We start from the raw sequence: 56329 nt of genomic DNA, 5'->3' as shown, positions 1-56329 counted from the left end.
TCCGATGCCGACGCCGTGACGAACAAAGGCGCAGCCCTGATCGCGCTCAAGCTGGGACTTCTTCCGGCGGTGGATGGCAAGTTCCTGCCTAATCGCGAAGTGACGCGCGCGGAAGCGGCTGAGGTTCTGGTCCGCATGTCGAAGCTGGCGGGACGAAGCGATTCCTTCTTGTCCTCATTCTATTGGTAGTATTTAATATTCGTGCCCGGTCGACAAAACTAGAACCCTTAAGCCCTGATGTTATGTGTTACAATGATGGTGCATACGGATGAGGAAGATGAAGGGCGGGTGTACCGATGAAACGAAGCCGAGGAACGATCGTTAAATTACTGTTCATAGGGACTTTGGCGGTAACCGTTGCAGCAGTACCAGAACCAGCTAATCTCAGTGATGTCTATGCCACTTCCAACAAAGCGGTCGTGAAGTCGGTCCATGCGATACAGCAGAAACTGCTGACAGCGATGAGCGACAGGCAATCGACGGTGCGTTTTGTTTACCAGGGCGAGACCAAATCGCTGAAATCGCAGCTAAAAGACGCACTTGATCAGGCGATGGCCAGTGATCCTTATATCCATTACACCATCGCCAGCTATAGCTACGACTATCGTGGAACATCCAGTTCCGCCAATGTTACCGTCCGGTTGAGCTATCGCGAGACCGCGGAGCAGACGAACTACGTGAACCAGCATACCGACCGCATTTTGAAGCAGATCATCAAGCCGGGCATGAATGATCATGAGAAGGTGAAAGCCATCCATGATTGGGTTGTCCGCAACTTGAAATACGATACAACGCTTACGAAATATACGGCCTATGACGGGCTATACACGGGTAGCACGGTATGCCAGGGTTATTCTCTGTTAACGCATAAGCTGCTGAAGGAAGCCGGGATTCCGAACAAAATCGTGGAGGGTACGGCTTACGCCTCCGACAATCCACAGGGCCAGCTCCATGCCTGGAATCTGGTCCTTCTGGACGGCAAATGGTATCACTTGGATACGACTTGGAACGATCCCGTGCCGGATCGTGACAACGAGGTATCCTACACGTACTACCTCCGGACGGATGAGCAGATGGGCCGGGATCATACCTGGGTGAAATCCTATCCGAAGGCGAATACGCTTTACCGCAATACGCTGGCCGGGCTGGCCGCGAAGGATCGTTCGAAAGCGGGAGCATACGAAGCGATTAAGAAGGATCTGGAGTATCAGCTGTACGATGCCCGCGCCATCGTCAGCTCCCACCTTCAGCTTCAGCCGCTGGTGAAGGCAGCGAAGGCGGAAGGCAGCCGCAAGCTGGTATTCCGGTTTGACGGCAGCGAGCGAGAGCTTGTGAGCGTGCTCCAGCAGCTTCAGTTAAAGAACAATCTGGGGTCCATCAAATATTATCACAATGCTTTTGAAAACACGGGTGATCTTAGAGTGCAGATCATATGGTAGATGTCCGTGCCAAATGAAAAACAGCTTCCTCCCAACAACGGGAGGAAGCTGTTTTTTTGCATGTTCGTCTTTATTATGATTTGGCATCCGTGCTCAAATCGCACTCATCCAAAGGCACGATTCGGCTCTTCTTCATCAAGCGGTAGCCGAACCAGATGGAGAGGAACAACGGAATGCTGACATACGTGGCAATGATCGTTAACCAGTCGATCTCCCCGCTGAAATTGCCTTGACCGATAATGGCCACGAGACAGAGCAGGAAAGCGAAGATGGGGCCGAAGGGGAACCAGCGCGCACGGAACGGAAGATCCTTCAGGTCCTTGCCTTGGGCAACGTAGGCTTTGCGGAAGCGGTAATGACTCACCGCAATCGCCAGCCAGTTAATGAATCCGCACATTCCGGAGGCGTTCAGAAGCCACACGTAAACGACGCCATCGCCGAAGAAGGAGGCCAGGAACGCCAGCATGCCCACGGCGGAGGTTACGATCAGGGCTGCAACCGGCACGCCGCGGCTGTTCAGGCGGCTCAGCCATTTCGGAGCCATGCCCTGCTTCGCCATGGCATACAGGACGCGGGTCGAGGCATACATCCCGGAGTTGCCGGCCGACAGCACGGAGCTGAGAATGACCGCATTCATTACGGAAGCCGCAAACGCAAGGCCGGCTTTCTCAAACACCAAGGTGAATGGGCTGACACCGATATTGTCGACCCCGGATTGAAGCAAGCTCGGATGGGTGTACGGGATCAGCATGCCGATAACAAAAATGGCGAAAATATAGAAAATCAGGATGCGCCAGAAAACCTGACGAATGGCTTTGGGCACATGTTTTCTCGGATTCTCGCTTTCGCCTGCGGCTACCCCGATCAACTCGGTTCCCTGAAAGGAGAAGCCTGCGGCCATAAACACGCCGACCAGCGCGAAGAATCCGCCGTGTACCGGCCCGTCGCCTAGGCTGAAGTTGCTGAATCCGACCGCTTTGCCGCCAAGAATGCCGAAAATCATCATGACGCCGATGATAAGGAAAACAATGACGGTCGCTACTTTAATGATAGCAAACCAATATTCCGATTCCCCGTATCCTTTGGCGGATAGAATGTTTAAGCCGAACATAATCGACAGGAACAGAAGGCTCCATAGGAATGAAGGGCTGTCCGGGAACCAGAACTTGATAATAACCGTCGCCGCCGCGAGTTCGGCGGCAATGGTAACGGCCCAGTTGTACCAGAAGTTCCAGCCGACGGCAAATCCGAAGGCGGGACTGACAAACCGGGAGGCGTAGGTGCTGAATGAGCCGGAATCCGGAAGATACGTAGCGAGTTCGCCCAGGCTGGTCATCAGAAAGTAAACCATGAGGCCTACGGCGGCATACGCGATAAGCGCTCCGCCCGGACCGGCAGAGGCGATGGCCGTTCCGCTTGCCAGGAACAGGCCCGTACCGATCGATCCGCCAAGGGCGATCATCGTCATATGACGGGCTTTAAAGCTCTGCTTAAGCGAAGCAGCCGGTGCTTTTTTGCGATTCAAGGTCGAACACTCCTTCTATACATTAAGAAATGATATTTAAAATATACCCTGTTAGAACAAAAAGACCGCAGGTCCTATACCTGCGGTCTTGATCGTATCCGCATCATACCCTCCATGAAGATAGCACAACACGGGGAAATCCCCGTGACAGTTCCGTCTCTTTCGACAACGGCCCCAGCACAGGATATAAGAGGATACCCTGCACTTCGGCATTCATGCCTTTCACTGTGCTTCACCGGCTTCTCTTTGCCTCGGCACAACTACTGATCATGTCTGCAACCTCTACCTCATCTTGGAATGATGAGGCTATCTGTATATTCAATTCTAACAAGAGAGTCCTAAGTATAAATCACATTCCATGTTAGAAGCAATGGATAATTTTTACGGTTCAAGGCGGTTTCCCGCCGTGCGATTACGATTGATTCCGTTTAGCCATTTGCTGCCAGACGGTTCCGGCAGCTTCTTCGCCGGATTCGATGCGCTCCAGCGCCATTCGCGCCTGGAGGCTCACTTCGAATTCCGGATCGTTGGCGGCTTCCTCAAGGGCGGAACGTGCTTCCTCCGTACCGACTTCATACAGGAAGCGGGCCGCACGCCAGCGAACGATCTTGCTGCTGTCTTTGAGCGATTCGACCATGACCGGGGTAGCGGCGGCATCGCCGATATCGGACAAGGTATCTCCAGCGGTACGGCGAACGGCCGGGGTTTCGTCGCGCATGGCTTCATACAGAAGCTCCATCGCTTCAGGCGTCCGAAGGTCGCCCAAATACACAACGACGAGCCGGCGGATCTGCATCTTCGGATCCCGAAGCGCTTTGCGAAGCAGCGGAAGGTGTTTCTCCGTCGGCTCCAGCGCATCCAGCGCGGCATAACGCACGCGCCAGTCCTCATCCTGCATCGCGGCCTCGGTTTCCTCGTCCGTCAGCTTCCGGCGCTGCTCGACGAAATCCTCGTCGCTGGCACCGTGGGCAATCGCCTGGGCAATGACCTTATCGAGGCGCTCCTGCGGGAATGCGGCTTCCAGCTCCTGCTCCACGTCACGGGCGATGTCTCCCAGCTGGCCGTAGCGTACGCCGTACTCCTTGAGCTTGCGTTCCTTGATAAGCGTAGAAGTCCCTACCGCGGCTACGGCTTGGGAGAAGCGCTCCGACAGGCCGATACGTTCTTCCTGATTCCCGCTTTTGACACGAATTTGCATCGGAATATTGCGGAAATATTGCACGAACACTTGGGCTTCCCCAAATGCGATATCATCCGCGCCTTCCTTGAGTCCGGCGGCGAGCCCCTCCTGGCCGAATATTTCCTGAACGGCGCCCAGGATGGAAGGCCAATCGGCGTTGCCTTTACGGTCGAGCGCGATGAAATCGAGGGTATGGAACACGCTCTTTACGCCCGGGATATGGAGCAGCTGCCTGATCCAGGGAGGAGCCGACCGTTCGTTGTCTAGTGTATATGTTCTGCGAATTCCGGACTCCAGGGTTTCATCAAGATGAAGCATCATGGAGTTCGGGCTCGGGGTTGGTTCAATGAATGTAATTTTCATGGGTTTGTTTCGCCTCCTTATCCTCTTATTGTACCTCTTTTCCATGCCGGAAAAAACATCATGCACAGGATTCCAACAAATTGACCGGACTTTGGATAAAAAGAGGAAGGGTTTGTAAAACTGATAATGTTGGATGGAATTCATTCATGCTTTTCAAAGAATTACGGCGAAGGGCGGCACCCCTTGCGGGAAGTCCGAAATACATAAGGGAGGCTAGGCTGTCGATGTACAGGAAGCAGGAGAAAAAGCTTGCGATTCTATGCTTTATCGTGGCCGCCATTATGCTGTACGGTGCCGTGAAAGGATATTTGCGCTACATGCATCATTTTGGATAACACACCCGAGGAGTGAACCTGATGTCATCACTGGATCCAGTACTGATGAGCCGCATACTGACCGGACTGACCCTGTTTGTACATATTGTTCTGGCAACCATCGGCGTCGGGATTCCCATTATGCTGGCTCTGGCGGAATGGAGGGGGATCCGGACGGGGGATGACCACTATACCTTGCTCGCCAGGCGCTGGGCGCGGGGATATGTGATTACCGTGGCTGTTGGCGTCGTGACAGGAACCGCCATCGGCTTGCAGCTCAGCCTGCTGTGGCCCACCTTTATGCGCGTAGCCGGTAAGGCCATTGCGCTGCCGCTGTTCATGGAAACCTTCGCTTTTTTTGTGGAGGCGATCTTTCTTGGCATTTATCTCTATACGTGGGATCGGTTCAAAAACAAATGGACCCACCTGCTGCTGCTAATTCCCGTGGCGATCGGCTCCTCCGCTTCTGCTTTCTTTATCACGAGCATGAATGCATTTATGAACCAGCCGCAGGGCTTTGAGCTGGTGGACGGGGTGTTTACGAACGTGAATCCGTTCGTGGCCATGTTCAATCCGGCGACGCCGACCAAGGTGAGCCATGTGCTGGCGTCGGCGTTTACGACAAGCGCTGCGGCGCTGGCCAGCATCGCGGCTTTCAGCTTACTTCGGGGAAGCAGGCACGTCTATTTTAAGAAAGCGCTGAAGCTTACCGTCGTTTCCACCTTTGTTTTTGCCGTGGCCACCGTGATGATCGGAGACTTTTCCGGCAAATTCCTGGCCAAATACCAGCCCGAGAAACTGGCGGCCGCCGAGTGGCATTTTGAGACGATGACCGAAGCCCCGCTCATTTACGGCGGCTTTCTGGATGAGAATAACGAAATCAAGTATGCGTTAAAGATTCCGTACGCGCTTAGCATACTGGCAGGGAACAGCCCCAGTACGGAGGTCATCGGCCTGAATGAATTTCCGGAGAACGAGAGACCGCCGATGTCCGTGCATTATTTTTTTGATTTGAAGGTGACCAGCGGCGCCGTGATCGTTCTGATTCCTCTCCTGTATATGTTCCGAAGGAAACTTCCTGGCAAAAAGCCTTACCCAAAGTGGCTGCTGCTCAGTATATTGGCTTTAGGGCCTCTATCGATGTCAGCCATATGGCTGGGCTGGTTCCTTGCCGAGATCGGAAGGCAGCCGTGGATTGTGCGGGGATATATGAAGGTATCGGATGCGGCGACCACTTCATCGAGCGTCGGCTGGATGCTGTTGTTGTTTATTCTACTGTATTTGGTCTTGTCCGTATCCGCAATCCGCGTGCTGAGCCAATTGTTCCGGAATAAAAGCGCGGAAGAGGAAATCCGGCTGCTGGGACTCGAAATCGAAGGAGGAGACCGCAAGTGAGCTATGCCATGGTAGCCATAACCGTTCTATGGACGTTCCTGTTCGGCTATTTGCTGGTGGCCTCGATTGATTTCGGCGCCGGATTCTTCAGCTTCTATAGCGTGCTTACCGGACATGAGAACAAGATCCACAATATCATCCAGCGATATCTGTCCCCCGTTTGGGAAGTGACCAACGTGTTCCTGATCTTTTTTGTGGTCGGACTCGTCGGATTCTTTCCCGATGCCGCGTATTTTTATGGCACCGCGCTGCTTGTCCCGGGCAGCTTGGCGCTCGTGCTGCTCGCCATCCGAGGCGCTTACTACGCCTATCATACGTATGGCAGCCAGACGGGCAACAATATCGTATACATGGGACTATACGGAGCGACGGGGCTGCTCATTCCTGCCGCCTTGTCGACGATATTGGCCATATCCGAAGGCGGCATCATCTATATGGACGGCGGGAAGGTGGAGCTTCACTGGTACACGTTCTTCACGAATCCGTACACGTGGTCGGTCATTCTGCTTGCCCTTGTCAGCGTACTGTACATCTCGGCGATGTTCCTGTCCTATTACGCGCAGCGTGCCGGGGATGAGGTGGCGTTCGGCGTGGTCCGGGGTTATGCACTGGGTTGGAGCGGGCCGACGATCCTGGCTTCGGTGTTCGCGTTTTTCCAGATCAACCATCAGAATCCGGTGCATTTTGGGCAAATGCTGGATATCGCCTGGATGTTTATCGCGTCGTTCGTCTGCTTTGTCATCGCGGTATACCTCGTGTGGAAACGCATCCGCCTTGGCATCGCATTTATCATGGTCATGCTTCAATTCGCTTTTGCCTGGTACGGATATGGTCGCTCGCATCTGCCGTACATTCTCTATGATTACATCCACATTCATGAGAGCATCACCAACGATACGATGGCCATCGCTTTGATTACCGCGTTTATTCTCGGCTTCTGCGTGCTGGTGCCTTCCCTGATCCTGCTGATGCGATTGTTTTTGTTCGATGCGAACTACATTCGCGGCAAATCCGCGAAGAAGGGGTGAGGCAAGTGGAGGACTTCGGCATTTTCATAGCACCGCTGCTCACGGTACTGGCTGCCGTAGCCTTTATGGCGATTTACGTCGTCAAGTATAAAGACCCTTCGGATTGAGGGATGGACAAAATAAAGCCGGGCTGTTTCGCCAAGAATCATTCGGTGTAAAAAGAACAACAAAGCGCAAAGTTGAGCGGATAGCTCAATACGGGTAAAATACAGGGTAATGGAAGGAGGAGGCTGCATGCCAAGAATTCGCTATAACAATATCGATAACGTCAGCACGGACAAAACGCTTAAACAGTTCAAGCAGTGGCGCGACGAACGTCGTCAGAAGAAGAAGGATTATTCCTACTGCATTCCGAACCTGACGCCGGATCTTCAGTATTTGCATAGCAACCGGCACGAAACCTCCGTTACCTGGATCGGGCACGCCACGTTCTTCATTCAATACGAAGGCATGAATATTGTGACTGATCCCGTATGGGCGCGGAGAATGGGGTTTAATAAGCGCCTTGGGGAACCTGGACTTCCCATTCATGAGATCCCCCCGATCGATGTCATTTTGATATCGCATTCCCACTATGACCATATGCATGTTTCCTCGATCCGTAAGCTGTACCGTGCGGACACCACCATCATTGTACCGGTTGGTCTGCGCCGGAAAATGATCAATAAAGGCTTTCGCCGCGTGATCGAACTGCAGTGGTGGGAATCGGTCGCCATAAAAGGCGTGAAATTTTCCTTCGTGCCGACACAGCATTGGACGCGGCGCACGCCGTTTGATACGAATACGTCCCATTGGGGAGGATTCGTGATGGAGCCCGTGCTGCAGGATGGAAAGACGGATTCGAGTTCTTCCGATGAATCGCCATGCAATAACGAACCCGTCGCTGAGGACGGCACCCGACTGCTTCCGCCGAATTTGTATTTTGCGGGAGACAGCGGTTATTTCGAGGGTTTTAAGCTGATCGGCGAACGGTTCAACATTCACCTCGCTTTGATGCCGATCGGGGCATACGAGCCGGAATGGTTCATGACGTCTCAGCACGTCAATCCGGAAGAGGCGCTGCAGGCGTTTCAGGACGTGAAGGCGGAGACGATGATTCCGATGCATTACGGGACCTTCAAGCTGGCCGATGATACGGCCAGGGAAGCGCTGGACCGGATGGAAGCGGAACGAAAGCGGCTCGGGATTGCCAAGGAGCGGATTCGCGTCTTGAAGTACGGGGAAACCTTCAAGGTTCAGCCGGAACGAAGAAGCGTGACTTCGTAACAGAAACCCGGAAGCGATTCCGATCGGCATACACACTACAGACTGCCTAAGAAGGCCCGAAAGGTCGTATAACCTTTCGGGCCCATTTATTAGTTGCTTCTAATCGTCTTCGTTTTGGGCCAATGCCGACCGCTCTTGCGGCAGCAGCGTTATTCTTAGCCAACTGCACGGGATCGTCAATCGATTCCCGGTGAAGTCTATGGTAAGACAGCGGATCCGGTCCGACTGGTTTCTTCTAATTTAATAGAAACGCCTCGGTTCTATGAAACTTGGTAAAAGGTAATCTTTGATCGTCGGCCTCCTGTGGCTGGTCAGCATGAAATGGCCCATGCATGAGGTTATATTTGTTTAAAACCGTTTTATATCGTCCAGAAGCTTCGATAACCGCCGTACTTATGCTATAATGTGCTGAAACCAATAGTGATAAAGGATGGTAATGCTTAATGATCAGTACAAGCGGCGTAACGCTCCGCTATGGCAAACGAGCACTATTTGAAGATGTCAATATAAAATTCACCCCGGGCAACTGCTACGGCCTCATCGGCGCTAACGGGGCGGGTAAGTCTACATTTCTGAAAATCCTCTCCGGCGAGATTGAACCGAACTCAGGCGAGGTTCATATGACTCCCAACGAACGGATGGCGGTTCTGAAGCAGAACCACTATGAATATGACCAATATCCGGTTCTGGAGACGGTCATCATGGGTCATGCCAGACTGTATACCATCATGAAGGAGAAGGATGCGCTGTATGCAAAAGCCGACTTTTCCGAAGAGGACGGCATGCGTGCGGGTGAGCTGGAAGGCGAATTCGCCGAGCTGAACGGATGGGATGCCGAGCCGGATGCGGCTGCGCTCCTGATCGGCCTCGGTATTCCGCGTGAGCTGCACGACAAGAAAATGTCGGAGCTGAGCGGCAACGAGAAGGTCCGCGTTCTCTTGGCCCAAGCCTTGTTCGGCCGGCCGCATAACCTGCTGCTCGATGAGCCTACCAACCATTTGGACCTCGAATCGATTCAGTGGCTCGAGAACTTCCTGATGGATTATGAAGGCACCGTTATCGTGGTATCCCATGACCGTCACTTCCTGAACAAGGTATGTACGCATATTGCGGATATCGATTTCGGCAAAATCCAGCTGTATGTCGGCAACTACGACTTCTGGTATGAATCCAGCCAGCTGGCCCTCGCGCTCCAGCGCGAATCCAACAAGAAGAAGGAAGAGAAGATCAAGGAACTTCAAGCCTTCATTCAGCGCTTCTCCGCGAATGCTTCGAAATCGAAGCAAGCGACATCCCGGAAGAAGCAGCTCGATAAAATTACGCTGGACGATATCCGTCCATCCAACCGTAAATATCCGTTCCTCAACTTCAAGCCTGAACGCGAAGCCGGCAAACAATTGCTGACCGTGGACAGCCTGACGAAGAGCGTGGAAGGCGAGAAACTGCTGGACAACGTGAGTTTTGTCGTGAATAAAGGGGACAAAATTGCGTTTGTCGGGCCAAACGGCTTGCCGAAAACGACCTTGTTCCAGGTCATCACCGGCGAAACCGAAGCGGAAGCCGGCGAATACAGCTGGGGCGTAACCACGACCCAAGCGTATTTCCCGAAAGACAATTCGGCTTATTTCGACGGAGTCGACCTGAATCTCGTGGAATGGCTGCGCCAATATTCCAAGGATCAGGACGAGACGTTCCTGCGCGGATTCCTTGGCCGCATGCTGTTCTCAGGGGAGGAAGCGTTGAAGAAAGCCAGCGTATTGTCCGGAGGCGAGAAGGTTCGCTGCATGCTGGCCAAAATGATGCTGAACGGCGCGAACGTGCTGATCTTCGATGAGCCGACGAACCACTTGGATCTGGAGTCCATCACGGCGCTCAACAACGGCTTGATCGATTTTGACGGAACCATCTTGTTCACCTCGCATGACCATCAGTTCATTCAGACGATTGCGAACCGGATTATCGAGATTACGCCTAACGGCATCATCGACCGCAGCATGAGTTATGACGAGTATCTGGAGAGTGAAGAGATCAAGGGGCTTCGCGAAAGCATGTACCCGGTTGAAGTTTAAAGAAATTAAGCAGCGGGATGATGGCGACAAGCTGTCATCCCGCCTTCTTATTCAATAAAAATGCTGCACCTCCCGGGTATGGGAGGTGCAGCATTTTTTGGCGTGCGTTACGGATCGGTTCTTTACGAACCGCCGGTACGACGACGCTGGTTGTTTGGTTTTTTGTTATTTTGGCTTTTCATTTTTTGCGCTGAACCGGCTTGGAATTGTCCCGGCTTGTTCGCGGATGTATTTTGCTGTTTCTTTTGTTCCAGCTTTTGCTTGATCGCATCAGCCAAATTCACTTTGCGTGGCTCATTATTCTCGGGCATAGGAATCACCCTCCTCTTCGTGTTCGCTTGTCCTCATTTTATTCGTTTTTAAATCGTCCGGCAAGGGTAACAATGATTAATACCATTTTCTACGTCCATGGTTCTTTGACCGAAGCAATTATGTTTCCCTAGACCCACACGAATGACCTTTGCTAGGATTAAATATGGATAATGATGGATATCGCTTAAAGCCTGCACGGAGCAAGCAAAGGAGAGACGTATATAGTGAATGCCTATGATAACATCAAACAAGGGGAGCGCGGGGCCTGGATCAGCATTGCGGCATACCTCGTGCTGTCATCGTTTAAAATATTCTGTGGATATTTGTTTGCATCCAGTGCTTTGCTCGCCGACGGTTTTAACAACCTGACGGATATCGTGGCATCGCTCGCCGTATTGATCGGGCTGCGAATTTCCCAGAAGCCGCCGGATTCCGATCATGCATACGGGCACTTGAGGGCGGAGACGATCGCGGCGCTGGTGGCCTCCTTCATCATGGCTGTCGTGGGCATCCAGGTGCTGGTCGAAGCCGTCCGTTCTTTTTTTGAAGGCTCCAAGGAAGTGCCGAATGTATGGTCTGCCGGCGTGGCCGGCATCTGTGCCGTTGCGATGCTGGGCGTATATCGTTACAATCGGAACCTTGCGCGGCGCATCGATAACCAGGCGCTGATGGCAGCGGCCAAGGATAACTTGTCCGATGCGCTCGTCAGCGTTGGGGCCGCTGTGGGCATCATCGGCGCACAATTCGGCCTGCCCTGGCTGGATACCGTGGCGGCTGTAGCGGTTGGCGTCATTATTTGCAAAACGGCTTGGGAAATATTCAGGGATTGTACCTATAGCCTCACGGATGGCTTTGATGAAAACCGTTTGTCTGATTTGCGCAGCACGATTGCCCGTACGCCCGGTGTCGAGGGAATCAAGGATATGAAAGCCCGAATCCACGGCAATCATGTACTGGTGGATGTCGTTATCGAGGTAGACCCGGATATCAGCGTTTTGGAGGGCCATCAGATCAGTGACCGCATCGAGGAGCAGATGGAGAAGATTCACAATATTATGAGCGTCCATATTCATGTGGAGCCTAAGGGATCCTCCTAAGGGATACCGAATGTGCAGGTATACAAATGGCAGGCCAAGATTCTCTTGACCTGCCATTTAACATGCCGGGGTACATGAAGGATCATGAAGCCCGATAGCCATACACGATTACTCTACATAAATCCAAGCTTTACCGAGCCATGTATATACTTCAACCCATTCCCCGCCAAGCATGACATCGTAACGATTGCCGGTTGTGTCGAGCTTTTGCGGAGCCAAGGCACCAAGCTTTTCGCCGTTTGGAGCGTTGTAGAAGTAAGTTTTGCTTGTAAGCTCAATCATCGGCGTCGGTACGATCACGACTTCTTCAGGTTTGATGATCGGGTCTTCCACCGAGATCGGAGCCGGTCCTGAAGTGTTGGATACCGTACCGTTAATCGGATCCGCGCTTGCTACGGCGGTTAGAGACAGGGTGAGTGCTAGGGCTGCAGTAATGCTTAGTGTTTTTTTCATGGAATAATTCCTCCTTGGGACCGAAGTAATATTTGACAATATCGTAATAACCACCATTTGGATGTTTTGAACCAAGAAAGTTGGGTACAATTCTCAAATCGTGACAAGTTTCCAGGATTCCTATATACTTTGGGGATGGGAAAAGCCCTGTTCCAGCAGGGAAATCCTTAGGGAGGAGGGATCTTTGGATGGTACGCCGAAAGAAACGAACCGGGCGATTCCTATTGGGAATACTTGTCTTGTTGCTTGTGATCATCGGTGCGGCAGTCTGGTTTGTTTATCCTACGCAATCCCTGGACATGCGCTATCGATCCGTTGATTTCAAGGACAAATTGATGACCATGGTGTCGAACCGGGATACCCGCATGAAACTAAGCACCGAGGAAGTCGGGGAACTCAGCAAGAAGAACATGGTAAAATATATGAGCACGCATGACCTTGGCGTCGATATAACCGGTGCCGATTTCGCAATGAACGGTACCACCATGTCAGCCAGCATGAACGGTAAATGGGGAATCCTTCCTTTTGGTGCCGTTCTGCGCTTTCAGATGTCAGCCGAGGGAAGCTATCTTCACTTGACGCATGAATCGACAACGATTCGTGGCGTTGAGATTCCGCTGAATGTGTTCCGGCTTGAGCCCATTCAAATTTCGCTGAAGGACTATTTGCCGGATTTGGTAACCGTGAAGAATGTTAAGTTTCTATCCGATGGCCTGGAATTGAACTTTACGATGGATTGGATGTCGATTCCTTCGCTGTTTAAGTAAAGCAAGAGAATCGGCTAAAGACTCAGACAAGGAAACGACGTCTGGGTCTTTTTGCATTTTCTTTCATGAGACGGCATTATTTTCAGAAAATAATTATGAAAAAAATATATATGTAAACATTGACACTGAAATAATCCCCTACTATAATCAGTAAATGTTTAGAAATAAATGTTTTAGTACTAAAGTATTTAGAGGCGAAGGAGAGGATGTCTCTATTGAAGGAGTGCTGGACCATTAAAGGAGTGTAAAAAATACATGTCCATGCGGAATGAAATTCTGGAGTTGGAGATGCTATTTAAGAAGATGCTTCGGACTGTGCAGAATGAATGGCAGAAGGAGGGGTTCCCTAAACTGGGGAGAACCCAGTACACCGCCTTGGAGAAGCTCCACGAACAGGGTGCTTTGAGATTGTCTGACTTGGCGGATTCCATTCATGTGACGTGCGGTGCGGTCACGGGCATATCCGATAAATTGATCGAAGGCGGATTCGCGCGCCGCGTAAGGGATACAACCGACCGCAGGGTCATCCATCTGGAGATTACGCCGCTCGGGCGGGAGCTGATCGAGCAGTTGGCCAATAAACGCGCTGAGCTTAGCGGTTTGTTATATGGTTTTCTAACAGATGAAGAGGTTAAACAGTTGAGTTCCCTGTACCGCAAAATTTTGACGAATGTTGAGTATATCCAAGGTCAGCTGTCCACATAGAACAAACATGCTATTGATATAAACGAACTTACTTAGAAAGAGAGTGAAAGCTTCCGATGAATACCCATACTGCTGCTCGTCCCGGCGAGCCTGTCAAGAAAGGCCCCATCATTGCCGCATTAATGATTGGCGCTTTTGTCGCCATTCTTAACCAGACTTTGATGAATGTTGCTCTGCCGAGCATCATGGAAAATTTAAGCATCAAACCGACGGTAGCCCAGTGGCTGACCACAGGCTTTATGCTGGTGAACGGGGTGCTGATTCCCGTTACCGCCTACCTGATTGCGCGATTCTCGACCAGGCAGCTGTTCATCAGCGCCATGACGCTGTTTACGATCGGCACCTTGCTGTGTGCCATCAGCCCTAACTTCGCATTTCTTCTAACCGGACGCCTCGTTCAGGCAGCGGGTGCAGGAATTCTCATGCCGCTTATGACTGTCGTATTTCTGAACATTTTCCCTATAGAGAACCGCGGTAAAGCCATGGGGATGATGGGGATCGCCATGATTTTTGCTCCTGCGATCGGACCTACGCTTTCCGGATATATCGTGGAGCATTACGATTGGCGGGTGCTGTTTTACATGATCCTGCCTTTCTCCGTTATCGCTACGTTAATCGGGGTCTTCTTCCTTAAAAACGTGACCGAGGTCAGCCGGCCCAAGCTGGACATGATCGCCATCATTTTGTCTACCCTGGGCTTCGGCGGCTTGCTCTACGGCTTCAGTGACGCCGGGAACGACGGCTGGTCCAGCACGCCGGTTGTGACGACCCTTGCGGTCGGCACGGTTGCCCTCATCCTGTTTGTATGGCGGGAAATGAAGGCCGACAATCCGATGCTGGAATTCCGTATATTTAAGTACAACATGTTTACGTTAACGACCTTGATCAATGTCATCGTCACGATGGCGATGTATGCCGGGATGATCCTGCTGCCGATTTATCTGCAGCAGATTCGCGGGTTTACGCCGGTGGAATCCGGTCTGCTCATGCTTCCCGGCGCTATTCTGATGGGAATTATGTCACCCATCACGGGCGCGATATTCGATAAGGTTGGCGCAAGATGGCTGGCTGTTATCGGTCTGGCGATTACGGTCATTACGACGTGGGAGTTCAGTAATCTGACCGAAACGATGTCTTACGGCCAGATCATGATTATCTATACGGCCCGCATGTTCGGTATGTCGATGCTCATGATGCCGATTCAGACCGCGGGACTGAATCAGCTGCCGCGGAGCTTGAACGCCCATGGTACGGCGATGTCGAATACACTCCGCATGGTTTCCGGCTCGATCGGAACCGCGATTCTCGTTACCGTCATGTCCACCCAGGCGGAGAGCCGAGGAGAAGCCTTGATGCAGTCGGGGGTGTTCGATCCGAAGAATCAGGCCGACCTGCTTAAGCTGGGCAACGAAGCAACGATTTATGGCATTAACTATGCCTTTGTTATTGCCACCTGGATCAGCGTGGTTTCCTTGATTCTGGCTTTCTTCATCAAGAAGACGAAGCCGGCGGAAGAGCCGAAGGCAGCCGGAAGCCGGGAGGCTGCAGCAACGCACGCTTAAGCCGCCTCAAATTCAAGCACGCCATAAAAAGGGTGTCCCATCCGTTTAACAACGGAGGGACACCCTTTTTCATGTTCCTAAGTGTATATTCAATGCACGGGCTTTACAACAACATGTGACGCCGTCACATACTTCGTCTGCGTCCGGTAAAGAGAGAGATCACAAACAGGACAACGAAGACGAAGAACAGAACCTTCGCGATACTGGCTGCAGCCTCAACGATGCCGAAGAAGCCGAAGATCCCTGCAATCAGTGCAACCACCAGAAAAATTACGGACCATTTTAACATCATATTCACCCTGCTTTCTTCATCGATTTTATTGGATATATGGCATGTCAACGCATGCTGCTCCAAGTAAGGAGCTCTTATCCAATTTGAAGATCGGTAGGGGCCATCGGCGTTGCCGCAGCGCCCTTCGTAGTGTTCTTTAACCGGGGCGGCAGAGGATGAAACAAGCTGGAGAACAGTGGCATGGATGGCAAGGAACCCTTTGTTTCGTGAGGTGGGGGATAGGGTAACTATTGCGTATCCGAAACCAAACATAACTTGAAAGTGAGGGACAACGTATGCTAACTCAAATCAGTGTTGCCATTATTGCCGTGGCATTTGCGGTTCTCGTATTCTTCTTGATCAAGACATTGAAGGCAGCCACGCAATCGCTCGAAAAGGTAACACAAACGCTTCAGGAAGTGCAAAAGACGGTCGACGAATTGAGTTATGAAGTGAAGCAGACCATTCGAAATACGAACGATATTACGGTGGATGTTCAGCATAAGATGAAACAAATTGATCCGGTTATGGATACCGTCAAAAACCTGGGAGAAGCTTTAAGCGAAGTCACTTATGCGGTGAAGCAAGTATCTTCCGGCATGGTTAGCCGCTTTAAGCAATCCCGGATAGAGCAGAAGAAAGAGCAGCCCGCCCGCATGGAAGTGCCTTTGACGGCACAAGATCGCACGTTCCAGTCGTATGACGCCGTTTATCAGAAGACGGAAGCGGAAGAAAAATCCCGCAGCCGGAATTGGCTGTCCTACGTGGACACGGCAGTTGGCCTGTGGAACAGTTTCCGTCGTCAAAAAGCCAGATAACAGGGCTTAACCAAGCCAGGGTAGTGCACGGCAAGATGATGAAAGGAGGAGGTCGCATGTGGAATGTCGCACTGTTGATGGTCGGGCTCATGGTTTACTCCGGAGGTGGAGGTGCTGCGGCAGCGCAGCAGCCTGCTGCCGAGATATGGCAACCGCCTGTAGTTCATGCCGCTGCGGATGTTGGACAAGCACACACCGGCGACAACTCTTCAGAGGGCTACGGGACGTTAAACGGGATATCGCTTGCGGATACCAAGCGTGATATCGTCCACAAGCTGGGAACGCCTGCACGAATCGAGCAGGACAGCCTGAGCGGAACCACTAAGCTTCTTTATAAAGATATGGAGGTTGGAGTCCGCAACGGCTACACGGAATATGTTCATGTCAAGCCCTCTGCCGAATCCTTTCAGGTTGAAGGCCAGCATATAGGCATGTCAACCGATCATGTCCGGGCATCCCTGGGTAAACCGTATTTTAAGGCGGAGGACGGAGATGTATACCTTGAGAACCATCATGCGCTTAAGGTATACATTGATCGGGATACCGGTGAAATCGAAGGCGTCGATTTATTTTTCTATTATAGCGAATAAATTTGTTTCAACCTTGAGGATTACGGTTAATAACCAATGGACTATAACCTAAATTGAGGTTTAACACTATTAGGGGAGGTTTTCACAATGGAATTCACCAATACGAAGTCATATGCCAAAGTCGTGGAAAACGGGACGCAAGCGGTTCAGGAGGTTCAGAATCTTCGGCAGTCCGGTTACGATCTGGATCACATTTATGTATTGGCCCATGATTCGGACAAGACGAGCCGGATTGTGGAAGCAGCCGATGCCAATAACGTAGGCATTAAGGAAGAAGGCGTGTTTGATGCCCTGGCGAATCTGTTTCGGTCCCGCGGGGATGAGCTGCGTGCCAAGATCGTATCGCTTGGCTTTACCGAAGCCGAGGCGGGATTTTACGAGAAACAATTGGACCTTGGCAAAGTGCTCGTGATTGCTAAGAAGGATTGAGGAAGCATTGAATTTTCAGCCTGGCGCTGATTCGACATAGGGGTTATAGGACTTAAAACATAGATAAGGAATGAGACTATTGACGTCTCATTCCTTATCTATGTTTTAAAAGAATGTTCCATATATCTATTAAAAGTGGAAGATTCAAGCTTGAGAACCTTTTTCTATGGCAAATGATCATAGGGTTATTATAGTATAATAGTAGGAAAAGGATTTCTGCCGCATAAGCCGTAACGTTAAAGGAGAGGGCAATGAGAATATTAATCGTAGATGACAATCCGACTAACGTCATTATTATTCGAGAAATCTTGAAGAAGGAAAATTATCACAATACGCTATCTGCATCTTCAGCCCTGGAAATGCTGGAACACCTGGGAATCGGCGATCGCAGCCAAGATCCGAATCCCCGTAGGGCGGATATCGATTTGGTGCTGCTCGATATGATGATGCCTGAGATGGATGGAATAGAAGCTTGCCGTATTGTTCAGCAATACGAGCATTTGAAAGATATACCGATCATTATGGTCACCGCCGTCGGAGATTCGAAGAAGCTGGCGGAAGCGCTGGATGCCGGCGCCGTCGATTACGTCACGAAACCGATCAACAAGGTGGAGCTGATGGCACGGATACGCCTCGCGCTTCGGTTGAAGCAAGAGAAAGACTGGCATATTGAAAGGGAACAGCGGGTCCAGGCGGAATTGAAGCTTGCGGCCATGGTTCAGAATGCCGTGTTAAGCTCTCCCATCGAAGATGAACAGCTGGAGATTCATGCGCTGTACCAGCCCTCGGCAGAGCTTGCGGGAGATTTGTATGCATGGTTTCCGCTAGGCGACGGCCGATATGGCGTGATTCTGCTGGATATGATGGGACACGGGATTACTTCGTCCCTGTTTTGCATGTTCATCGCTTCGGTGCTGAAGGATACGGTGACGACTTATGTCGAACCGGAGAAGGTAGTTCAGGAATTGAATCGCAGATTCAATCAGTTGAACCTGGGCGAACAGCTGATTCAGTACTATTTTACGGCCATCTATCTTGTCGTGGACACTCGTTTGAAGCGGGTGGACTATGTCAACGCAGGACATCCCCCGGCCCTGTTCTTCAAGGAGGACGGCGAAGTCATGACGCTGGATCAAGGCTGCTGCCCGGTTGGCTTGTTCGACCGGATCGAGGACATGGAGCCAAGAAGCTTTCAGTATGAAGGCGAAGGTCATTTGGTTATGTATACGGATGGCCTGCTCGAACTGGTAGAGGGCGGGCATGACGAGAAGCTGGATCATCTGAAGACGCATTTGGGCGGCCCTCACCATTGGAGAGAAGACGAAATGAAGGAACAGTATTTTGTGGATGATCCATCGCAGGAGCGAGAGGACGATAAATGCCTGGTTTGGATATCTCTTAAAAAAGGAGAGGAAACCAATCAATGAAGCTTAAGAGCAAGTTAGTCATTGGTTTTACAACATTACTGGCGCTTATGCTGGTTTTGACCCTGATCGGGTACGACCGGATCAGTTACATGAACAACCAGATGGACCAAATCTTTCAGGAGCGCTACCAGAAGGTGCGAAACTCCAGCGGCATGCGCGGAGAAGTCAACAATATGGCGCGCGAACTTACGAATATGATCCTGAGCAACGATCCGTCTACGTATACGGTGTCCAAACAGGAAATCGAGACGATGACGGCGCAGGCGGAGGAGTATTTTAGGGCCATCAAGGAAAGCGTAAATACCGCAGAGGAACAGCAATTGCTGGTCCGGATCGAGCGTGCGGTTAACGAATATATCGTGTATCAGAACAAGACGCTGGAATTGCTCTCTACCAGCGACGCAGATGGGGCCAACGCACTCCGTAATTCTACCGGGCAATCGGTCCAGGAGGAGATGCTGATCAGCCTGAACGAGCTTAGCAGCTACGAGAATCAGAAGATCAACGATGATATAGCCGCAGCGAAAGCCGCTTACGACCGCTCCGTGCAAATGTTCATCTACATCATGGCCGGTGGGCTTCTTATCGGAATGCTGGTCATTCTATGGATTCTCCCAAGCATTACCCGGGGCATCAACGTGGTCTCCATGATGCTGAAGAGCTTCGGCGAAGGCAGGCTGAAGGCCATCCGCCGTATCAAGGTTACTTCGAAGGACGAGTTTGGGGACGTAGCTCGAGTATTCAAAGACTTGTCCGAAGACATCATCGAGAAGCAGCGCATCGAGGAAACGTATCTCCAAGCGCAGCGTGATCAATCCTGGCTGAACTCGAATATGGCCAGAGTCACCGAGCTGCTGGAAGGAATCAATTCCCTGGAAGAGGTCGGCCAGCGGTTCATCAGCGAATTCACGCCGATCTTGGGAGCTCATTACGGAGCCATCTATATCCGTCAGGAAGACAAACATCCGAACAAATTGGAGATGAAGGGCTCCTATGCCCATGAAGGCGGAGAAGAGCCGAAGGTTGCCTTCATGATCGGGGAAGGGCTTGTAGGCCAGGCGGCGCTCGATAAGAAGCCGGTCGTCCTGAAAGGCGCTCCGGAGGGCTATATGAATGTGGAATCCGCGTGGGGTTCATCGAAGCCGGTGTCCATCATGATCTACCCGCTTCTGTTCGAGAATGAAGTGCTGGGCGTCGTCGAGTTGGCTTCGTTCGAGGAAACGACAACTTTGCAGGAACAGCTGATGTCTCAGCTAAGCCAGTCCCTCGGCATCATTCTGAACAATATCACAGGCCGACTGCGGGTCGAGCAACTGCTGCGCGAATCGCAAGCCATGACCGAAGAGCTTCAGGTTCAGTCGGAAGAGCTGCAGACGCAGCAGGAAGAGCTTCGCCGTACCAACGAGAATCTGGAGGAGCAGACCAATGCCCTCAAGCGTTCCGAGGATCTGCTGCAGCGCCAGCAGGAAGAGCTGGAGCATTACAATACCGAGCTTGTTGCCAAGACGCGTGCGCTTGAGGAGCAAGTGCAGGAAGTGGAAGAGAAGAACGATGAAATCGAGAAGGCGCGAATGCAGCTCGAGCAGCAAGCGAAGCAGCTCTCGATTACAACCAAATACAAGTCGGAGTTCATGGCGAACATGTCCCACGAATTGCGCACCCCTCTTAACAGCCTGCTGATATTGTCGCAGCTGTTGTCCGAGAACAAGGATGGGAATCTGAGCTCCAAGCAGATTGAATATGCACAGACGATTTACATGTCGGGCTCCGACCTGCTCAAAATGATCGATGAAATTCTCGACTTATCGAAAGTGGACGCCGGGAAAATGGAAATCAACTATGAAGACGTCCAGCTTCCGGATATCGAAGCCTTCGTGGAGCAGAATTTCGCAGCGGTGGCATCGCGCAAGCATATCAATTTGGGAGTGCGCATTGAAGAGGAACTCCCGCAAAGCATCGTGACGGACAGTCATCGCGTGAAGCAAATTCTGCGCAACCTGTTATCGAATGCTTTCAAGTTTACGAATAGCGGCTCTGTCGAGTTGCTTGTAGAGAAGGCAGACAAGGACAAGCTTCCGGTTTACCTGAATGCGGAATCGGACTATGTGTCCTTCGCTGTCAAAGATACCGGAATCGGCATTCCGGCAGACAAAACGGATCTGATCTTTGAAGCCTTCCAGCAGGTGGACGGTACCACCAGCCGGAAATACGGAGGGACCGGGCTTGGACTTTCCATCAGCCGCGAGCTTTCCCGCCTGCTGGGCGGGGGGATTACGGTTGAGTCGGAGGAAGGCAAAGGAAGCTGCTTCACCCTTTTCCTGCCGGCAAGCCATCCAGAAGTGGCAGACGGTGCGAAGGAAGCGGCCGCAGCGATGGAGGCACCGCCGGAGAGCTCTCTGATCGTACCGAAAGCCAAGATGGTTACTAAAGAGGTTCAGCCTGCCATACAGGTAGACGATGATCGCAACCAGCTTGGGCCAACAGATAAAGTGCTGCTCATCATTGAGGATGACGTGAAGTTTGCCAGAATCCTGCTGGATATGGCCAGAGGCCGCGGCTTCAAGGCTTTGGTCGCACTGCAGGGTGACATTGGACTGGAGATGGCCAAGTCGTACAGACCGGATGCCATCATTCTGGATATCCAGCTCCCGGTTATCGACGGCTGGTCCGTCATGGGCGAGCTGAAGAGCTCTGCGGTTACCCGCCATATTCCGGTGCATGTCATCTCCGTTGTGGATGAAGTGAAGCAAGGCTTAATGATGGGAGCGATCGCTTACCTGAAGAAGCCTTCAAGCCGGGAAGCGCTGGAGGACGCGTTTACGCATATCCAATCCTATGCGGAAAAATCGATGAAACATCTCTTGATTGTCGAGGATGACGATATTCAGCGGAATTCCATTATCGAATTGATCGGTCATGACGATGTGTCGATTACCGCGGCATCCACGGGCGCCGAGGCGCTCAGCGAGCTGCGTAAGCAGCGCTATGATTGCATGGTGCTTGATCTGATGCTGACGGATATGACAGGCTTTGAACTGCTTGACCAGATTCGCGATGACGAGAACCTGGTGGATCTGCCTATTATTATTTACACCGGCAAGGATTTGGATTCGAAGGAAGAGATGCAGCTTCGCAAATATGCGGAGTCGATCATCATTAAGGACGTGAAGTCACCGGAACGGCTTTTGGATGAAACGACGCTGTTCCTGCATCGGGTTGAGGCCGATTTGCCGGAGGATAAACGTAAAATCCTGCAGAAGCTGCACAACAAGGAAGAACTGTTTGAAGGCAAGAAAATTCTGCTTGTGGATGACGATATCCGCAACGTGTTTGCCCTCTCCAGCGTGCTGGAAGGATACAATATGGAAGTGACCTTTGCCGAGAACGGCCGGGAAGCGATCGAGCTCCTTCAGCAGAAGCCGGATTTCGATCTGGTGTTAATGGATATGATGATGCCGGAGATGGACGGTTATGAGGCGATGCGCCGTTTACGCGAAATGCCGGAATTCGACAAATTGCCGATTATTGCCCTGACGGCCAAAGCCATGAAAGAGGACCGCGCGAAATGCATTGAAGCGGGTGCTTCCGATTATATGAAGAAGCCGATTCAGACAGAGCAACTTCTTTCCCTAATGAGGGTTTGGTTGTATTCGTAAGCCGCTTTAGTGGGTAAAGTACAAGTAGCAAATAAACACTCGGAAAGCGGTGCAAGCGTAATGTCATCTAGTGACCATATGGAATCAGAACAACTGTTGTTGACAGAGAATAGCGAGCGTGAACTGGAACAGATCGAGATCGAACTTCTTTTGGATGGCATTCATCGATTCTATGGTTACGATTTTCGAAATTACGCCATTCCTTCGTTGAGGCGGAGAATCTGGCATCATGTTCATGCAGAGGGTGTTTCCACGATTTCTGCCCTCCAAGACAAAGTACTGCACGACCGTTCATGTTTTGAGCGGCTCATATATAATTTGTCGATTCCTGTTACCGAAATGTTCAGGGATCCGAAACTATTCCTGACATTCAGGCAGTCGGTGGTTCCATTGCTTCGTACGTATCCGTATATACGGATTTGGCATGCAGGCTGCTCAACCGGAGAAGAAGTGTATTCCATGGCCATTTTGCTTCATGAAGAGGGATTGTATGAAAAATCCCGGATTTATGCGACGGACATGAATTCGCGTTCGCTCCAGCAGGCCAAGGAAGGCGTATTCGATATCAAACGCATGAAGCAATATACGAAGAATTACTTGGAGGCGGGCGGTACCCGCTCGTTCTCCGAATACTATACCGCGAAGTACAACTCGGTTATTTTTCAGCCGTTCTTGAAGAAAAACATGATATTTGCCGAGCACAATTTGGCAACGGACCGTTCCTTTAACGAGTTTAACGTGATTTTTTGCCGGAATGTCATGATTTATTTTAATGACCAGCTGCGAGATCACGTGCACGGATTGTTTCACGAGAGTCTAAGCCATTTCGGTATTCTCGTCCTGGGCGCCAAAGAGTCCATACACTTTACGAATTATAGCGAAGCTTATGAGACACTGGACCGCGTCGAGAAAATTTATCGAAAGATTAAATAGAAGTTTTGTAGGAGGATCTCATGGGGTTTCACGAACCGATTCATATTCTGTTGGTAGATGACCGCCCTGAAAACTTACTTGCACTCGAAGCTGTTCTGGACAGCGAACAATACACGCTCATTAAAGCTACTTCAGGCGAAGAGGCTTTGCGATATCTCTTGAAGTATGATTTTGCCGTGATTGTTCTTGATGTCCAAATGCCCGGCATGGACGGCATTGAAACGGCAAGGCTGATCAAGGCGAGAGACAAGACGAAGGATATTCCGATAATATTCATTTCCGCAAACAGCAAGGACGCGGAGCATCTTTTTGCGGGATACTCCGCCGGTGCAATCGACTATATGGTTAAACCCTTCATCCCTCAAATCTTGAAATCCAAGATCGAGGGTTTTGTCGATATGTATCGGACCAATAACAGGCTGAAGATCCAGTCCGCGCAATTACACCAGAAGACTCAGGAACTGGAAAAGATTAATCAAGAGCTTGTGCTGGCCAAGGAAGAGGCCGAGATTGCCGCCAAAGCCAAAACCGAGTTTCTGGCGATGATGAGTCATGAGATCCGAACGCCGATGAATGGCGTCATCGGGATGATTGATTTGCTGATGGACAGCGAGCTACAGGATGAACAGCGTGAATATGCCACGATTATCCGCAACAGTGCGGATGCCTTGGTTAATATCATTAATGACATTCTGGATTTCTCCAAGATGGAATCCGGCAAAATGGAGCTGGAGGAATATCCGTTTGATCTTAAGTCCTGCGTTCAGGAAGTGTTTGGTTTGTTCTCCGGAGAAGCCTCCAAGAAAAACCTGGAGCTTACGTATTTTATCGAGGATCAGATCCCTTCGATGGTATTCGGCGATATGGGGCGCCTTCGTCAAGTGTTGGTGAATTTGGTATCCAATGCCGTGAAATTTACGAATGAGGGCGGCGTGTATTTGGTTGTTTCGCTTGCCAAGGCCGAAGAGAATCGATTAACGCTTGAATTCACGGTAAAAGATACGGGAATCGGTATCTCATCGAAGAAGCTTGACCGGCTGTTCAAGCCGTTCTCTCAACTGGATTCCTCGATGACCCGACGCTACGGCGGAACAGGTCTGGGGCTAGCGATCTGTAAATCGCTTGTGCAGATGATGGGCGGAGAGATTGAGGTTGACTCCAAGGAAGGGGAGGGAGCCACCTTCGTATTCACGATCTGCGTTCACACGCATGAGGAGGAGCATCCTCGGCTCCGGGAAGAGGAACATTCGGGCAAATATCGGGTGCACGGGGGAAGACAGCCGAACATTCTGATCGTGGACGACCATCCGATTAATCGAAAGCTGATGGAGAGCATGCTTGAAAAGATGGGAATGAATGCGGATATGGCCGAAGACGGCAGGCAGGCCGTCGAGATGGCTGCCGGGCCTAAGGCTTACGACATGATCTTTATGGATTTGCAAATGCCGGTTATGGACGGTTTGGAGGCCGCTCGCCTCATCCGCCAGATGAAGCCGGAAGCGGACGCTCCCGTACTCGTTGCGATGACAGCCAATGTGATGGACGGGATTCAGAAGCGCTGCTTTGATGCCGGCATGAATGAATATATCAGTAAACCGGTCAAAATCAGCTGTGTAAAGCACCTGATATCCCGTTATATGCCGGTAGAGCCGGACGGGTGGGACATCAGCCCAAGCCAAGTTCGAATCATCAACGGCTAGTGAATGAATCGTTTTCCATATATTAGCGCGTCTTTATCCCTCGTTAACCTGTTTCAACAAGCGAGATAACGGGTTATGTAAAGGGAAAACAAATGATTGGGAGAGAGTGTCTATGAATACAAAAACGAATGATAAGTTCAATGCCAAGACCCAAATGAACGAGGGCGTATGCACGGTATTTTTGAGCGGTGAACTTGATCTGTCCGTCGCTCCGGATTTTCGATTGGTAATGGAGCCTCTTGTCGGCAATTCCGAGGTAGACTTGATCGTCAACATGAAGGACATGACATATATTGATAGTACGGGCATTGGTATTCTTCTGTCGATACTGAAAGCCAGACATGGCATGGAAGCACGCTTTGCAGTTGAGGAAGTTCCGCCGCAAATTCAAAAGCTGTTCGATATGACGGGTATTGCGAAGTTCTTTCAGTCGTAAGAAGAATTCCCAATAGGAAAGGATCGAAAAGAATGAATTCAGATGTACAAAGAATAACACTTAATTTGCCTGCCAGTGCTGAATACGTGGATATTGTAAGATTGAATCTATACGGGATAGCTTCCAAGATGGGCTTTTCCTATGAAGAGATCGAAGATATGAAGGTTGCGGTGTCGGAGGCCTGTAACAACTCGGTTTTATATGCTTATAGCCAGGAAGGCGGAATGGTAGAGGTTTTATTTCAAGTGACCGGCGAGTCGCTATCCATTACGGTCAGAGACGAAGGGGAGAGTTTCGACAGTGTGGGGGCGGTTGGCAATCGTACACTTCATGATAAAGATCTCAGCGAGGTCCAAATCGGAGGACTTGGCTTCTACCTGATGGAGGCGCTTATGGACGAGGTGAGCGTGACAAACCAGGCTGGAAAGGGAACCGAGGTTACGCTGACGAAGCGGCTCGCAAGAAGTGAGGAGCCAGTATGAGTGATAAGGCGACTCCCCAAGAGTCCAGGGATGAAGCAGTGCATTTAATAGAACAGTATCAGCAGACGAAGGATAACGATATCGCAACGGTGCTGATTAAAAAATATGAACCGATGGTCAAGATGGCAGCAGGCAAAATTGCCCGGAATCGGCCCGATCTGTATGAGGATTTATATCAGGTTGGCCAAATGGCATTAATCCGTTTGCTTCAGCAATACGACATTAGCCTGGGGATTCCGTTTGAGCCCTATGCCATGAAGAGTATGATCGGGCATATGAAAAACTTCCTTCGCGATAAATCGTGGTACATTCAAGTGCCAAGACGAATCAAGGAGAAGGGGGCCTTGGTCCAGCAAGCGATTGATGAACTAATGGTGAAGCTTGAACGATCCCCTGATGTGAATGAGATTGCATCCTACCTGGATCTTTCCGTGGAGGAAACCGTTGAAGTGTTGGCGGGAAGGGAATGCTATCATTATGTATCATTGGATTCCCCATTGTCTCAGGAAGAAACCGGGGCCACGCTTGGAGAACTGATCAGTTCGGACGTGAACGACTTTGATTCCGTCGAGAAGCGGATGGATCTTCAACAGGCGATGAGCCAGCTGAAGGAGCAAGAGCAGAAGGTGCTGCTGCTGGCATTTCAGGAGGGGCAGTCCCAGCGAACGATCGCTCAAAGGTTAGGCGTGTCGCAAATGAGTGTCTCGCGTATCCAGAAGCGGGCAACGGAAAAACTGAAGCAGATCATGTCCAATTCTTCGTATTGATATGGACAAGCTTCGTAGAGACAGACGTATAGCAACATAAGGCACGCTTCCTCCATCACGGGAATGCGTGCCTTTTTTGAAACCTAATATCCGTATTTATCGAAGGGAGTGGCAAGGAAATCATGCTTGGGCCGGATACGACAGAAGGTCAGGATGTTTATGATTATGCAGGGGGGTGGCAATGGCACGATGTCCGAACCGAGAACTGGCAATCCTCCTGGATCGGCGAACTTCGGTCACGCTATCCTTATACAGCTGAATGGTTTAATCTGGCAGCGTCGTTAAAGGACCGGAATTACTTATCCGTTCGTTTCAAGGATGGGGTGGAGCCGGTCATTATGGGGTCCATGCTTTATAAGGTCACGAATGAACACGAGCATCATAAGGCGGAACAGTTCTATTTCTATGTGGATGCTCATGTGCTGATCACCATTAATTTGGATGAGCATACCCGCAGCGTGATGGTCAAGGCCGATAGAGCCTCGATGCTTCATCAATGCGAGCGGCCCGTAGACGGCATGTTTGTATTGGCCCGGGCCATTCTGCATTATTACCATGCAGGAATGGATCAATTCGAACATAACCTGCGCCTCGTCGAAAAGGATATGCGTACACGCAACCGAAGATCTTTAATGGATAACATTCTCTCGTCGAGGTTTGAGCTGCTGGAATGGAGCAACCTGTTTATTCCTTTTCAGGAGCTGATCGCTGCGGCGAAGGAAGGATATCACGGCGAGCTGGATGCCAGCCGCTCGTTCCAACAGCTCCTGCATCGAGTAGAAAGAATGGAAAGGCTGATTTATCACTATGAGCGCGAAATCGATACGCTGGTATCCATCGATGATGCAATCTCGGCGTTCCGCGGTAATGAAATCATGAAGACCTTGACCATCTTTACGGTCGTATTCACACCGGCAACCGTGATCGGAGCCGTATGGGGCATGAATTTCGAGAACTTGCCCGGCATTAAGACGTTCTGGGGCTTCACGGCAGTCATCGGCTTCACCTTGCTCTGGACCGGAGGGATGTACCTTTGGATGCGTGCAAAGGGATGGACGGGGGACCTGCTTCAAGTAAAGTCCAAAAACAGGAATATTTGAGTGCGAAGAACGCTTGCAGAAGAATTGCAGCCATAACCATCACAATCGCCCGGTAACCGTTAAAGGTACCGGGCTTGTTCAGGTAATAGAGACGAATTAGGATTTGGATTGTTCAATATATCCCTGCAGGTTCGAGATGAAATCCCCTATCATCGGCACATTGACAAAGAAGCTGAGAATATAACCCAGAAGACCCAGCACGAGAGCCGTGCCAAGGGTTAAGCCCAACCCCCGGGCCAAGCCGGCAGTGAGGTTGGCAATGATGCGTTTTTTGGGATTCATGTAATTATCGATCATGTCCTTCATTTCGGACTTCTCCAGCGTGGCGGCGATTTTGTCCAGTCGCGTGTTCAATTTCTTCACTTCGTGCCTAAGCTCAAAGGGATGCTCCTGGACCTCATCCGCCTCTATGGAGTGTCTTTCCCTGGATGATTCGGATTGCCCACGTTGTTCCTCGTTTCGTGTCGAACGACTGCCGCTTCGGGTTGAGAAGCCGGAGCCGCCATGATATGGGTTTGCTTTACTCATGAAATATCCCCGCTTTCCAGGCAGATGCGCCGTTTCATTTCACTTCGGAATCCATACAATGCTGATAAGACAACGTGCCGGATTTGGCATAAAAATAGCCAGCTGCGTCAGCTGGCTATTCGTGACCCTACGAATTAATAATTCGTTGTCGTTTTCATTTCACGGCTGACTTCGGAAGAGGTGTCCATCGCTTTATCCTTCACATCTTTGGAAGCACTTGAAACCTCGCTCGACACGTCTGCCGATGCTTCCTTGACGCTGGACATAATGCTTTGGCGGCCTTCATTCACGGTGGCCATGACATCGGAGGCTTTGCTGCCCACCGTTTTTGCCAGTTCAGAAGCTTTATCGCCTACGGTATAAGCGACTTCTTTGGTTTTATCCGACACCATGCTCAGCTTCTCGGATAAATCCCCGCGAAGCTCGCGGCCTGGCTTTGGAGCGAACAACAGAGCTGCCGCCGCCCCGACCAAGGCACCGATAAAAGCACCTTTGAAGAATGTGGAACCGCTTTGTACTGGATATTCTTGTTCTGCGTTATTCATAACTTTCACTCCTTTTAGTTAATATAAAAATGAATATAAACACGAGGATCAGGCTGTGCGTCTAAACAACTTGGCAACAAGACCGAGCAGGAATACAAAGATGGCCGTACCGATGATTGCGGGCACAATGGCAAATCCGCCTATGACAGGACCCCATGCTCCGAAGAGCCACGGTCCGAGCCATGCGCCTATGAAACCTGCGATCATGGAACCGATAATTCCGCCCGGCATTTCATGACCAACCAGCGCATCCCCGATTATCCCGATGATGATTGCCATCACGATGCTGATGATGATTCCCCACATACGATCGCCTCCTTTTTCAGAGCAATGTGTTTCGAGTGGGCTTGCTTATCTCGTAATTAAACGCAAGGCCACACCATGAAACAGGAGACGTGCAAAACGGGAGATAAATGGAATGTCCGTCCTCTATGGAACGTATTCTGCTGTCAATTGCCGTTTTTTGTACTATACTGAATACAGATTTGCAATCATTCTCGAATAAGCGTGATCTCGGGGAGATGCAAGCATACAGGCTTCTCAAGGCATCATACGTTACAGACGGTATATAGAAGGAGTTATTCAACATGGACACTGTATTGGTGAAGGAATATCGGGCGGACATATTGGAGTGCGTCCACAATGGACATATATGCATTGTGAATGAACAAGGTAAGGTCGAGGCTTATGCGGGAGATCCGGATTATGTCGCATTTACGCGTTCTTCGGCCAAGCCGATGCAGGCGATTCCTTCCATTCGCGGCGGGCTGGCGGATCATTACGGACTGTCCGATGAGGAAATTGCGATCATGACGGCCTCGCATCGTGCGGAGCAGGCTCATGTGGAAGTATTGGAGCGGTTTGCACGCAAGGCGGGCATCAGCGAAACTCACATGGTGTGCGCATCCAGCTGGCCGCTGGACGAAGGAAGCAAAGAAACACTTCTGCGAGGCGGCGGCGATAAAAGTAAATGGTACCATAATTGCTCCGGCAAGCATTATGGCATGCTGGCCTACTGCCAGATGGCGGGATATCCGCTGACGGGATACGATCAGCCGGAACATCCGCTGCAGCAGGAGATCCTTCGGACGGTCGCCTATTTGGCTGGATTGGCTCCGGGCGATGTTAAACTGGGAACCGATGGATGCGGCTTGCCGGTATTCGCCATGCCGCTCCGCGCTTTGGCAACAGCCTACATGAAGCTTGCATGCCCGGACCTTATAGAGGACGAGCCGACGCGAAAGGCAGTCATTCGAATCACGAAGGCCATGCATGCAGCGCCTTATATGGTGGCGGGTAAACATAAAGTGGATACCCTTCTTCTGGAAGATCCTAATATTGTGGCCAAGGGCGGCTTCAAGGGAGTGTACTGTTTCGGCCTTAAGAAGGAGCGGCTCGGCATCTCTTTCAAAATTTCGGACGGCTCCGAGGAAGAATGGGGCTGGATCGCGGAGTCCATATTGGAACAGATCGGCTACGGCAGCAAAGCGACCATCGAACGGCTGAAAGCTGCATATCCTAAGGATTTATATAATGATGAGGGTCTTCGAGTAGGCAGGGTAGAAACCGGATTTAAGCTGCTCCACGCTTAAGGGCGACTGATTAGACCGGAAACCGCCGGGGTATTGAATAGTAAAAAAGGCGGAGGTGACCGGCCATGATTAAAATCATGACGGCAGCGGAAAGACATACTACCCATGAAGACGGTATTCATAGCGAATTCAGCTTTTCTTTTGGTGATTATACAGACCCGCATAACGAGCACTTTGGAAGCCTTCTGGCGCATAATGAATACGTGCTCCAACCGATGGAGGGGTTTGATCGCAGGTTTCATCATGATTTGGTGATTGTGCATTTGGTGCTGGAAGGCACGTTGACGTATGAGGATGATACAGGGAAGCTCATGGAGCTTACGCCCGGTACGATTCATGTCGTGAATACAGGCTCCGGCGTGTACCATGCCGAGAGGAACGCCTCATCTTCGGAGGACGTACGCTATCTGGAAATGTGGTTTCTCCCTGCGGAGCCGGGCCTTGAGACCAGTCACCATCAAAGCAATTTCACAAAAGAACAGCAATTGAACCAGATGCTTCCGATCATCGGTTCAGGCAATGGTGAGTCGAGCCTGCCCCAGTCGCTGGATGTTGTGATGTACAGCAGCATACTGGAGACCGGACAAGAACTGACGTACAGTCTGGCCGGGGATCGTAGAATGCATCTATACGTCATAAGCGGTGATGTCGTAATATCATCGGAAGACGGCGTATTCGATATTAAGGCGGGCGATGCGGCAAGGATACAGCGTCGTCATGAGCTGACCTTCCGGGGGAACTCCAGTGAGGGAAGCTCGGAAATGGTCCTTATCGATATGCCATAACGTAAACAGAAAGCCCCGGGACTTGCGAGATTCGCAAGTACCCGGGGCTTTTGTGATGACAAAAGCGCTTCTTAAGAATACACTCAACGTTCGTGAAGATACCGTCCTACTGGTTTCCGCGGAGCTGTCCAAGCTCGGATACAACGGCTTCCACTTCCGAAATACTAAGATTCTGTTTATTCATGACCATATCGTACAGATCATAAATATCGTCATATTGGTTAACCGAGAAGGCAGAGGCCTGCATGGCAGCGCCTGTAGCCATCCGTAGCTTCGTTTTAATCTGTTCGATCATATACTCGACATTGGCTTGGGATTTTTCACTCAAATCCATGGAATAACACCATCCTCTCTTAGGCGGATTTACGATTTTCATCCCTGTATTGTAACATGTTAGCGTGCGGCTCGACCAATGTTTTTGCCATCGGTGAGGAAGATAGGTTAAAATCAGAAAAAAACGCTTCACCGTCAGCGATGCGAATCATCGAACCATTTAATCAAGGAGGTCCGTCATGAGCGAACAAGCCGGCAAGACGCCAAGCGTGCATGCTGCCAAAGCCAAGATGTCGGGCCATGAACTGGCCGATTTTTTTCGGGGGATTTCGCAGCGCCATGCGCTGGGCAGCATCGTATTTTTATGTATTGGCACCGACCGTTCCACAGGTGACGCGCTCGGTCCGTTGACTGGAAGCCGGCTTGTGGAATACGGTTTTCCGCAGGTGATCGGCACGCTGCCCGAACCATGTGATGCTTTCAATCTTGAGGCAAAGCTTCAAGGCATACCCGAGGATCAGGTGGTTATTGCCATTGATGCTTGCTTGGGACAATCCTCTTCCGTCGGTTATTTCTTTGCAAGCGAAGGTCCGCTGGCGCCGGCCCAATCCGTCGGCGGGAAGCTGCCGGCAGTGGGAGACTACAGCGTGGCAGCGGTCGTGAACGTTCATGGACCGAAGCCGTATTGGACCCTCCAAGTGACGTCCCTTTACCAGGTCATGGGAATGGCGGAGCAGATAGCGAAGCAAGCCGCGGCGGCCTTTGGCCTTAGGCCGTAAGACACGCGTTTCAACCGGGGTTGTTTTTGTTTAATAATAGTTCATTCTTTATAAAATAATGGGTGTCTATCCTAGGGCATCGCTGAATAGAAAGAAGGGTATCGCTATGGAAAAAGTACAATGCAACGGCAGCACGATTTGCTACGTGGATCAGGGACAAGGTGAGCCGGTCATTCTGCTTCACGGTTTCTGCGGAAGCTCCGCCTATTGGGAACAGGTACTGCCATATCTTCAAGGCTTCAGAGTCATTGTACCGGATCTCCGGGGGCACGGGCGGTCCGATGCACCGATGGGATCGTATACCATCGAACAAATGGCGGACGACGTCCTGCTACTGATGGATGAGCTCGATATTCCGAAGGCGGCGTTGCTCGGTCATTCCCTCGGAGGATATATAGCGCTCTCCTTCGCCCAGCGCTACGCTTCTCGATTGAACGGCTTTGGCTTGATCCATTCTACGGGCTATCCGGATTCGGATGAAGCGAAGGAGAAACGGGTGAAAGCGGTCAGCACCATCCAAGGGGAGGGCATTACGTCTTTTGTTGACGGATTGGTGCCGGGCCTGTTTGCTCCGGATACGAAGGAAACCAAGCCGGAATGCATTCAGCGGGCGAAGGAGATCGGTTACCTTACGCCGCCGCAAGGAGCGATAGGTGCGGCGCTGGCCATGCGCGAGCGGCCGGACCGGCGAGATGTGCTATCGGCATCCACGCTGCCGATCCTGCTTGTGGCAGGAGAGAAGGACGGCTTGATTCCGGCGGAGCGCACCTTTACCACAGACCATGACAACGTAACCCGGATCGTGATCGAAGGCGCGGGTCATATGAGTATGATGGAGACGCCCGAGAAGCTCGGCGAAGTCATTTCCGCTTTCATGGGACGGCTGGAGCAAGAATAAATCCATATCGTTTATAATAAACGGATACTCCTATTGCGGGGTATCCGTTTATTGCATTCTGGGCTGCAGTTGCAGTGGACCCTCCATCGCTTCCGGACCCCGCCTGAAACAAGCGTGAACGGGCAGGAAGGCGGCTACTGGAATTCTGCTCCCGGATAGCCTACAATTTAATCGTGATCCGGATTGGGGATAGACCCGGCATGAATGCACCTGCAGGGGATTCACCGAAGCTGCCGGGCATGCCGGTCCTAAGTTCCTTGGCAGCGGGAATTACCGGAAGGTTAAAGATGAGGTCAACAATTCGCTGCATCCGGCACGGATGCAGGTTGGGGGCGAGTGCATGTTTCGCAGGGATTATCTTGTGCGGCTTATTGAGGATATGACACAGATGATAGCCAAAGTGTTTTCGCTCAAGCAGGAGCGCAAGCACACCGAGGCTTTATGGGAGCTGGATGAGCTTTTTAAACGGCAGTTCCGGCTAAATTCAGGGCTGCTTCGCTCCTTGTCCGCAGCCGATATCGAGCAGCTCTTTCGTAATCATGGTTATCTGGAAGCGGACAAGCTGCAGAGTGCCGCTAGGCTGATGGAAGAGGAAGCATCGCTGCTGCTCGAGCTTGAGCGCGAAGAAGAAGCCGTTATGCTCTATACCAAGGTCTTTCAGTTATATTTGAAGTCAGCCCTGCAAGGGGCGGATCCGAAACTGATCGGGTTGACGGAACGAATCGGTCTGGTGAAAGAACGTTTAAGGGCTTACGCGTGGCCCGAAACGGCGATGCTGGATTATTATGCGTATACGGAGCAGCAGGGGATGTTCGCGGAAGCGGAGAATACCCTGTACCAACTGCTGGATAGCGGTAAGATCGAATATGACGAAGCCGTAAGGTTCTATCAAAGATTGCAGCAGAAACGGCCCGAGGATTTGGCAAAAGGCGGGCTTCCGCTGGAGGAAGTCGAGGAAGGCATGGACGAGCTCCACCGCCGTTTTCCGCATGCGGCGGTGGACGGAGATAAACCGATTCCCGGCCTCGATTAACCTGTCTATAACATAAAAGAAAGCGAGATGTACCTTTTGGATGCATTAAGAAAATTGATTCATAACATCATGGAAGAAGCATCATTGATTACGGCTACGCTAAGCCAGCTTCGTAAGCGGGAAGGCATGACCTACAGCAAAGTAACGGTTAAGCCCATAGAGCTCAAGAACAAGCTGCACTATCAGCTCGCCTATTATTCCGCAACCAAGGTCACCCATCAGAATGTGCCTGCGGATGAGGCGGAGGCCGTACTGTTGGATATGTTCGAAAATGTATTCCGGCAAGCGATGATCTATACGCCGGAAGCGGACTATCAGGTTCTGATTTCGAAGAAATACAAGGTTTCGATTCTGACCAAATCCGCTTCCAAGACCAAAACGGATTTGTCGCATAACCGGAAAAAGACGTACATTCTTGAAGAGGGAGAGCCGGTTCCGTTTCTGGTGGAGCTGGGCATCATGGGCGAGGATGGCAAAGTATTTGCCCGCAGATACGATAAATTCAAACAGATCAACCGCTTCTTGGAGATGGTGGAGGATGTCCTCCCTCATCTGCCGGAGGACCGTCCGCTTACGATCGTCGATTTTGGCTGCGGCAAATCCTATCTGACCTTCGCCTTGTATCACTATTTGGCGGTAACCGCGCGCAGAAAGCTGAATATTGTCGGATTGGATCTCAAGGCGGATGTCATCGAACACTGCAGTATGCTGGCGAAAAAACTGAATTATACTCAATTGCGGTTTCTTGTCGGCGACATTGCGGAATATGACGAACTGGAGCAGGTGGATATGGTGGTCACGCTGCATGCATGCGACACGGCAACCGATGCGGCGCTGGAAAAAGCGGTCCGCTGGGGGGCTTCGGTGATTCTGTCGGTGCCTTGCTGCCAGCACGAGCTGTTCGCCCAAGTCCAGAGCCCAGTCATGGAGCCGCTGCTGTCCCACGGTATCTTGAAGGAACGCTTCTCAGCTCTTGCCACGGACGCCATTCGGGCCAAGCTCCTCGACCTGATGGGCTACAAGACGCAGCTGCTGGAGTTTATCGATATGGAACATACGCCCAAGAATATTTTGATCCGTGCGGTCAGCGGTTCTGCCGGAGATCGGAATAAACTATGGCAGGAGTATACCGCGTTTCGCGATTTTTTAAGTGCCTCGCCGTACCTTGAACGGGCTTGCAAGGATCTGCTCCCGAATACGGAAATGGAATCGCGTTGAACCGGATTGGCGATGAACGTGCGAGCGCGCACGTTCATCGCTTTTTTTGATGGGAAATAGGAACTTCGGAGCCGGTCTTCCAGTTATCGCAAGAGAATCAAACGTCTAAACGCGGTGATTCTTCTAAGAATGTACGTCGATAGACGTCTTTTTGCGATGGCGATCAAAGCCTTGATCTAGAGAATCATGCGGGCCTTACAGCACTCGATGAGATCGCCAACATTGAATCAAGAATAACGCCGACCGTCCTTGTCCACAATGGCTATTAGGTGGGTTTCATGCTCAGCACTCGGAGGGGCGGGAGCGTGCAAGTGGCGGAAACGGAGAAGGGTTACGCATTCTTTCTTGAACGGGGCGTGGTGTAATGGCATCGAATACCCTGCATCGTGTTTGCGGGATGATGCTGATCGGGCTGGGGCTTGCTGCCAGTATCCGGAGCGGAATGTTTTTTGACGAGGATATATATTGGATCGGAGCGGGTTTCGGCGTGCTTCTGCTGCTCATGACGGGAGCCGATTGGCAGGGTGCCGTTCAAGGCCGCCGGAAGAATCATGGCATGGGAAAACTGCCGGAGGCGGTTCCTTCAGACAGAGAATTGCGGGTGGTTCTTGGCTGCATCTGCGCAATCCTTCTCATCTACGTCTTTCACGGGATAGGGCGCCCCCTCTCTCTGGAAGGCACGATGAAGGAGATCATCCTGTGGGGAAGCTATGGTTCTTTTGCCATTGTTGCTTGGCGCACGTGCCGTACAGGCCCCGGCTTACGGATCATGCATGCCGGCTGGCATCTGCTGGGCGCCGTGCTGTGCGGCAGCGCATTGCTTGCCGTATACGGGCTTATGGAGCTGCCGTATGGGATCTATCATACGGCGGATGCGGACATTAGCGCGACTGGCGCGAGGCTTGGCGGCCTGCTTCAGTACCCGAACACGTTCGGTGCGGTGATGGCCGCCTTTTTGCTGGAGCGGCTGTTCGCGCTGCCGTCCGTCCTGCGGAACCGGACGGGCACGCTCCGCGCAGCGGCTGCGCTGCTGCCGCTGCTGCCTTACACTGCCGCGCTGCTCCTAACGGAGTCGCGCGGCGCCTGGCTCGCGGCCGCTCTTGCGTGCGCGGCCGGCTTCGCCAAGGAGCGGCGTGCCTTGGCGCCGCTCCTGGTGGCTGCCGCCGCGCCTGTGGCGAGCGCGGCGCTGCTGTACCGCCAGCTGGCGGATGCCAGGCTGGCGCCAGCCCTGCTGCCCGGCCTGCTGTGGCTGGCCGGGCTTTGGGCCGGCGGCGTCCTCGCCGGCCTGCTGCTGTGCCGCTGGCGGCACAGGGGAGGGCCCGGGCGGCGTTACGCCGCGCCCGGGGCCTTGGGAGCTGCGGCCTTGCTGGCAGCCGCAGCGATGGTCGTGATCCTGCTCCAGGTGCAGGATCGGACCCTGGGCGGCGCGGCAACGCTCAGCGCGCGCCGCCTCATGTACAGCGACGCCTGGCAGCTGGCCCGGTCGTCGCCGTGGCTGGGACGGGGAGGGGAGACGTGGCGGCAATCCTATCTCGCCATTCAGTCCCAGCCCTATGTGGGTGCCGAGGTGCACAACGGATATATGGATATCCTGTTGAATACGGGAGTCATTGGGCTGCTGCTTGTCCTTATTCTGATTATCTTTATGGTTGCTAAGCTCATCGCGGCAAGCTCCCGATTCATGCCCCCCGCCCTCGTGCTGATCGGACATGCGTCCGTGGATTTCGATTGGGGCTTCGGGTTGGTATGGCTGCTCCTATTGTGGCTTACGGTAATGGGCTTGGCCGGGGGTTCCCCCGATGAGGCGCCGCAGCTTGGATCTATGGCAACTCGGCTACCCCGGCCGTTCAAACGATGGAATCAACTGCAAACCGGCTATGAAGGGAAGGGGGCCCGTTCCAGGGTTATGGTCATTCTCCCGATCGTGGCTTGGACTTTCCTCGCCGCGGCGCTGGGCATCAGCGAGCTCCAAGAGCGGTGGGCCGCATCAGAGCCGCCAGGCCGGCAGATCGTGCTCCTCCGATCCTCGTTGAAGTGGAACCCCGCCAATACGGATGCGGCCATAAAGCTCTCGGCATGGCTTCCCCCAAGCGAGCGGATTCCGCTGCTGGAACGAAGCATGAAACATGCGCCGAATCACCCGGGTTTAAGCTGGAGGCTGGCAGAAGGCTATTCCCTAAGAGGCGAATCGGAGGAAGCGGCGGCATGGTTCAAAAGGGGGATCGAACTGGATCGTTTCAATCCGGTCAAGCAAACCCGGGCCGTGCTGAAGCTGGCCGCCCTTGCGGACTGGCACCGCAGGGCGGGAGATTCCGCCAGAGCGGTTGACGCGGCCCGGGCCGGATGGGATACCTTGAAGCGCTATCGCTTTCTTGCGGCCGCCCTTCATGAGCTTGATCCTTTTCGAAATGACCGTGGCTTTCATCTGTCCGTGCTTGCGGCTCGGCAGGCCAACCGCTTCGATAACACGATGACATGGGGAGAACGGGAGCATGCTGCAAGGCAGCCCTGATATCCGTTATCCCCGCACAGGATATGGCGAATCATGCCGAATCGCAACCGATTGCGGGGATGCCTCTCCTGATGCGGTACCATGAAGGGGCGGCAGTTCATGGCGTTGACGACGCTTTGATGGCTCGCCTTAGAACGAACGGTGTAGAAAGGACCGACCTATCGATCTTCGGTTGACGATCCAAATGCAGTCTTTTGTCGCATTTTCTCACGGTGTGACGGAGAAGAGAGGGGGCTGTGTCATCCCCCGAAGGCATCCCGAAAAGCGGAGGCCAGTTGGCGCTCCGGAACCTGCCAGAGCTCGGCAAGCTCGCCGCAGACGTCTTTTTCCCACCAGTCGCACAGCAGTTTTTTGTTGCTGTAGTTTTCGTGAATCCAGATCAGGTTTCCGATGACCTTCCGATAATACAATTCCTCTCCTTGCTTTAAGGTTTCCGGAGGAAGGTACAGCTTGAGCCGCTTGGTCGTACGGTATAATTCTTTGCTGCAGGCCCGCCGTATCCCGCGCGGGGAGGGGGGCTTGCTGCCCGGTCGTTTGGCATGGGGAGAATGCATGCTTTAACTCACTCCTTTGCTTCACCATATGTCCCGAAACGGGCGAAAGTCACTGCGCCGCCCATAATTGGGCGCATTAGAAGGCATGTAGAAGGCATGTAGAAGGCATGTAGAAGGCATGTCCCGGGCTATGTTAGAATAGGCTAGTACTAGAAATCAACGCAGTAGGAAGGCGGGGGACAAGCGTGGAATTCTTTTACGAGGCTGTGGGCCGACTGTTTGAATGGATCCAGCAGCTGGGCTATTTCGGAATCATGCTCGGATTAATGGTGGAGGTCATCCCAAGCGAGATCGTACTCGCCTATGGCGGTTATCTGGTTTCCATGGGGGAGGTTCATTTTATCGGTGCCATGATTTTTGGTACCGTTGGCGGCGTGCTCGCCCAGTTATTCATTTATTGGATCGGCCGTTACGGGGGGAGGCCCTTCCTGGAGAAGTACGGGAAGTACATACTGATTAAGAAGAAGCATATCGACTACGCCGAGGAATGGTTCGGCAAGTATGGTACCGGCGTTATATTTACGGCTCGGTTTGTACCGGTGGTAAGACATGCGATTTCCATCCCGGCGGGCATATCCAAAATGCATGTGGGCAGGTTTACGCTGTTGACCACCCTAGCGGTTATTCCGTGGACGGCATTATTCTTATACCTCGGATTGCTTCTGGGCGACCAGTGGGAGCATATCGACGAGAAGGCAGGGCCTTACGTTCGGGAAATTCTGCTGGGCGCATTAGCCGTCATGATTCTTTATTTTTTGATAAAATGGATAAAATCAGCGAAGGCGAGGTCGAAATAACGAATGAGTATGAATATGGCAAATCATTTGGGTACGGGCATATCTCCGCAGCAATTCATGGACGGCATGCAGAAGAACCAGGAGACGTTCAAGGCAGGCTACGAGCAGTTTAAATGGGAGAATGAAGAGGATAAAGAGTTTTTTGAAAGCCTCAATTTCAGGGATGATCTGCGTGTCCTCATTCTGGCAGCGGATTGGTGCGGCGATGTTGCGCGCAATATTCCTGTCGTATTCCGTGCGATGGAGGCCGCGGGAATTGAGACGGAAGTGCTGATTATGGAAGAGAATCTGGATGTCATGGATCAGTTCCTGACTATGGGCGCCCGTTCCATTCCGGTTGTTATCATTTCGGATACCGGGGGACATGTCCTCGGCACATGGGGACCGCGTCCGGCGCATGTTCAGAAGTTTATGATTGAGTTCAAGCAGAACAATCCGGATCGTGAAGCCTCAGACTATCAGGACAACCTTGCCGTCACGCGGCAAAGCATCATCCAAGCCTACGGGGAAGGGTATGAGTTTCACGCTGCCATCATTAAGGAATTGCGTGAACTGATGTCAGGGTTCTAATCATGACACTTCATATTGAGACCTTTAATTTAGGACCGCTTCAGACGAATGCATATTTACTGACAGGGCCTGTGGAAGGCAAAGCGATCATTATCGATCCTGGCATGAACCCGGGGCCCCTTGTGAAGAGAATAGCCGATTTGGAGATTGAAGCGATCCTGCTGACCCATGCGCATTTCGACCACATGGGGGGCGTCGAGGAGATCCGCAAGCTGAAGGAATGTCCTGTCTATCTCCACACCTTGGAGAGCGAATGGCTGGCCAGTCCCAAGCTTAACGGTTCGCTGATGTGGCCTCAGGTCACCGGACCGCTGTCCACCGAGCCGGCGGAGTATGATTTGGCCGATGGGCTGGAGCTGCAGCTAATCGGGCATACCTTCAAGGTCTTTCATACACCGGGCCATTCGCCGGGAAGCGTGAGCTTCAAGTGCGGAAATGATCTGTTTTCCGGCGATGTGCTGTTCCGTCTAGGCGTTGGGCGAACGGATCTTCCGGGCGGCCGTGAACGCGATTTGGTTGATTCCATTCAGAACACGCTGTATACGTTTGCGGATGAGGTCGTTGTGTACTCCGGCCACGGGCCACGGACCACCATTGGCTATGAAAAGCAGCGGAATCCTTATGTTCCTGCGAGCAGGTAGGATAACATCCGACATAAATCGGGAAACTTTGTCTGGACAAATATAGACAAGATTGATACAATACGGTTAATTAAATGTTACCCATTGCGAAGCACGCAGACTGTGGAATTCATCCCGGTTTGCGTTCTTTTATTTTATGGGGAGTTTTTTGGCATGGACGTGATTAGGGGGAAGCGCCAGTGAGGAAAGATCATCTATCGCTGCTGAACGGGAATGTTACAAGAAGCGAAGCGATTGATCGGCAACCGGAGTTCCGCCGGCGGGGCCAGACGGATATTTCATCCGTTGTCTGGGACAGGCTGGTGAAGGATGAAGGGATCGCGCAGCAGCCATGGCATCATCGGCTGCAGGTTATCAGATTGAATCAATAGGTGGACCGCTAACATGACACCCTCATCATGAAGTGAGAAACAATGATCCTCCGATTGGAGACTGCAGCCGGGCCAGCCGGCTGCTTTTTTTTGTTTTTTTACGGATACCATAAGGAATTTTAGAAGCATTCGGAGGCATCAATATAAATTACATCATTTGGTACACGATAAATATAATAACCGTTTGAACGATTGGCTGCAGTTATTCGTATTACAGGCGAAGGCGAAAGAAGGTGATGGTTTCAATCATGATCCCTGGCGAAGAGGATTTGATACGACAAGCGCAGTTAGGAGATGCTGCTGCCATGGCGCTGCTGTTCAAGCAGCATTACTCCTTCCTTTATAAATATTTGCTGAAAGTGACGATGGACCCGATGCTTGCCGAAGATACCGCGCAGGATACCATCGTTCGATGCATGGAGAATATGAACCGTTACAACGGGACTTCGTCCTTCTCCTCTTGGATGATTACCATTGCTACCCGTTTGTTCATCGATAATACCCGGCGAAAGAAACGGGAGAAGAAATGGCTGGAGCAGGAGGCGGTTCAATCGGCAAGGCGGATGCGCTGGCAGATGGAGCGGCGGGGAGAAGACTGGACGGATATGCTGGATGGATTGTCCCGATTATCCGAGGATCATCGGATTGCCATCCTGCTGAAGCACTATTACGGCTACAGCTACGAGGAAATCGGAACGATGCTCGGAATCCCCGAAGGAACGGTGAAATCGCGGACCGCCTACGGCATTAAACAGCTGCGAAAGGAGATGGGTGACGATGGTCAAAGGACCTGAACATGAGGATGAAAAATGGATTGAAGAATTGAACCAGGAAATGAAGCGGGTGGATCAATTGTTTGAAGATGCGCCATCCCCATCCCTGGAAGGAATGCATGCGTTGGCCGTTCATACCTTGGAACGCAAACGGAAGAGGATGAAATACGAGCTGCTTCTCTTTCTTCTGGTTGCGCTCTTTATCGTCGGCGGGGGATTGATGGCTGCCTTGGCAGCGCCGATGATCCTGCTGTTTATTCACGGGTTCGGCATGGTCGCGGGGATTTCCGTTCTTGTATTTTCCAAAAGCCTGAGATCTGCCGGAAAGAAGGGAATCCGATGAATGAAGTGAACGAGAGCCCGCTGGTAGTGATCGTCCTTGCCGTTGTGCTGGTGCTGATCCAAGGGACATGGCTTTTCCTGGATGCAAGGAAGCGGGGGCTTGGCAAGATGGCTTGGTTCTGGGGGATATGGGGGTCTACGACGATGCCGTTACCGCTGCTCTTTTACTGGATATTCGTCATTCGTAAAGACGGCAGCGAGTCTTAAGCTTCTTCATTAAATATGGAACATGGGGGGATTGTTATGGATATTAACTGGGGATTGATCTGGCCGATCCTTGCACTGCAAGCGATTCTTGCGGTCACGGGTCTTCTATCTTTGTTTCGGGCAGAGCCGGCAAACATACGTGGGCCGAGATGGATGTGGGTGTTGATTATATTGCTGGGTAACATTCTTGGCAGCATTGCTTATTTTATTGCGGGGAGGCGAGAGGCTTGACGGAGAAACTTCTTAGTATTCATGAACTGACCAAAAGCATCGGAAGCATCATGCCGGTTAAAGGCATCTCGTTTGAATTGAAGCGCGGAGGCTGTACGGCGCTGCTGGGACCGAACGGCGCAGGGAAGACGACAACGCTGCGAATGCTGGCAGGATTGATTCCTCCGACCCGAGGCGAGATTCGATATGGATCGGGAGATGGACATACGGACAGTTGGCGTCACCGGATTGGTTACTTGCCGCAGTATCCGAAGTTTTATGGCTGGATGTCAGGCATGGAATATTTGTCATTTAGTGCCAAGCTGTCGGGATTGTCCGGAAAAGAGGCCCTTCGGCGAAGTCGGGAAGTGATCGAGATGGTGGGCCTGCAGGAGGCTGCCAAACGCCGGATATCCGGTTATTCCGGCGGAATGAAGCAGCGGCTTGGCATCGCACAGGCGCTTGTGCACGAGCCGGAGCTGATCATGCTGGACGAGCCGGTATCGGCGCTGGACCCGATCGGACGCCGGGAGGTTATGGACCTGCTCGACCGGCTGCGAGGGGAAGTCACCGTTCTGTTCTCGACCCATGTGCTTCATGATGCGGAGGAAATTTGCGATGACATGATACTGATGGTAGACGGGGAGATTGCGGAGAAGGGCGCGCTTAGCGAACTTCGCACGAAATACCGCCAGCCGGTCTTATCGATTGATGTTGAACCGGGGGAGCGGGAAGTTGTTTGGCTCGACAGTCTCGCGAACCGTCCTTATGTGCAAGAGATCGAGCTCGGCAAACGCGGCGCCAAGCTGATGGTGACGGATATGGAGGTGGCGCGTGCCGCTTTAATCCAAGAGCTTGCCGACGGCGGAATCGAGCTGCTTCGTTTTGAAGCCGGCACGTCTACGCTCGAGGATATGTTTATGAAGGTGGTGGGCTCATGAAGCCGTTCTGGATCTATTATCAAAAAGAGATGCTTGAGTCCGGCCGGACCTATAAATGGATTTGGGTCCCCGCCGTTTTTCTGCTGCTTGGCATTATGCAGCCGGTATCGACCTATTATTTGCCGGAAATCCTGACCATGGCCGGAGAAGTGCCGCCGGAAGCGGCGGCGTTATTTACCGTCCCGTCCGCCGAGAGCGTGATGGCATCAGCCTTAAGCCAATTCAGCGTTATCGGCCTGCTAGTGCTTGTGCTTGCGGGGATGAACACGGTAGCAGGAGAAAGGGCCACCGGCACGGCTGAGCTCGTTCTTGCCCGCTCGGTATCCACGATTCCCATGATGGCTGCCAAATGGGCCGCCATGATGACTTTGGTAGCCGCATCCTTTGCGCTTGGGCTTGGCGGCGCAGCGTATTACACGCATCTGCTCATCGGTCCCTTGGAATGGGGGGCGGTGGCCAGCGGCGGGGGCTTGTATGTCGTATGGCTGGCTTGGATCGTAACGCTTGCCCTGCCGCTCGGCGCCGTCCTCCGCGGGCCTGCTGCTGCTTTCATCAGCTTGGCGGTGGCCGGCGCGCTTTCGCTCTTGTCCGGTTTGCTGCCCTCCCGCCTTCAATGGAACCCGGGCCGATTAAGCAGCATGGCCGCGGAGCGGATTGTCGGCGAAGGGAGCAACGTCTGGTCTCCGATAATCGTGGCAATACTGCTCATGGTGCTGTCGATTATCGTTGCCGCGAGGCTGCTCAGACGGAGCCCATTGTCCCCGCAATCCTAGTTTCCATGGGAGATTCAGGTTTTATGTGAATCACATGGACATCTCTATCTTTTTTTAGTAGACTATGAAGATAAGAAAACGGCAATCGACTTACTTTTCGGAAGACAGACCGCATATAGCGGAAGTTTTCTTGGGAAATAAGGATGATTAGCCATAGAAGTTTATACTTTCTTATCGCTTGAAAAAGGATAGACAACTCAGGAGGTAGACGATGCTGCGTTTAGGGGAAAAGATCACAATCGTTGCGGATGCCTTTGAGCAGAATCTTCCAATCGGTCAATACGGTTATATCATCGCGTATGACCGAAATCCGGACAATGCGTTCGATTACGTCATTCGGATTCCGAGCCTCAACCGTAATTTTTTTGTTCCGGCGGATGATGTAGAGCTGGAATCAATCGTGTTGAAACAGGAAGCCGAGCGGGTCGAGCGGGAAGCGCTCATCGATTTCGCCCTGTCGACATATAATGAGAAGCTGTTTCGTCAAGTGATGAACGGCGAGTTGGAAAGTGTTGAAGAGGAAGAGGAAACCAAGGAAGCAATGTCCCAGGCGGACTTCATCAAACAGGTGAATCTTCGCGCTTGGATCTAGAAGAGTCGGCTGAGGCCGACTCTTTTTTGAAGTGAGAGGCAACCAGTTCCTGAAAGCTCCACGCTTCAAGCCATTGGATTGAATCTTCCATGCTTCTACAATATAATGAGAAAAGTTATCGAGACAGACTTTACCCCTTTAACTGGATAGGGGCATGAAGGAGGACGCAAAGCCATGAGCATTACCGATAAGGATGTTCAGCATGTAGCGAAGCTGGCCCGATTAAATTTGACGCCTGAAGAAGAGCAGATGTTTACCGGCCAACTGAATGCGATTTTACAATATGCCGAGAAATTAAACGAATTGGATACGGACGGCGTTGAGCCGACTACGCACGTGCTGCACCTCAGCAATGTCATGCGGGAAGACGAAGTGCGCGAGAGCCTGCCGATCGAGAAAGTGCTGCTCAACGCACCGGATGAAGAAGACGATCAAATTAAAGTACCTGCTGTTTTGGAATAGCCTGGAGGGAGGATACACACTTGAGTCTGTTTGATTACAAGTTATCGGAGATACATAATAAGCTGCAGAATAAGGAGCTTTCCGTAACCGATCTGGTCGACCAAGCGTTTACCCGTATTTCCGAACGTGAGGATCGGGTAAAGGCATTTATTACGCTGGACGAGGAAGGCGCGCGTACATCGGCCAAGGCTTTGGACGACAAGCTGGCTGCTGGGGAGACGCGCGGACTGTTGTTCGGACTTCCTGTCGGAATTAAGGACAATATCGTAACGGAAGGGCTTCGCACCACATGCGCAAGTCAGTTTCTGTCTAACTTCACGCCGGTTTACGATGCGACGGTTGTCGGTAAATTGCGTGCGGCGGACACCGTAACGATCGGCAAGCTGAACATGGATGAATTTGCAATGGGAGGCTCCAATGAGAACTCCAGCTTTTATCCCGTGCGCAACCCATGGGACCTGGACCGGGTACCAGGCGGCTCGAGCGGCGGCTCGGCTGCGGCCGTGGCTGCCGGCGAAGCTTACTTCGCGCTGGGCTCGGATACCGGCGGCTCCATTCGGCAGCCGGCTTCTTACTGCGGTGTCGTGGGACTTAAGCCGACCTACGGACTCGTATCCCGGTTCGGTCTTGTCGCCTTCGCTTCATCGCTGGATCAGATCGGGCCTTTGACGAAAAACGTAGAGGATTCTGCCTATGTCCTGCAAGCCATCGCCGGTTATGACCCGATGGATTCGACATCCGCCAAAGTGGACGTGCCCGACTATCTGAGCGCATTGTCCGGAGACGTTGCCGGTCTGCGCATCGCCGTGCCTAAAGAGTATCTGGGCGAGGGCGTTGACGCCGAAGTGAAGGAAACCGTCCTGAACGCGCTGAAGGTGCTTGAATCGCTGGGCGCTACCTGGGACGAAGTTTCCCTGCCGCATACCGATTATGCGGTCGCTACGTATTATCTGCTTGCTTCTTCGGAGGCTTCCTCGAATCTGGCCCGCTTTGACGGCGTACGTTACGGCGTTCGTTCCGACAATGCAGGCAGCCTGATCGACCTGTATCACGAATCCCGCAGCCAAGGCTTCGGGGATGAGGTGAAACGCCGCATCATGCTGGGGACTTACGCGCTCAGCTCGGGCTATTACGATGCCTATTATTTGAAGGCGCAGAAAGCCCGTACCCTCATCAAGCAGGACTTCGATAAAGTATTCGAGCAATATGATGTCATCATCGGACCAACGGCTCCGACTACGGCTTTCAAGCTGGGGACGCAGGTCGATGATCCGCTGACGATGTATTTGAACGATATCCTGACGATTCCTGTCAGCCTGGCGGGAGTGCCGGCAGTAAGCGTCCCTTGCGGATTCGCGGACGGACTGCCCGTAGGAATGCAAATTATCGGGAAAGCCTTTGATGAGTCGACCGTGCTGCGCGTAGCGCATGCCTACGAGCAAAATACAGATCATCATAAACGGCGCCCTGAACTGTAAACCGGCGGCAGAGAAGGAGGGAAACAATCGATGTCTACATCTAAATATGAAACGGTTATCGGATTGGAAGTTCACGTAGAGCTGCATACCCATTCCAAAATATTTTGCGGCTGCTCCACTGCGTTCGGAGCTCCGCCGAACACGCATACATGTCCCATCTGCCTTGGCCATCCCGGCGTTCTGCCCGTATTGAACCGCCAGGCTGTGGAATATGCCATAAAGGCTGCCATGGCGCTGAACTGCACCATCGGCGATGTCAGCAAATTCGACCGCAAGAACTATTTCTACCCGGATTCCCCGAAAGCATACCAGATTTCCCAGTACGATCAGCCGATCGGCGAGAACGGCTGGATCGATATTGAGGTGGACGGGAAGACGAAGCGGATCGGCATTACCCGCCTGCACCTGGAGGAAGATGCCGGCAAGCTCACGCACGTCGACGGAGGTTATGCATCGCTGGTCGACTTTAACCGGGTCGGAACGCCGCTCGTTGAGATCGTGTCCGAACCGGAGATCTCGACGCCGGAGGAAGCCAAGGCATACTTGGAGAAAATGCGCGCGATTATGCAGTACTGCGACGTATCCGACGTGAAGATGGAAGAGGGCTCGCTTCGCTGCGACGCCAACATCAGCCTTCGTCCATGGGGACAGAAGGAATTCGGAACGAAAGCCGAGCTGAAGAACATGAACTCCTTCCGCGGCGTGCAGCGCGGGTTGGAATATGAGCAGTTCCGTCAAGCGGAAATCCTTGATGAAGGCGGCGTGATCGTACAGGAAACGCGGCGCTGGGACGAAGCCCAGGCGAAGACCTTCTCCATGCGAGGCAAGGAGCAGGCGCACGACTACCGCTATTTCCCGGACCCGGATCTGGTGTCGGTGCATATCAGCGAAGAGTGGAAAGAGGCGGTTCGCGCGACGATCCCCGAGCTTCCGGATGCCCGCAAGGCCCGCTATGCTTCCGAGTACGGCTTGCCGGACTATGATGCAGCGGTCATCACGTCATCCAAGCTGCTCGCCGACTTTTTTGAGGACAGCTTGAACTACACGAAGGATGCCAAATCCGTATCCAACTGGATCATGGGCGATCTGCTGGGTTATTTGAACTCGAACAATCTGGAGCTGTCTGAAGTGAAGATGACGGGTCAAGGCTTGGGCGAGATGATCGGCTTGATCGAGAAGGGGACCATCAGCAGCAAAATCGCGAAAACCGTCTTTAAGGAGATGCTGGAAAGCGGCAAGCTGCCTGCGCAAATCGTTGAGGAAAAGGGACTTGTCCAAATCAGCGATGAAGGTGAGATCAAGGGCATCGTTGAGCAGGTGGTCGCGAACAATCCGCAATCCGTGGAGGATTACAAGGCAGGCAAACAGAAGGCGATCGGCTTCCTGGTTGGTCAAGTGATGAAAGAGAGCAAAGGGAAAGCCAACCCGGCCCTCGCCAACAAACTGCTGGTTGAGGTGCTGAACGGATAATTACCGATCCGGGGTTTTTCCTCGAATCATTTTTTTAGAAGATGTGGAGCTTGTCCCGAAATCGGGGCAAGTTCCTTTTTAAGATATCAGAAAGTATGAACTTCGGAAGGGCTGCTGCCTGATATCGCAAGAAAAACGACCGTTAAACGCGGTCTGTTTTCTTTGAAAGTACGCCGATGATTTTTTTCTTACAATAACTCGGTTAGGGGATGAATGGATGATTAAGGAACTATCCTTGGAGGATCGGGATACCGTGCAGCAGATATGGAGCCTGCAGCACATGGCGTACCCTTTGGAAGCCGAATTGATCGGATTCTCGGAAATTCCTCCGCTGCTGGACACCTTTGAGACGATCCGTGCGAGCGGGGAAACCTTTTTTGGTTATATAAATGAAGAAGGGGATCTTATCGGAGCCATAGCGGTGGAGCCCGAAGAGGATCAGGTCACCATATCGCGGATGATGGTCCATCCCGGTCATTTTCGCAAAGGTATCGCGGGGAGTTTAATTCGCCATGTATTGGAAAGCTACAAGGAGGCGCCGATGTTCACGGTATCGACAGGGACGCGCAATACGCCGGCTGTGACCTTGTACGAGAAATTCGGGTTCGTGAGGGACCATGCATTCGAGGTTGCCCCGGGCGTGGAATTGACCGAGTTCCATCTTCATAAACAATGAATGATATCGCATATTCGACAGACGTGACGTGAGGGGAGTATCGTTCTTTTGACTAATCCTTGGGTGATAGATAATGTATCCATATTATTACGATTGCTGCTGGCTATGCTGCTTGGCGGCTTGATCGGTTTTGAACGGGAGCGTTCCAACCATGCGGCAGGATTGCGCACCCATATCTTGGTGTGTCTGGGCTCTGCGCTTATTATGCTGTTATCCATTTACGGTTTTTCCGATTTCGTTGCCGAGATTAACGTTCGGATCGACCCTGCGCGCTTGGCCACGGCCGTCATTACCGGGATCGGGTTCCTTGGCGCCGGCACCATTTTGTTTACAGGCAAATCCATTACCGGATTAACGACCGCCGCGTCCATCTGGGTTGTGGGTGCCGTGGGGCTAGCCGTAGGGGCCGGGTTTTATTTTGCGTCGATTGTATCCACGGTGCTGATCCTTCTGAACCTGGTGGTCTTTAATAAGCTGGAGCAGCGGTACATCCGCGGCAGCAAACTGCATTTGATCACCCTGCATGCGGCGAATACGCCGAATATTTTGGATGACATATCGGCAGTTCTGGAGGAGCAGGAATTCGTGATCAAGAAGCTCGTCGTAAACGAGCGGAGCAATGCGGCATACGGGGAATTGCAGCCTGCGGTGCTAGGACTCGAAATTTCGCTGCAAGTCTTGACCGACCGTAAATTCGAACCGATGGAGATCACCCGGCAATTGCGGGGAATCGGCCACGTAACGATGGTAACGGCTGAATAATCGGCTTCCATCATCATAACCAAACGGCATCTGCTGAATTACCGGCAGGGCCGTTTTTTTGTAGGCTTATCAGCTTCTCCTGAATGGCCTATCCAGTTTTTTGCCAGTTACTTCGGCTTCGCATTGGGGTACTATCAAAGAAAAACATCGGTAAACAACGCCAGTCCCTTGATGTTTGGAAGGAGGCTAGTAGGTTATGAATCCAACCACCGAAACGCAAACCGCAGTCCGCAAGAAAAAAAGGCGCTCGATTCGGATGAAGCGGCATCCCGGACTTCAGCGAAAAAGACGGAAATTCTACGCGCTTTTATTAGCCGCACTCATTCCAGGGCTGGGTCATCTGTACCTCGGCATGTACCGTAGGGGAATCACGTTCATCATGCTGCTGCTGCTGGATATATCGGCGCTTTTATATTTCTCTTCCATCGGCATGCAGATCAACGTTCCGCTGCTTGTCGTGCTGGGGCTTCTGATTCCGATCGGTTATTTCTATAACGTGTTTGACGTGCTGCAGGCAGCCGAATATATTATTTCCCGAAAAAGACGCGGCGAGGCAGCCGCTGCTTCCGGAGGTGACGGAAGAGGGAACGGGGCTATTCATCTGTTTCGCGGCGAGCGGGGAATCGCTTTTGGCTTGATGCTGGTTGTTACCGGGTCCCTGCTCATTTTGTTTCACCAGAAGCCGCCTTGGCTGCAGCAGGGAATTCGCGACTACGGTGCGGAGGCCTCCGCCGTCGTGCTCATCGTTATCGGGATTTGGGCCGGGATCCGGGAAGCTCTCAGGCATCATAAAGACAAGAGAAAATCCCTATAGTACACGTACAGCGGCACATGGGTGAAAGCCGCGTAATCAGACGAGGGGAGGAGACGGATGAAACATAAAATCAGAGTTGGGCGATATACGGCCGCCTTGCTGCTTGTCAGTACGGGCGCTTTGCTGCTGCTTGACGAGTGGAGAGGGACGGATTATATATTCATGCTCCAGCGTTGGTGGCCGCTGCTGTTTATCCTGCTCGGCGTTGAATATATCGTCAGGTATACACTGTCCCGAGCCCTGGGCCGTCGTAGGGAATTTCGGTTTCGGCCGGATATTCGGGGGATTCTGCTGGCAGTCGCCGTTACGGCGTCCGTATTCGTGATTTCCCAGCAGGAGCATTTCCTTCATCTCTGGAACCGGGTGAGCCTGAATTTGACGGCAGCGGGCGTGGATTACAGCGAAGCGGAAGATAACCGGTTCCAGAAGCCGGCACTGGATATACCGGTGGAGCTCAATACCGAGAAGATCATCGTCGATCACTTGAACGGAGATATCTCCATCACGCGGCAGGACGTCGACGATATCCGGGTGGAGGCGATAGTGTGGGTCGACCGAGAGCAGCCTGGTGTAGCGGAGGCGATCGCCGAGCAGTCGACGATCGAGGTCGGGGAAGGCAAGACGATCACGATTCGGTCCAAGGGAAAAGCCTATGGAGAATCGGGTAAACGGCAGCCCCGAATGAATTTGAATATCGCGGTCCCGGATGATCGCCGGTTCAATTTTGAGATACGGACGATGAACGGAGCGATTACCTTAAACCGGGTGGAAGCGATTGAGAATATTTTGCTGGAGAGCGGGAATGGGCCTATCACGATGGATCGGGTCTACGGGAATGTGACAGGCAAAACGCTGAACGGCGAAATGACCGCGCGCGGCGTTATCGGTAATGTTAAAATGTCCACCAACCGCGGGAATATGCTGGCCGTTGACATCACGGGCGAGACCGACTTGACCACGCAAGTAGGAAACATGACGGTCAAGCGAACGACGGATCATATCCGGGTCCAGACGAGGAACGGCAATATTCTGATCAGCGGTGCGGAGTCGCAATTAAGCGCCGAGTCCCTTAATGGCGGAGTAGCCATTCGTTCCCCCCGGATCGGAGGCGATTGGAATGTATATAGCGCGGTTGGAGAGATGAATCTTCACGTTCCTCTCGAGGGCGATTACAAGCTTGAAGGGACGATTAGTTACGGAAGAATTCTGACCACGCTGCCTAATCTTAAGATCGAGCAGAAAACCATTTCCGGGGAATCCGGCACCGGCGAGCATTCCATTCGCATTGAAGGTAACAGTAACCTGAACATTTACCGGAGCTACCCGGAACAGGAGGAAGGCCGGAACAGCGGGGGCTGGACGCCTCTGCCGGATTGACAACAATCCAAGAAACGCCGTACAATAAAGCGTAAGAGCGATCTATGCTTTGTAAAAACCAGTTAAACTTGAAGGCGGTGGGCAACCATGGGAACGTCCGTACAGCATGCGCTGGAACAACTGAAAACGACCGGTGTCCGTATCACGCCGCAACGTCATGCGATTTTAACGTATTTGGTGGAATCTATGGGCCATCCGACAGCGGATGATATTTATCGGGCTCTGGAACCTAATTTTCCTAGTATGAGCGTAGCCACAGTATACAACAATTTAAAAATGTTTATTGAAGCCGGCATGGTGCGCGAGCTGACGTACGGAGACAATTCGAGTCGTTTTGACGCCAACGTCTCCGACCATCATCATGTCATCTGTCAAAGTTGCGGCAAAATCGAAGATTTCAGCTATCCGTCCCTCGAAGATGTGGGAGTGCAGGCTGAGAAAAGCACCGGATTTGAAGTAAAAGGACTGAGAATGGAGCTGTATGGGCTCTGCAAGTCCTGTCAATAGACGCCGGTTGTTATAGATGATGAACGTGCGGAATGAACCATTCCACACGTTTTTATTTTTAAGGGCTTATTTTTTCGCGATGGCATTGGGGCGATTTGGCGAAAGTGAAATGGGGGAGCAGTTTGGCAAGAAGAAGATATCGGGGAAAAAAGAGGCGTACAAACAGAAGCTCTTTTTATCTAGGGCTGATGCTGATTGCGGCGGGGGTCTGGTGGGTTGTCACCACGTTGTTTCCGAACCAGACCTATACCGTACCGGACTGGCGCGGAATGGACAAGCCGATTTTCGTTCAGGGCGAATTGAAGGAGCATCCTGCTCTGGGATCTGGCGAAGAGCTGCTGCTGCCGATAACGGTAATTCAGGAGAGCGTGGATGCCAACATCCGTTTCGAGCAGGAAACGGAATCGATTATTATTACGACTTCCGAATCGGTTTTTCGCATGAAGATGGATAGTCTGAAGGGGGAACTGAACGGCAAAGCGGTTACCCTGCCTTATGCGCCTGAACTGGTTAACGGCATTGCTTATGTTCCGCTGAAGCCGCTCAAGCAGCATTATGGGGTGGCCGTTCACGAAGACTCGGCAACAGGCGCGGTCATTTTGATGCGCGCCGGGGATGCGATTCAGCTTGCGAAGGCGGCTCCCGGTAAACCCGAGGACACCGTTGCTCTGCGCGAGAGCGGGGAGAAGAAGTCCCCGATCGTACTGGACATGCCGGCCGGCGAGCGGCTTCGGGTATGGCGCGAAGAGGAGGGATGGTTCTTCGTTCAGGCGGATAACGGGTATACGGGATATGTTCTTAAAGAGCAGATCGAGCTTGGGGAACTGAAGGAAATTCCGGCTCTGAAGCAGATCCCTTCGCGGGCTGAGCTGGAATGGAAGGACAAGTCGGTCAACCTGGTATGGGAAGCCGTCTACACCAAGAATCCGAGCACGGATAGCATTGGCGAACTGCCTGGTGTCAACGTGGTCAGTCCGACCTGGTTCAGCATCGTGGACGGAGAAGGAACGGTCAAATCCAAAGCGGTTAAGCAGTATGTGAGTTGGGCGCATAACAGGAACAAGGAAGTTTGGGGTCTCATGGACAACAGCTTCGACCCTGACCTGACCACCGAAGCGCTGTCTACGTTCGATAAAAGATCCCATATCATTGAACAGATGCTGGCTTATGCCAAGCAATACAATCTCGACGGTATCAATATCGACTTTGAAAATGTCTACACCAAGGATAAAGATCATGTCGTACAATTCGTGCGGGAAATGAAGCCGCTTGCCAAAGCCAGAGGTTTGATTGTGTCCATCGATGTTACGCCCAAATCGAACAGCGAGATGTGGTCGCTCTTTCTCGACCGGAAACGACTCGGCGAAACCGTTGATTACATGATGGTGATGGCCTATGACGAGCACTGGGCCACCAGTCCGAAAGCGGGATCGGTCTCCTCATTGCCATGGGCTGAGCAGTCGGTAAGGCGAATCCTGGAAGAAGATGCAGTCCCGCCATCCAAGCTGGTGTTGGGCGTACCGTTGTATACGCGGGTCTGGACCGAAACGAGCGAAGCGGGAGAGACGAAAGTGTCCTCCAAAGCGATTGGTATGGAGAAGCTGCAGGCCCTGCTGAAGGAGGAGAAGGTGAAAGGCTCGCTGGATGCCGGGACCGGACAGAATTATGTCCAATTCGAGGAGGGAGAGTCCATTAAGAAGATATGGATGGAAGACGGCACTTCATTGCAATCCCGGGTCAAAATGGCCAAAAAGCTGGAGCTTGGCGGCATTGCTTCCTGGAATCGAAGCTTTGCCGTCCCGGAAACGTGGCATGTTCTTAAGACGATACATGATTAGGGAACCATGGAACTTATCATTCTCATCCTAAACACAAAGAACCCGGTTATCGCGAGGATAACCGGGTTCTTTGTGTTTATTCGTCTTAAGCGTTGCGAATCCTACATATAAGCAGGTTCTGCAAATCCTTGTTAGGATTTGATTTGCTGGGCTTCAAGCTCTTCTGCTGTGATGTTGGCTTGGCTCGGATCCAGCGTCAAAATCGTATGGCAGAACATGCAGCGGTCGGTTTTGCCCAGCATTTTGGTCAGTTTATTGCACTCCGGGCACTGGATTTGGACGGCGCTCGTGGACAGCATGCCTGCCCAAAAGTAAATGCCGAGACTTCCCAGCATCATAATCAGGCCAAACACCAATCCGATACCGGCAAATATTTTGCCTGCTTGTCCAAAGAATACGATACCGGCCGTGCCAAGCACCATAAGGCCCATGCCGAGCATAGTCAGCAGCAGTCCCCATGTGCGGAAGGCGTTGATTTTTGCATTCTTAAAGATCATGCTCGAAAACTCCTGTCTATTCAAATAGTTGTTTATGAAATAAGGCGAAACAAGAAATGAGATCTTGAATTCCGTTTGTCATCTTATAAGATCTTATCTCCTAAAAGAAGGAACTTACATGGACATGTAGAATTACATTATAACTGAAATGGCTGAAATTCGCCAAGGAATGTATGGAGGGAAACGTGGAATTAACCAACTTTTCTTTTTATTATGGAAATACGGTTGATGAGGAAGCTGTAGGAGCGATAGCATACCGTAATTCGGACAAAATGCAGCGAGGATCACTTGTTCACGATTTTGAGGTCAATATTGTTGTCGTGTATGACGGAACGCCTGATGAGCCTCCCATCCAGCATTCTATCGTAGGCGGGGAACGCTGTCAGGTGTTAAGCATCGGCTTGGACGAATTGCATCGGGAGCTCCTGAGGGGCACGGACAAAGTATTGATCAAATGCCTCCTGGAAGGGGATGTCATAAAAGACAATCAAGATCGCCTTTCCAATCTGCGACGAGATTTCCTCAGGTTCGCAGAACCGTTCCGGGAGCAAAAATTGTTTATAGGCTTTGCCCACTTCCTGCAAAAGTACATGGATGCCAAGATGCTTTTGAAGGAGGAGCGGGTGCTGGATGCTTACCATACTCTATTGGAAGGTCTGCACCATTGGGGCGAGCTGGAGCTGATCGAGCGGGGGATTCATCCGGAATCGGCGGTCTGGGAGCAGATTACAGGATTAAACACACCTGTACGCAAGTTATATGAAGAGCTTACGGTCAGCACGGAAACGCTGGGACAACGGGTAGAGCTGGCCTTGCTTGCCTATGAATTCTCCATGATATCCAAGCTGGAGAGCTCTTCTGCACTATTGCTCCGCATATTAAGAAGCCGTCGGAATCCTTGGACGATACAGGAGCTGGTGCTCCACCCTGAGCTGGCACCAGTATGCAAGGAGCTGCCGATCGTGATGCGCAAATTGGTGTATCGGTCGCTGGTGAAGGAAGTTCCGGTATGGAGGGAATCCAGATCCTACGGGTCTGAAGCCATCCGGTACTACACCGACTTATGAGGAAGGACGGGAGTCCTTCTTTTTTTGTGCAGAAGAAGCTAATACTAACGTTTATGAAACCGCGTCTCAGGAAACAGTATCTAACGAGAGTGACATCAAGATAGGGGGAAGGTTTAGCGAATCATGTGTCGATTACTTTGTTACATGAAGTCGAAAAATAATTTGGCGAATCATGTTGACGAGCCAGCTGTTTCTGTGATACATTATAACTCGCCCCTTCGAAAGGGACTTTGATAATTCGGTTAAGAAGATGTCGAATTAAAAAGTTCTCAAAAAAAGTTCTTGACGAAATGATGGGCAGCATGATATATTATAAAGGTCGCCGCTGAAAATGAGTTTTCGGCGAAAGACAAAGAAGTTGAT

61 protein-coding genes and 1 riboswitch (1 of these 62 only partly in view) are annotated in these 56329 nt (G+C 51.9%); of the genes, 50 read left to right on the top strand and 11 right to left on the bottom strand.

The features are described 5' to 3' along the window. Positions 1-189: the 3' end of a YcdB/YcdC domain-containing protein gene (locus M1D70_RS27495; protein WP_456288462.1), read on the top strand. It extends 2163 nt beyond the left edge of the window; 189 of the gene's 2352 nt are visible here — the last part of the coding sequence; the start codon falls outside the window, past its left edge; the stop codon is at positions 187-189. A gap of 107 nt (positions 190-296) precedes the next feature. Beyond that, positions 297-1439 (top strand): transglutaminase domain-containing protein, encoded by a 1143-nt coding sequence (locus M1D70_RS27490; protein WP_009594081.1) that lies wholly within the window; start codon positions 297-299, stop codon positions 1437-1439. Between the two features lie 73 nt (positions 1440-1512). Here the strand turns inward: M1D70_RS27490 and M1D70_RS27485 are convergent, their stop codons facing one another. Further along, a complete protein-coding gene (locus tag M1D70_RS27485; protein WP_456288461.1) occupies positions 1513-2964 on the bottom strand; it encodes an amino acid permease in 1452 nt (483 codons plus the stop codon). Between the two features lie 113 nt (positions 2965-3077). After that, positions 3078-3257: riboswitch (Lysine riboswitch) on the bottom strand. A 119-nt stretch (positions 3258-3376) separates the two neighbouring features. Further along, positions 3377-4507 (bottom strand): virulence factor, encoded by a 1131-nt coding sequence (locus M1D70_RS27480; RefSeq protein ID WP_009594093.1) that lies wholly within the window; start codon positions 4505-4507, stop codon positions 3377-3379. A gap of 356 nt (positions 4508-4863) precedes the next feature. Here M1D70_RS27480 and M1D70_RS27475 point away from each other — a divergent pair, with 356 nt between their 5' ends. The 5 genes from M1D70_RS27475 (at position 4864) to M1D70_RS27455 (ending at position 10579) form a co-directional block, all read left to right on the top strand. Then, on the top strand, positions 4864-6216 hold the full coding sequence (locus M1D70_RS27475; protein ID WP_433941460.1) for a cytochrome ubiquinol oxidase subunit I: 1353 nt from the start codon (positions 4864-4866) through the stop codon (positions 6214-6216). Beyond that, entirely contained in the window at positions 6213-7244 is a 1032-nt protein-coding gene (locus tag M1D70_RS27470) for a cytochrome d ubiquinol oxidase subunit II (protein ID WP_456288460.1), read from the top strand. The genes M1D70_RS27475 and M1D70_RS27470 overlap by 4 nt, the downstream gene beginning before the upstream one ends. A gap of 5 nt (positions 7245-7249) precedes the next feature. Then, entirely contained in the window at positions 7250-7351 is a 102-nt protein-coding gene (cydS, locus tag M1D70_RS27465; protein ID WP_015737491.1) for a cytochrome bd oxidase small subunit CydS, read from the top strand. 127 nt (positions 7352-7478) lie between these two features. Continuing rightward, positions 7479-8510 (top strand): MBL fold metallo-hydrolase, encoded by a 1032-nt coding sequence (locus M1D70_RS27460; protein WP_096776941.1) that lies wholly within the window; start codon positions 7479-7481, stop codon positions 8508-8510. A 443-nt stretch (positions 8511-8953) separates the two neighbouring features. Beyond that, entirely contained in the window at positions 8954-10579 is a 1626-nt protein-coding gene (locus M1D70_RS27455) for an ABC-F family ATP-binding cassette domain-containing protein (RefSeq protein WP_009594043.1), read from the top strand. A gap of 122 nt (positions 10580-10701) precedes the next feature. Here the strand turns inward: M1D70_RS27455 and M1D70_RS27450 are convergent, their stop codons facing one another. Beyond that, entirely contained in the window at positions 10702-10890 is a 189-nt protein-coding gene (locus tag M1D70_RS27450; RefSeq protein WP_009594046.1) for a hypothetical protein, read from the bottom strand. Positions 10891-11112: 222 nt separating this feature from the next. On the opposite strand from M1D70_RS27450, the gene M1D70_RS27445 reads away from it, so the two are divergent. Further along, positions 11113-11988 carry a cation diffusion facilitator family transporter gene (locus M1D70_RS27445; protein WP_433942010.1) on the top strand — a complete coding sequence of 292 codons (876 nt, stop codon included), beginning with the start codon at positions 11113-11115 and terminating at the stop codon, positions 11986-11988. A 108-nt stretch (positions 11989-12096) separates the two neighbouring features. Here M1D70_RS27445 and M1D70_RS27440 read toward each other — a convergent pair whose 3' ends face one another. Further along, a complete protein-coding gene (locus M1D70_RS27440) occupies positions 12097-12441 on the bottom strand; it encodes a hypothetical protein (RefSeq protein WP_009594133.1) in 345 nt (114 codons plus the stop codon). A 188-nt stretch (positions 12442-12629) separates the two neighbouring features. Between M1D70_RS27440 and M1D70_RS27435 the strand changes: the two genes are divergently transcribed. From M1D70_RS27435 to M1D70_RS27425, 3 genes are all read left to right on the top strand, one after another. Next, positions 12630-13208 carry a hypothetical protein gene (locus M1D70_RS27435; RefSeq protein WP_456288459.1) on the top strand — a complete coding sequence of 193 codons (579 nt, stop codon included), beginning with the start codon at positions 12630-12632 and terminating at the stop codon, positions 13206-13208. A 255-nt stretch (positions 13209-13463) separates the two neighbouring features. Then, positions 13464-13913, top strand: a complete 450-nt coding sequence (locus M1D70_RS27430; protein ID WP_009594042.1) for a MarR family transcriptional regulator — start codon at positions 13464-13466, stop codon at positions 13911-13913. Positions 13914-13969: 56 nt separating this feature from the next. Continuing rightward, a complete protein-coding gene (locus M1D70_RS27425; protein ID WP_456288458.1) occupies positions 13970-15475 on the top strand; it encodes a DHA2 family efflux MFS transporter permease subunit in 1506 nt (501 codons plus the stop codon). 124 nt (positions 15476-15599) lie between these two features. Here the strand turns inward: M1D70_RS27425 and M1D70_RS27420 are convergent, their stop codons facing one another. After that, entirely contained in the window at positions 15600-15764 is a 165-nt protein-coding gene (locus tag M1D70_RS27420) for a DUF1328 domain-containing protein (protein ID WP_036663891.1), read from the bottom strand. A gap of 278 nt (positions 15765-16042) precedes the next feature. Here M1D70_RS27420 and M1D70_RS27415 point away from each other — a divergent pair, with 278 nt between their 5' ends. From M1D70_RS27415 to M1D70_RS27365, 11 genes are all read left to right on the top strand, one after another. Continuing rightward, a complete protein-coding gene (locus M1D70_RS27415) occupies positions 16043-16564 on the top strand; it encodes a DUF948 domain-containing protein (RefSeq protein ID WP_009594084.1) in 522 nt (173 codons plus the stop codon). Positions 16565-16620: 56 nt separating this feature from the next. Continuing rightward, positions 16621-17154, top strand: coding sequence for a hypothetical protein (locus M1D70_RS27410; RefSeq protein WP_456288457.1), 534 nt, complete (start codon positions 16621-16623; stop codon positions 17152-17154). A gap of 87 nt (positions 17155-17241) precedes the next feature. After that, the gene (locus tag M1D70_RS27405) at positions 17242-17583 is read left to right on the top strand and encodes a general stress protein (RefSeq protein ID WP_009594092.1); all 342 of its coding nucleotides are present in this window, start codon (positions 17242-17244) and stop codon (positions 17581-17583) included. 251 nt (positions 17584-17834) lie between these two features. After that, complete coding sequence (locus M1D70_RS27400) at positions 17835-19010, top strand: PP2C family protein-serine/threonine phosphatase (RefSeq protein WP_009594119.1); 1176 nt, start codon at positions 17835-17837, stop codon at positions 19008-19010. Next, complete coding sequence (locus M1D70_RS27395; RefSeq protein WP_456288456.1) at positions 19007-22666, top strand: response regulator; 3660 nt, start codon at positions 19007-19009, stop codon at positions 22664-22666. Before M1D70_RS27400 ends, M1D70_RS27395 begins: the two co-directional genes overlap by 4 nt. Positions 22667-22744: 78 nt before the next feature. After that, positions 22745-23599 (top strand): CheR family methyltransferase, encoded by an 855-nt coding sequence (locus M1D70_RS27390; protein ID WP_015737480.1) that lies wholly within the window; start codon positions 22745-22747, stop codon positions 23597-23599. A 20-nt stretch (positions 23600-23619) separates the two neighbouring features. After that, positions 23620-25299, top strand: a complete 1680-nt coding sequence (locus tag M1D70_RS27385; protein WP_009594095.1) for a response regulator — start codon at positions 23620-23622, stop codon at positions 25297-25299. Between the two features lie 112 nt (positions 25300-25411). Continuing rightward, positions 25412-25735: an STAS domain-containing protein gene (locus M1D70_RS27380; protein ID WP_009594079.1), complete on the top strand. Its 324-nt coding sequence runs from the start codon at positions 25412-25414 to the stop codon at positions 25733-25735. A gap of 32 nt (positions 25736-25767) precedes the next feature. Continuing rightward, positions 25768-26217 carry an anti-sigma B factor RsbW gene (gene rsbW, locus M1D70_RS27375; RefSeq protein ID WP_009594118.1) on the top strand — a complete coding sequence of 150 codons (450 nt, stop codon included), beginning with the start codon at positions 25768-25770 and terminating at the stop codon, positions 26215-26217. Then, positions 26214-26984, top strand: a complete 771-nt coding sequence (locus tag M1D70_RS27370; RefSeq protein WP_456288454.1) for a sigma-70 family RNA polymerase sigma factor — start codon at positions 26214-26216, stop codon at positions 26982-26984. Before rsbW ends, M1D70_RS27370 begins: the two co-directional genes overlap by 4 nt. A 122-nt stretch (positions 26985-27106) precedes the next feature. Continuing rightward, on the top strand, positions 27107-28084 hold the full coding sequence (locus M1D70_RS27365) for a magnesium transporter CorA family protein (protein WP_009594132.1): 978 nt from the start codon (positions 27107-27109) through the stop codon (positions 28082-28084). Between the two features lie 96 nt (positions 28085-28180). Here the strand turns inward: M1D70_RS27365 and M1D70_RS27360 are convergent, their stop codons facing one another. The 3 genes from M1D70_RS27360 to M1D70_RS27350 all read right to left on the bottom strand — a co-directional run bounded on the left by M1D70_RS27360 (position 28181) and on the right by M1D70_RS27350 (position 29463). Further along, positions 28181-28612 (bottom strand): DUF5665 domain-containing protein, encoded by a 432-nt coding sequence (locus M1D70_RS27360; protein ID WP_036673137.1) that lies wholly within the window; start codon positions 28610-28612, stop codon positions 28181-28183. A 134-nt stretch (positions 28613-28746) separates the two neighbouring features. Then, positions 28747-29157: a YtxH domain-containing protein gene (locus M1D70_RS27355; protein WP_009594054.1), complete on the bottom strand. Its 411-nt coding sequence runs from the start codon at positions 29155-29157 to the stop codon at positions 28747-28749. Positions 29158-29205: 48 nt separating this feature from the next. Further along, positions 29206-29463 (bottom strand): GlsB/YeaQ/YmgE family stress response membrane protein, encoded by a 258-nt coding sequence (locus M1D70_RS27350; RefSeq protein ID WP_015737475.1) that lies wholly within the window; start codon positions 29461-29463, stop codon positions 29206-29208. 281 nt (positions 29464-29744) lie between these two features. Here M1D70_RS27350 and M1D70_RS27345 point away from each other — a divergent pair, with 281 nt between their 5' ends. Both M1D70_RS27345 and M1D70_RS27340 read left to right on the top strand, forming a co-directional pair. Then, complete coding sequence (locus tag M1D70_RS27345; protein WP_009594097.1) at positions 29745-30749, top strand: asparaginase; 1005 nt, start codon at positions 29745-29747, stop codon at positions 30747-30749. 65 nt (positions 30750-30814) lie between these two features. Continuing rightward, the gene (locus M1D70_RS27340; RefSeq protein ID WP_456288453.1) at positions 30815-31534 is read left to right on the top strand and encodes a pirin family protein; all 720 of its coding nucleotides are present in this window, start codon (positions 30815-30817) and stop codon (positions 31532-31534) included. Between the two features lie 106 nt (positions 31535-31640). Here M1D70_RS27340 and M1D70_RS27335 read toward each other — a convergent pair whose 3' ends face one another. Next, positions 31641-31868 carry a DUF1128 domain-containing protein gene (locus M1D70_RS27335; RefSeq protein WP_015737472.1) on the bottom strand — a complete coding sequence of 76 codons (228 nt, stop codon included), beginning with the start codon at positions 31866-31868 and terminating at the stop codon, positions 31641-31643. A gap of 178 nt (positions 31869-32046) precedes the next feature. Between M1D70_RS27335 and yyaC the strand changes: the two genes are divergently transcribed. The 5 genes from yyaC to M1D70_RS27310 all read left to right on the top strand — a co-directional run bounded on the left by yyaC (position 32047) and on the right by M1D70_RS27310 (position 38247). After that, complete coding sequence (gene yyaC / locus M1D70_RS27330) at positions 32047-32586, top strand: spore protease YyaC (RefSeq protein ID WP_456288452.1); 540 nt, start codon at positions 32047-32049, stop codon at positions 32584-32586. 106 nt (positions 32587-32692) lie between these two features. Then, on the top strand, positions 32693-33484 hold the full coding sequence (locus M1D70_RS27325) for an alpha/beta fold hydrolase (protein ID WP_456288451.1): 792 nt from the start codon (positions 32693-32695) through the stop codon (positions 33482-33484). Between the two features lie 340 nt (positions 33485-33824). Beyond that, positions 33825-34517: a DUF6483 family protein gene (locus M1D70_RS27320; RefSeq protein ID WP_456288450.1), complete on the top strand. Its 693-nt coding sequence runs from the start codon at positions 33825-33827 to the stop codon at positions 34515-34517. Between the two features lie 27 nt (positions 34518-34544). Next, positions 34545-35735, top strand: coding sequence for a class I SAM-dependent methyltransferase (locus tag M1D70_RS27315; protein ID WP_456288449.1), 1191 nt, complete (start codon positions 34545-34547; stop codon positions 35733-35735). 364 nt (positions 35736-36099) lie between these two features. Continuing rightward, on the top strand, positions 36100-38247 hold the full coding sequence (locus M1D70_RS27310; RefSeq protein ID WP_456288448.1) for an O-antigen ligase family protein: 2148 nt from the start codon (positions 36100-36102) through the stop codon (positions 38245-38247). 239 nt (positions 38248-38486) lie between these two features. Here M1D70_RS27310 and M1D70_RS27305 read toward each other — a convergent pair whose 3' ends face one another. Next, positions 38487-38801 carry a hypothetical protein gene (locus M1D70_RS27305; protein WP_009594078.1) on the bottom strand — a complete coding sequence of 105 codons (315 nt, stop codon included), beginning with the start codon at positions 38799-38801 and terminating at the stop codon, positions 38487-38489. A 185-nt stretch (positions 38802-38986) separates the two neighbouring features. Between M1D70_RS27305 and M1D70_RS27300 the strand changes: the two genes are divergently transcribed. The 20 genes from M1D70_RS27300 (at position 38987) to M1D70_RS27205 (ending at position 54402) form a co-directional block, all read left to right on the top strand. Beyond that, a complete protein-coding gene (locus tag M1D70_RS27300) occupies positions 38987-39598 on the top strand; it encodes a DedA family protein (RefSeq protein ID WP_009594089.1) in 612 nt (203 codons plus the stop codon). Positions 39599-39601: 3 nt separating this feature from the next. Further along, a complete protein-coding gene (locus M1D70_RS27295) occupies positions 39602-40168 on the top strand; it encodes a thioredoxin family protein (protein WP_036673129.1) in 567 nt (188 codons plus the stop codon). 2 nt (positions 40169-40170) lie between these two features. Continuing rightward, the gene (locus M1D70_RS27290; protein WP_456288447.1) at positions 40171-40809 is read left to right on the top strand and encodes an MBL fold metallo-hydrolase; all 639 of its coding nucleotides are present in this window, start codon (positions 40171-40173) and stop codon (positions 40807-40809) included. 179 nt (positions 40810-40988) lie between these two features. Then, positions 40989-41180: a hypothetical protein gene (locus M1D70_RS27285; protein WP_009594128.1), complete on the top strand. Its 192-nt coding sequence runs from the start codon at positions 40989-40991 to the stop codon at positions 41178-41180. Positions 41181-41416: 236 nt separating this feature from the next. Further along, positions 41417-41974, top strand: a complete 558-nt coding sequence (sigY, locus tag M1D70_RS27280; protein WP_009594091.1) for an RNA polymerase sigma factor SigY — start codon at positions 41417-41419, stop codon at positions 41972-41974. Then, positions 41958-42296, top strand: coding sequence for a YxlC family protein (locus tag M1D70_RS27275; RefSeq protein ID WP_009594083.1), 339 nt, complete (start codon positions 41958-41960; stop codon positions 42294-42296). The genes sigY and M1D70_RS27275 overlap by 17 nt, the downstream gene beginning before the upstream one ends. Next, positions 42293-42502, top strand: a complete 210-nt coding sequence (locus tag M1D70_RS27270) for a hypothetical protein (RefSeq protein WP_009594077.1) — start codon at positions 42293-42295, stop codon at positions 42500-42502. Before M1D70_RS27275 ends, M1D70_RS27270 begins: the two co-directional genes overlap by 4 nt. Before the next feature lie 36 nt (positions 42503-42538). After that, the gene (locus tag M1D70_RS27265) at positions 42539-42733 is read left to right on the top strand and encodes a PLDc N-terminal domain-containing protein (protein WP_009594094.1); all 195 of its coding nucleotides are present in this window, start codon (positions 42539-42541) and stop codon (positions 42731-42733) included. Further along, positions 42730-43653: an ABC transporter ATP-binding protein gene (locus M1D70_RS27260; RefSeq protein ID WP_456288446.1), complete on the top strand. Its 924-nt coding sequence runs from the start codon at positions 42730-42732 to the stop codon at positions 43651-43653. Before M1D70_RS27265 ends, M1D70_RS27260 begins: the two co-directional genes overlap by 4 nt. Beyond that, complete coding sequence (locus tag M1D70_RS27255) at positions 43650-44426, top strand: hypothetical protein (RefSeq protein ID WP_456288445.1); 777 nt, start codon at positions 43650-43652, stop codon at positions 44424-44426. The genes M1D70_RS27260 and M1D70_RS27255 overlap by 4 nt, the downstream gene beginning before the upstream one ends. Before the next feature lie 211 nt (positions 44427-44637). After that, positions 44638-45018: a hypothetical protein gene (locus M1D70_RS27250; protein ID WP_009594088.1), complete on the top strand. Its 381-nt coding sequence runs from the start codon at positions 44638-44640 to the stop codon at positions 45016-45018. Positions 45019-45192: 174 nt separating this feature from the next. After that, complete coding sequence (gene gatC / locus M1D70_RS27245) at positions 45193-45480, top strand: Asp-tRNA(Asn)/Glu-tRNA(Gln) amidotransferase subunit GatC (protein ID WP_009594109.1); 288 nt, start codon at positions 45193-45195, stop codon at positions 45478-45480. A gap of 20 nt (positions 45481-45500) precedes the next feature. Next, positions 45501-46958, top strand: a complete 1458-nt coding sequence (gatA, locus tag M1D70_RS27240; RefSeq protein ID WP_009594131.1) for an Asp-tRNA(Asn)/Glu-tRNA(Gln) amidotransferase subunit GatA — start codon at positions 45501-45503, stop codon at positions 46956-46958. Between the two features lie 30 nt (positions 46959-46988). After that, the gene (gene gatB / locus M1D70_RS27235) at positions 46989-48428 is read left to right on the top strand and encodes an Asp-tRNA(Asn)/Glu-tRNA(Gln) amidotransferase subunit GatB (RefSeq protein ID WP_456288444.1); all 1440 of its coding nucleotides are present in this window, start codon (positions 46989-46991) and stop codon (positions 48426-48428) included. A gap of 217 nt (positions 48429-48645) precedes the next feature. After that, positions 48646-49104: a GNAT family N-acetyltransferase gene (locus tag M1D70_RS27230; RefSeq protein ID WP_456288443.1), complete on the top strand. Its 459-nt coding sequence runs from the start codon at positions 48646-48648 to the stop codon at positions 49102-49104. A 48-nt stretch (positions 49105-49152) separates the two neighbouring features. Next, entirely contained in the window at positions 49153-49866 is a 714-nt protein-coding gene (locus tag M1D70_RS27225; RefSeq protein WP_119846411.1) for an MgtC/SapB family protein, read from the top strand. Between the two features lie 196 nt (positions 49867-50062). Beyond that, positions 50063-50680 (top strand): hypothetical protein, encoded by a 618-nt coding sequence (locus M1D70_RS27220; RefSeq protein WP_456288442.1) that lies wholly within the window; start codon positions 50063-50065, stop codon positions 50678-50680. A gap of 57 nt (positions 50681-50737) precedes the next feature. Next, entirely contained in the window at positions 50738-52057 is a 1320-nt protein-coding gene (locus tag M1D70_RS27215; RefSeq protein ID WP_009594051.1) for a DUF4097 family beta strand repeat-containing protein, read from the top strand. A gap of 87 nt (positions 52058-52144) precedes the next feature. Continuing rightward, positions 52145-52564, top strand: a complete 420-nt coding sequence (perR, locus tag M1D70_RS27210) for a peroxide-responsive transcriptional repressor PerR (protein ID WP_009594041.1) — start codon at positions 52145-52147, stop codon at positions 52562-52564. A 188-nt stretch (positions 52565-52752) separates the two neighbouring features. Then, the gene (locus M1D70_RS27205; protein WP_456290507.1) at positions 52753-54402 is read left to right on the top strand and encodes a glycosyl hydrolase family 18 protein; all 1650 of its coding nucleotides are present in this window, start codon (positions 52753-52755) and stop codon (positions 54400-54402) included. 131 nt (positions 54403-54533) lie between these two features. Here the strand turns inward: M1D70_RS27205 and M1D70_RS27200 are convergent, their stop codons facing one another. Continuing rightward, positions 54534-54899: a YgzB family protein gene (locus M1D70_RS27200; RefSeq protein ID WP_009594056.1), complete on the bottom strand. Its 366-nt coding sequence runs from the start codon at positions 54897-54899 to the stop codon at positions 54534-54536. Between the two features lie 173 nt (positions 54900-55072). On the opposite strand from M1D70_RS27200, the gene M1D70_RS27195 reads away from it, so the two are divergent. Beyond that, positions 55073-55966, top strand: coding sequence for a hypothetical protein (locus tag M1D70_RS27195; protein WP_456288441.1), 894 nt, complete (start codon positions 55073-55075; stop codon positions 55964-55966). Positions 55967-56329: the final 363 nt, after the last annotated feature.

This window comes from Paenibacillus sp. AK002 (assembly GCF_053903045.1).
The sequence above is the reverse complement of the archived record's forward strand: the minus strand, read 5'-3'. Positions and strand labels throughout refer to the sequence as shown.

What these genes read in the sequence shown, in the direction of transcription:
- rsbW (WP_009594118.1), top strand. Translation starts at nt 25,768, where the DNA reads ATGAATTCAGATGTACAAAGAATAACACTTAATTTGCCTGCCAGTGCT.
- M1D70_RS27410 (WP_456288457.1), top strand. Translation starts at nt 16,621, where the DNA reads ATGTGGAATGTCGCACTGTTGATGGTCGGGCTCATGGTTTACTCCGGA.
- M1D70_RS27230 (WP_456288443.1), top strand. Translation starts at nt 48,646, where the DNA reads ATGATTAAGGAACTATCCTTGGAGGATCGGGATACCGTGCAGCAGATA.
- M1D70_RS27455 (WP_009594043.1), top strand. Translation starts at nt 8,954, where the DNA reads ATGATCAGTACAAGCGGCGTAACGCTCCGCTATGGCAAACGAGCACTA.
- M1D70_RS27275 (WP_009594083.1), top strand. Translation starts at nt 41,958, where the DNA reads ATGGTCAAAGGACCTGAACATGAGGATGAAAAATGGATTGAAGAATTG.
- yyaC (WP_456288452.1), top strand. Translation starts at nt 32,047, where the DNA reads ATGAGCGAACAAGCCGGCAAGACGCCAAGCGTGCATGCTGCCAAAGCC.
- gatB (WP_456288444.1), top strand. Translation starts at nt 46,989, where the DNA reads ATGTCTACATCTAAATATGAAACGGTTATCGGATTGGAAGTTCACGTA.
- M1D70_RS27265 (WP_009594094.1), top strand. Translation starts at nt 42,539, where the DNA reads ATGGATATTAACTGGGGATTGATCTGGCCGATCCTTGCACTGCAAGCG.
- M1D70_RS27490 (WP_009594081.1), top strand. Translation starts at nt 297, where the DNA reads ATGAAACGAAGCCGAGGAACGATCGTTAAATTACTGTTCATAGGGACT.
- M1D70_RS27290 (WP_456288447.1), top strand. Translation starts at nt 40,171, where the DNA reads ATGACACTTCATATTGAGACCTTTAATTTAGGACCGCTTCAGACGAAT.
- M1D70_RS27325 (WP_456288451.1), top strand. Translation starts at nt 32,693, where the DNA reads ATGGAAAAAGTACAATGCAACGGCAGCACGATTTGCTACGTGGATCAG.
- M1D70_RS27305 (WP_009594078.1), bottom strand. Translation starts at nt 38,801, where the DNA reads ATGCATTCTCCCCATGCCAAACGACCGGGCAGCAAGCCCCCCTCCCCG.
- M1D70_RS27380 (WP_009594079.1), top strand. Translation starts at nt 25,412, where the DNA reads ATGAATACAAAAACGAATGATAAGTTCAATGCCAAGACCCAAATGAAC.
- M1D70_RS27350 (WP_015737475.1), bottom strand. Translation starts at nt 29,463, where the DNA reads ATGTGGGGAATCATCATCAGCATCGTGATGGCAATCATCATCGGGATA.
- perR (WP_009594041.1), top strand. Translation starts at nt 52,145, where the DNA reads ATGGGAACGTCCGTACAGCATGCGCTGGAACAACTGAAAACGACCGGT.
- M1D70_RS27335 (WP_015737472.1), bottom strand. Translation starts at nt 31,868, where the DNA reads ATGGATTTGAGTGAAAAATCCCAAGCCAATGTCGAGTATATGATCGAA.
- M1D70_RS27355 (WP_009594054.1), bottom strand. Translation starts at nt 29,157, where the DNA reads ATGAATAACGCAGAACAAGAATATCCAGTACAAAGCGGTTCCACATTC.
- M1D70_RS27310 (WP_456288448.1), top strand. Translation starts at nt 36,100, where the DNA reads ATGGCATCGAATACCCTGCATCGTGTTTGCGGGATGATGCTGATCGGG.
- M1D70_RS27475 (WP_433941460.1), top strand. Translation starts at nt 4,864, where the DNA reads ATGTCATCACTGGATCCAGTACTGATGAGCCGCATACTGACCGGACTG.
- M1D70_RS27255 (WP_456288445.1), top strand. Translation starts at nt 43,650, where the DNA reads ATGAAGCCGTTCTGGATCTATTATCAAAAAGAGATGCTTGAGTCCGGC.
- M1D70_RS27405 (WP_009594092.1), top strand. Translation starts at nt 17,242, where the DNA reads ATGGAATTCACCAATACGAAGTCATATGCCAAAGTCGTGGAAAACGGG.
- M1D70_RS27435 (WP_456288459.1), top strand. Translation starts at nt 12,630, where the DNA reads ATGGTACGCCGAAAGAAACGAACCGGGCGATTCCTATTGGGAATACTT.
- M1D70_RS27360 (WP_036673137.1), bottom strand. Translation starts at nt 28,612, where the DNA reads ATGAGTAAAGCAAACCCATATCATGGCGGCTCCGGCTTCTCAACCCGA.
- M1D70_RS27250 (WP_009594088.1), top strand. Translation starts at nt 44,638, where the DNA reads ATGCTGCGTTTAGGGGAAAAGATCACAATCGTTGCGGATGCCTTTGAG.
- M1D70_RS27205 (WP_456290507.1), top strand. Translation starts at nt 52,753, where the DNA reads ATGCTGATTGCGGCGGGGGTCTGGTGGGTTGTCACCACGTTGTTTCCG.
- M1D70_RS27385 (WP_009594095.1), top strand. Translation starts at nt 23,620, where the DNA reads ATGGGGTTTCACGAACCGATTCATATTCTGTTGGTAGATGACCGCCCT.
- M1D70_RS27270 (WP_009594077.1), top strand. Translation starts at nt 42,293, where the DNA reads ATGAATGAAGTGAACGAGAGCCCGCTGGTAGTGATCGTCCTTGCCGTT.
- M1D70_RS27415 (WP_009594084.1), top strand. Translation starts at nt 16,043, where the DNA reads ATGCTAACTCAAATCAGTGTTGCCATTATTGCCGTGGCATTTGCGGTT.
- M1D70_RS27430 (WP_009594042.1), top strand. Translation starts at nt 13,464, where the DNA reads ATGTCCATGCGGAATGAAATTCTGGAGTTGGAGATGCTATTTAAGAAG.
- M1D70_RS27315 (WP_456288449.1), top strand. Translation starts at nt 34,545, where the DNA reads ATGTACCTTTTGGATGCATTAAGAAAATTGATTCATAACATCATGGAA.
- M1D70_RS27400 (WP_009594119.1), top strand. Translation starts at nt 17,835, where the DNA reads ATGAGAATATTAATCGTAGATGACAATCCGACTAACGTCATTATTATT.
- M1D70_RS27220 (WP_456288442.1), top strand. Translation starts at nt 50,063, where the DNA reads ATGAATCCAACCACCGAAACGCAAACCGCAGTCCGCAAGAAAAAAAGG.
- M1D70_RS27425 (WP_456288458.1), top strand. Translation starts at nt 13,970, where the DNA reads ATGAATACCCATACTGCTGCTCGTCCCGGCGAGCCTGTCAAGAAAGGC.
- gatC (WP_009594109.1), top strand. Translation starts at nt 45,193, where the DNA reads ATGAGCATTACCGATAAGGATGTTCAGCATGTAGCGAAGCTGGCCCGA.
- M1D70_RS27440 (WP_009594133.1), bottom strand. Translation starts at nt 12,441, where the DNA reads ATGAAAAAAACACTAAGCATTACTGCAGCCCTAGCACTCACCCTGTCT.
- M1D70_RS27365 (WP_009594132.1), top strand. Translation starts at nt 27,107, where the DNA reads ATGCTTGGGCCGGATACGACAGAAGGTCAGGATGTTTATGATTATGCA.
- sigY (WP_009594091.1), top strand. Translation starts at nt 41,417, where the DNA reads ATGGTTTCAATCATGATCCCTGGCGAAGAGGATTTGATACGACAAGCG.
- M1D70_RS27320 (WP_456288450.1), top strand. Translation starts at nt 33,825, where the DNA reads ATGTTTCGCAGGGATTATCTTGTGCGGCTTATTGAGGATATGACACAG.
- M1D70_RS27215 (WP_009594051.1), top strand. Translation starts at nt 50,738, where the DNA reads ATGAAACATAAAATCAGAGTTGGGCGATATACGGCCGCCTTGCTGCTT.
- M1D70_RS27450 (WP_009594046.1), bottom strand. Translation starts at nt 10,890, where the DNA reads ATGCCCGAGAATAATGAGCCACGCAAAGTGAATTTGGCTGATGCGATC.
- M1D70_RS27345 (WP_009594097.1), top strand. Translation starts at nt 29,745, where the DNA reads ATGGACACTGTATTGGTGAAGGAATATCGGGCGGACATATTGGAGTGC.
- M1D70_RS27390 (WP_015737480.1), top strand. Translation starts at nt 22,745, where the DNA reads ATGGAATCAGAACAACTGTTGTTGACAGAGAATAGCGAGCGTGAACTG.
- M1D70_RS27295 (WP_036673129.1), top strand. Translation starts at nt 39,602, where the DNA reads ATGAGTATGAATATGGCAAATCATTTGGGTACGGGCATATCTCCGCAG.
- M1D70_RS27395 (WP_456288456.1), top strand. Translation starts at nt 19,007, where the DNA reads ATGAAGCTTAAGAGCAAGTTAGTCATTGGTTTTACAACATTACTGGCG.
- M1D70_RS27460 (WP_096776941.1), top strand. Translation starts at nt 7,479, where the DNA reads ATGCCAAGAATTCGCTATAACAATATCGATAACGTCAGCACGGACAAA.
- M1D70_RS27200 (WP_009594056.1), bottom strand. Translation starts at nt 54,899, where the DNA reads ATGATCTTTAAGAATGCAAAAATCAACGCCTTCCGCACATGGGGACTG.
- M1D70_RS27420 (WP_036663891.1), bottom strand. Translation starts at nt 15,764, where the DNA reads ATGTTAAAATGGTCCGTAATTTTTCTGGTGGTTGCACTGATTGCAGGG.
- M1D70_RS27480 (WP_009594093.1), bottom strand. Translation starts at nt 4,507, where the DNA reads ATGAAAATTACATTCATTGAACCAACCCCGAGCCCGAACTCCATGATG.
- M1D70_RS27370 (WP_456288454.1), top strand. Translation starts at nt 26,214, where the DNA reads ATGAGTGATAAGGCGACTCCCCAAGAGTCCAGGGATGAAGCAGTGCAT.
- M1D70_RS27340 (WP_456288453.1), top strand. Translation starts at nt 30,815, where the DNA reads ATGATTAAAATCATGACGGCAGCGGAAAGACATACTACCCATGAAGAC.
- M1D70_RS27195 (WP_456288441.1), top strand. Translation starts at nt 55,073, where the DNA reads ATGGAGGGAAACGTGGAATTAACCAACTTTTCTTTTTATTATGGAAAT.